This window comes from Gemmatimonadaceae bacterium (assembly GCA_036273715.1).
In the GTDB taxonomy this organism is placed as follows: domain Bacteria; phylum Gemmatimonadota; class Gemmatimonadetes; order Gemmatimonadales; family Gemmatimonadaceae; genus JADGGM01.
Genome location: DASUHB010000066.1, coordinates 1 through 57,671, shown reverse-complemented (window position 1 = coordinate 57,671; position 57,671 = coordinate 1). Strand labels below are relative to the sequence as shown.

50 protein-coding genes, 1 other RNA gene and 1 pseudogene (1 of these 52 running past the window's edge) are annotated in these 57,671 nt (G+C 66.9%); 21 read left to right on the top strand and 31 right to left on the bottom strand.

Annotated features, from left to right (window positions below):
• On the bottom strand, window positions 1-147 hold the 5' portion of the coding sequence (locus tag VFW04_14895) for a phosphoribosylanthranilate isomerase (GenBank protein ID HEX5180621.1). 510 nt of this gene lie to the left of the window's left edge; 147 of the gene's 657 nt are visible here — the first part of the coding sequence; the start codon lies at window positions 145-147; its stop codon lies off the left edge, out of view.
• A complete protein-coding gene (locus VFW04_14890) occupies window positions 137-937 on the bottom strand; it encodes an indole-3-glycerol-phosphate synthase (protein HEX5180620.1) in 801 nt (266 codons plus the stop codon). Before VFW04_14890 ends, VFW04_14895 begins: the two co-directional genes overlap by 11 nt.
• 167 nt (window positions 938-1,104) lie before the next feature.
• Between VFW04_14890 and lexA the strand changes: the two genes are divergently transcribed.
• Entirely contained in the window at window positions 1,105-1,713 is a 609-nt protein-coding gene (gene lexA / locus VFW04_14885; GenBank protein HEX5180619.1) for a transcriptional repressor LexA, read from the top strand.
• Window positions 1,714-1,715: 2 nt separating this feature from the next.
• Here lexA and trpD read toward each other — a convergent pair whose 3' ends face one another.
• Both trpD and VFW04_14875 read right to left on the bottom strand, forming a co-directional pair.
• The gene (gene trpD / locus VFW04_14880) at window positions 1,716-2,756 is read right to left on the bottom strand and encodes an anthranilate phosphoribosyltransferase (GenBank protein ID HEX5180618.1); all 1,041 of its coding nucleotides are present in this window, start codon (window positions 2,754-2,756) and stop codon (window positions 1,716-1,718) included.
• Complete coding sequence (locus VFW04_14875) at window positions 2,746-4,059, bottom strand: GAF domain-containing protein (GenBank protein HEX5180617.1); 1,314 nt, start codon at window positions 4,057-4,059, stop codon at window positions 2,746-2,748. The genes trpD and VFW04_14875 overlap by 11 nt, the downstream gene beginning before the upstream one ends.
• A gap of 141 nt (window positions 4,060-4,200) precedes the next feature.
• Here VFW04_14875 and truA point away from each other — a divergent pair, with 141 nt between their 5' ends.
• The 13 genes from truA to VFW04_14810 all read left to right on the top strand — a co-directional run bounded on the left by truA (window position 4,201) and on the right by VFW04_14810 (window position 19,494).
• Entirely contained in the window at window positions 4,201-4,977 is a 777-nt protein-coding gene (gene truA / locus VFW04_14870; protein ID HEX5180616.1) for a tRNA pseudouridine(38-40) synthase TruA, read from the top strand.
• Window positions 4,974-5,642 (top strand): fructose-6-phosphate aldolase, encoded by a 669-nt coding sequence (gene fsa / locus VFW04_14865; GenBank protein ID HEX5180615.1) that lies wholly within the window; start codon window positions 4,974-4,976, stop codon window positions 5,640-5,642. Before truA ends, fsa begins: the two co-directional genes overlap by 4 nt.
• Complete coding sequence (locus VFW04_14860) at window positions 5,642-7,075, top strand: trypsin-like peptidase domain-containing protein (protein HEX5180614.1); 1,434 nt, start codon at window positions 5,642-5,644, stop codon at window positions 7,073-7,075. The genes fsa and VFW04_14860 overlap by 1 nt, the downstream gene beginning before the upstream one ends.
• Window positions 7,072-8,511: an adenylosuccinate lyase gene (gene purB, locus VFW04_14855; protein ID HEX5180613.1), complete on the top strand. Its 1,440-nt coding sequence runs from the start codon at window positions 7,072-7,074 to the stop codon at window positions 8,509-8,511. Before VFW04_14860 ends, purB begins: the two co-directional genes overlap by 4 nt.
• A complete protein-coding gene (locus VFW04_14850) occupies window positions 8,508-9,434 on the top strand; it encodes a phosphoribosylaminoimidazolesuccinocarboxamide synthase (protein ID HEX5180612.1) in 927 nt (308 codons plus the stop codon). The genes purB and VFW04_14850 overlap by 4 nt, the downstream gene beginning before the upstream one ends.
• A complete protein-coding gene (locus VFW04_14845) occupies window positions 9,431-10,081 on the top strand; it encodes a phosphatidylserine decarboxylase family protein (protein ID HEX5180611.1) in 651 nt (216 codons plus the stop codon). The genes VFW04_14850 and VFW04_14845 overlap by 4 nt, the downstream gene beginning before the upstream one ends.
• Window positions 10,078-10,977, top strand: coding sequence for a CDP-diacylglycerol--serine O-phosphatidyltransferase (gene pssA, locus VFW04_14840; GenBank protein ID HEX5180610.1), 900 nt, complete (start codon window positions 10,078-10,080; stop codon window positions 10,975-10,977). The genes VFW04_14845 and pssA overlap by 4 nt, the downstream gene beginning before the upstream one ends.
• Window positions 10,974-11,234, top strand: coding sequence for a phosphoribosylformylglycinamidine synthase subunit PurS (purS, locus tag VFW04_14835; protein ID HEX5180609.1), 261 nt, complete (start codon window positions 10,974-10,976; stop codon window positions 11,232-11,234). The genes pssA and purS overlap by 4 nt, the downstream gene beginning before the upstream one ends.
• Window positions 11,231-11,923, top strand: a complete 693-nt coding sequence (purQ, locus tag VFW04_14830) for a phosphoribosylformylglycinamidine synthase subunit PurQ (protein ID HEX5180608.1) — start codon at window positions 11,231-11,233, stop codon at window positions 11,921-11,923. Before purS ends, purQ begins: the two co-directional genes overlap by 4 nt.
• The gene (gene purL, locus VFW04_14825) at window positions 11,920-14,280 is read left to right on the top strand and encodes a phosphoribosylformylglycinamidine synthase subunit PurL (protein ID HEX5180607.1); all 2,361 of its coding nucleotides are present in this window, start codon (window positions 11,920-11,922) and stop codon (window positions 14,278-14,280) included. Before purQ ends, purL begins: the two co-directional genes overlap by 4 nt.
• A gap of 3 nt (window positions 14,281-14,283) precedes the next feature.
• Window positions 14,284-15,663: an amidophosphoribosyltransferase gene (gene purF, locus VFW04_14820; GenBank protein HEX5180606.1), complete on the top strand. Its 1,380-nt coding sequence runs from the start codon at window positions 14,284-14,286 to the stop codon at window positions 15,661-15,663.
• 57 nt (window positions 15,664-15,720) lie between these two features.
• A complete protein-coding gene (ppdK, locus tag VFW04_14815) occupies window positions 15,721-18,393 on the top strand; it encodes a pyruvate, phosphate dikinase (GenBank protein HEX5180605.1) in 2,673 nt (890 codons plus the stop codon).
• A 183-nt stretch (window positions 18,394-18,576) separates the two neighbouring features.
• Window positions 18,577-19,494: an MBL fold metallo-hydrolase gene (locus VFW04_14810; protein HEX5180604.1), complete on the top strand. Its 918-nt coding sequence runs from the start codon at window positions 18,577-18,579 to the stop codon at window positions 19,492-19,494.
• Between the two features lie 81 nt (window positions 19,495-19,575).
• Here the strand turns inward: VFW04_14810 and VFW04_14805 are convergent, their stop codons facing one another.
• From VFW04_14805 to dusB, 5 genes are all read right to left on the bottom strand, one after another.
• Entirely contained in the window at window positions 19,576-20,631 is a 1,056-nt protein-coding gene (locus VFW04_14805; protein HEX5180603.1) for a DUF72 domain-containing protein, read from the bottom strand.
• 63 nt (window positions 20,632-20,694) lie between these two features.
• Window positions 20,695-21,050: a transfer-messenger RNA gene (gene ssrA, locus VFW04_14800) on the bottom strand.
• Between the two features lie 76 nt (window positions 21,051-21,126).
• Entirely contained in the window at window positions 21,127-22,938 is a 1,812-nt protein-coding gene (locus VFW04_14795; GenBank protein HEX5180602.1) for a sensor domain-containing diguanylate cyclase, read from the bottom strand.
• 45 nt (window positions 22,939-22,983) lie between these two features.
• Entirely contained in the window at window positions 22,984-23,742 is a 759-nt protein-coding gene (larB, locus tag VFW04_14790; protein ID HEX5180601.1) for a nickel pincer cofactor biosynthesis protein LarB, read from the bottom strand.
• On the bottom strand, window positions 23,739-24,764 hold the full coding sequence (gene dusB, locus VFW04_14785) for a tRNA dihydrouridine synthase DusB (protein ID HEX5180600.1): 1,026 nt from the start codon (window positions 24,762-24,764) through the stop codon (window positions 23,739-23,741). The genes larB and dusB overlap by 4 nt, the downstream gene beginning before the upstream one ends.
• Window positions 24,765-24,897: 133 nt before the next feature.
• Here dusB and VFW04_14780 point away from each other — a divergent pair, with 133 nt between their 5' ends.
• Together VFW04_14780 and VFW04_14775 are read left to right on the top strand one after the other, a co-directional pair.
• The gene (locus tag VFW04_14780; protein HEX5180599.1) at window positions 24,898-25,350 is read left to right on the top strand and encodes a PTS sugar transporter subunit IIA; all 453 of its coding nucleotides are present in this window, start codon (window positions 24,898-24,900) and stop codon (window positions 25,348-25,350) included.
• On the top strand, window positions 25,350-25,700 hold the full coding sequence (locus tag VFW04_14775; GenBank protein ID HEX5180598.1) for a hypothetical protein: 351 nt from the start codon (window positions 25,350-25,352) through the stop codon (window positions 25,698-25,700). The genes VFW04_14780 and VFW04_14775 overlap by 1 nt, the downstream gene beginning before the upstream one ends.
• 169 nt (window positions 25,701-25,869) lie before the next feature.
• Here the strand turns inward: VFW04_14775 and VFW04_14770 are convergent, their stop codons facing one another.
• Window positions 25,870-26,082: a DUF2945 domain-containing protein gene (locus tag VFW04_14770; GenBank protein HEX5180597.1), complete on the bottom strand. Its 213-nt coding sequence runs from the start codon at window positions 26,080-26,082 to the stop codon at window positions 25,870-25,872.
• A 56-nt stretch (window positions 26,083-26,138) separates the two neighbouring features.
• Here VFW04_14770 and VFW04_14765 point away from each other — a divergent pair, with 56 nt between their 5' ends.
• Window positions 26,139-26,897: a dihydrofolate reductase family protein gene (locus VFW04_14765; protein HEX5180596.1), complete on the top strand. Its 759-nt coding sequence runs from the start codon at window positions 26,139-26,141 to the stop codon at window positions 26,895-26,897.
• 33 nt (window positions 26,898-26,930) lie between these two features.
• On the opposite strand, the gene guaA is transcribed toward VFW04_14765, so the two are convergent.
• The 7 genes from guaA to accD are packed head-to-tail and all read right to left on the bottom strand — an operon-like array spanning window position 26,931 to window position 35,192.
• Window positions 26,931-28,487: a glutamine-hydrolyzing GMP synthase gene (guaA, locus tag VFW04_14760; GenBank protein HEX5180595.1), complete on the bottom strand. Its 1,557-nt coding sequence runs from the start codon at window positions 28,485-28,487 to the stop codon at window positions 26,931-26,933.
• 16 nt (window positions 28,488-28,503) lie between these two features.
• Window positions 28,504-29,013, bottom strand: a complete 510-nt coding sequence (locus VFW04_14755) for a YfcE family phosphodiesterase (protein HEX5180594.1) — start codon at window positions 29,011-29,013, stop codon at window positions 28,504-28,506.
• On the bottom strand, window positions 29,013-30,296 hold the full coding sequence (gene lysA, locus VFW04_14750) for a diaminopimelate decarboxylase (protein HEX5180593.1): 1,284 nt from the start codon (window positions 30,294-30,296) through the stop codon (window positions 29,013-29,015). Before lysA ends, VFW04_14755 begins: the two co-directional genes overlap by 1 nt.
• The gene (proS, locus tag VFW04_14745; GenBank protein ID HEX5180592.1) at window positions 30,278-31,726 is read right to left on the bottom strand and encodes a proline--tRNA ligase; all 1,449 of its coding nucleotides are present in this window, start codon (window positions 31,724-31,726) and stop codon (window positions 30,278-30,280) included. The genes lysA and proS overlap by 19 nt, the downstream gene beginning before the upstream one ends.
• Window positions 31,726-33,036: a histidine--tRNA ligase gene (gene hisS, locus VFW04_14740; GenBank protein ID HEX5180591.1), complete on the bottom strand. Its 1,311-nt coding sequence runs from the start codon at window positions 33,034-33,036 to the stop codon at window positions 31,726-31,728. The genes proS and hisS overlap by 1 nt, the downstream gene beginning before the upstream one ends.
• 9 nt (window positions 33,037-33,045) lie before the next feature.
• Window positions 33,046-34,344, bottom strand: coding sequence for a folylpolyglutamate synthase/dihydrofolate synthase family protein (locus VFW04_14735; protein ID HEX5180590.1), 1,299 nt, complete (start codon window positions 34,342-34,344; stop codon window positions 33,046-33,048).
• Window positions 34,329-35,192: an acetyl-CoA carboxylase, carboxyltransferase subunit beta gene (accD, locus tag VFW04_14730; protein HEX5180589.1), complete on the bottom strand. Its 864-nt coding sequence runs from the start codon at window positions 35,190-35,192 to the stop codon at window positions 34,329-34,331. The genes VFW04_14735 and accD overlap by 16 nt, the downstream gene beginning before the upstream one ends.
• Window positions 35,193-35,317: 125 nt before the next feature.
• Here accD and VFW04_14725 point away from each other — a divergent pair, with 125 nt between their 5' ends.
• Window positions 35,318-37,735, top strand: a complete 2,418-nt coding sequence (locus VFW04_14725; protein ID HEX5180588.1) for an ABC transporter permease — start codon at window positions 35,318-35,320, stop codon at window positions 37,733-37,735.
• A gap of 24 nt (window positions 37,736-37,759) precedes the next feature.
• Here VFW04_14725 and rodA read toward each other — a convergent pair whose 3' ends face one another.
• Genes rodA through VFW04_14700 form a run of 5 tightly spaced genes read right to left on the bottom strand, consistent with a single transcriptional unit; the run spans window position 37,760 to window position 43,448 of the window.
• Complete coding sequence (rodA, locus tag VFW04_14720) at window positions 37,760-39,016, bottom strand: rod shape-determining protein RodA (protein ID HEX5180587.1); 1,257 nt, start codon at window positions 39,014-39,016, stop codon at window positions 37,760-37,762.
• On the bottom strand, window positions 39,013-40,788 hold the full coding sequence (mrdA, locus tag VFW04_14715) for a penicillin-binding protein 2 (GenBank protein ID HEX5180586.1): 1,776 nt from the start codon (window positions 40,786-40,788) through the stop codon (window positions 39,013-39,015). The genes rodA and mrdA overlap by 4 nt, the downstream gene beginning before the upstream one ends.
• A complete protein-coding gene (gene mreD / locus VFW04_14710) occupies window positions 40,785-41,273 on the bottom strand; it encodes a rod shape-determining protein MreD (protein ID HEX5180585.1) in 489 nt (162 codons plus the stop codon). Before mreD ends, mrdA begins: the two co-directional genes overlap by 4 nt.
• Window positions 41,270-42,403 carry a rod shape-determining protein MreC gene (gene mreC, locus VFW04_14705; GenBank protein ID HEX5180584.1) on the bottom strand — a complete coding sequence of 378 codons (1,134 nt, stop codon included), beginning with the start codon at window positions 42,401-42,403 and terminating at the stop codon, window positions 41,270-41,272. The genes mreD and mreC overlap by 4 nt, the downstream gene beginning before the upstream one ends.
• 7 nt (window positions 42,404-42,410) lie before the next feature.
• The gene (locus VFW04_14700) at window positions 42,411-43,448 is read right to left on the bottom strand and encodes a rod shape-determining protein (protein ID HEX5180583.1); all 1,038 of its coding nucleotides are present in this window, start codon (window positions 43,446-43,448) and stop codon (window positions 42,411-42,413) included.
• A gap of 416 nt (window positions 43,449-43,864) precedes the next feature.
• Here VFW04_14700 and VFW04_14695 point away from each other — a divergent pair, with 416 nt between their 5' ends.
• Entirely contained in the window at window positions 43,865-45,046 is a 1,182-nt protein-coding gene (locus VFW04_14695; protein HEX5180582.1) for an NAD(P)/FAD-dependent oxidoreductase, read from the top strand.
• A 65-nt stretch (window positions 45,047-45,111) separates the two neighbouring features.
• Here the strand turns inward: VFW04_14695 and VFW04_14690 are convergent, their stop codons facing one another.
• The 5 genes from VFW04_14690 to rpsO form a co-directional block, all read right to left on the bottom strand.
• Window positions 45,112-45,924 (bottom strand): polysaccharide deacetylase family protein, encoded by an 813-nt coding sequence (locus VFW04_14690; GenBank protein ID HEX5180581.1) that lies wholly within the window; start codon window positions 45,922-45,924, stop codon window positions 45,112-45,114.
• Complete coding sequence (ald, locus tag VFW04_14685) at window positions 45,921-47,036, bottom strand: alanine dehydrogenase (GenBank protein HEX5180580.1); 1,116 nt, start codon at window positions 47,034-47,036, stop codon at window positions 45,921-45,923. The genes VFW04_14690 and ald overlap by 4 nt, the downstream gene beginning before the upstream one ends.
• A gap of 62 nt (window positions 47,037-47,098) precedes the next feature.
• On the bottom strand, window positions 47,099-48,364 hold the full coding sequence (locus tag VFW04_14680) for a pitrilysin family protein (GenBank protein HEX5180579.1): 1,266 nt from the start codon (window positions 48,362-48,364) through the stop codon (window positions 47,099-47,101).
• Window positions 48,361-50,634, bottom strand: a complete 2,274-nt coding sequence (locus VFW04_14675) for a polyribonucleotide nucleotidyltransferase (GenBank protein ID HEX5180578.1) — start codon at window positions 50,632-50,634, stop codon at window positions 48,361-48,363. The genes VFW04_14680 and VFW04_14675 overlap by 4 nt, the downstream gene beginning before the upstream one ends.
• Before the next feature lie 78 nt (window positions 50,635-50,712).
• Window positions 50,713-50,973 carry a 30S ribosomal protein S15 gene (gene rpsO, locus VFW04_14670; protein ID HEX5180577.1) on the bottom strand — a complete coding sequence of 87 codons (261 nt, stop codon included), beginning with the start codon at window positions 50,971-50,973 and terminating at the stop codon, window positions 50,713-50,715.
• A 98-nt stretch (window positions 50,974-51,071) separates the two neighbouring features.
• Here rpsO and VFW04_14665 point away from each other — a divergent pair, with 98 nt between their 5' ends.
• Window positions 51,072-52,685: a serine/threonine-protein kinase gene (locus VFW04_14665; GenBank protein ID HEX5180576.1), complete on the top strand. Its 1,614-nt coding sequence runs from the start codon at window positions 51,072-51,074 to the stop codon at window positions 52,683-52,685.
• A 34-nt stretch (window positions 52,686-52,719) separates the two neighbouring features.
• Here the strand turns inward: VFW04_14665 and VFW04_14660 are convergent, their stop codons facing one another.
• Together VFW04_14660 and VFW04_14655 are read right to left on the bottom strand one after the other, a co-directional pair.
• Window positions 52,720-53,127, bottom strand: a complete 408-nt coding sequence (locus tag VFW04_14660; protein ID HEX5180575.1) for a PIN domain-containing protein — start codon at window positions 53,125-53,127, stop codon at window positions 52,720-52,722.
• Window positions 53,114-53,368, bottom strand: a complete 255-nt coding sequence (locus tag VFW04_14655) for a hypothetical protein (GenBank protein ID HEX5180574.1) — start codon at window positions 53,366-53,368, stop codon at window positions 53,114-53,116. Before VFW04_14655 ends, VFW04_14660 begins: the two co-directional genes overlap by 14 nt.
• Before the next feature lie 184 nt (window positions 53,369-53,552).
• On the opposite strand from VFW04_14655, the gene VFW04_14650 reads away from it, so the two are divergent.
• Window positions 53,553-53,675, top strand: a complete 123-nt coding sequence (locus VFW04_14650; GenBank protein HEX5180573.1) for a hypothetical protein — start codon at window positions 53,553-53,555, stop codon at window positions 53,673-53,675.
• 614 nt (window positions 53,676-54,289) lie between these two features.
• On the opposite strand, the pseudogene VFW04_14645 reads toward VFW04_14650, so the two are convergent.
• Window positions 54,290-54,862 (bottom strand): annotated as a pseudogene (locus VFW04_14645) (hypothetical protein).
• A gap of 1,551 nt (window positions 54,863-56,413) precedes the next feature.
• Entirely contained in the window at window positions 56,414-56,554 is a 141-nt protein-coding gene (locus VFW04_14640) for a hypothetical protein (GenBank protein HEX5180572.1), read from the bottom strand.
• Between the last annotated feature and the right edge of the window lie 1,117 nt (window positions 56,555-57,671).

Below are 57,671 nucleotides of genomic sequence, written 5' to 3'. Positions count from 1 at the left end.
CGCGTCGAGCACGAGCGCCGCTCGCGCCGCATCGAGGCGTCGGGGGCCGCTGGCGAGCACTACCCCCGCGTAGCCGGCGCCCAACGGTCCGACCAACGCGGCGTCTAACGGACGGGTGAGACCGCAGAACTTGATGTCAACCGCCACGTGCACTCCGTCGCACCGTTGTCAGGGCCCGCACTGCCGCGACGGGGTCTGCCGCCGCGGAAATGCTCGAGCCGACGAGCACGGCGTCGGCGCCGCTCGCCGACGCGCGTTCGACATCGGACACATCCCGCACGCCGCTCTCCGCGATCGCGATGCAGTCCGGTGGAACCAGCGGCACGAGTGCTGCGCCGACCTCGGGTTCGATGATCAGCGTTTCGAGATCGCGATTGTTGACGCCGATCACCCGGGCGCCCGAGGCGAGCGCCCGCTCGAGCTCGGCCGCGCTGCGCACTTCGACCAGCGGCTCGAGTTGCAGCGAACGAGCGAACGCGACAAGCCGCCGAAGCGCGTCGGGCGCCAGCGCCCTGGCGATCAAGAGCGCTGCCGCCGCACCGGCGGCGCGCGCTTCGAGCAGCTGCACTTCATCCACGTGAAAGTCTTTCCTGAGGAGGGGCGCGCCGTCGGCGACTGCCGAGCGCGCCGAGCGGAGGTCGTCGAGCGAGCCGGCAAAGTGCAGCGGTTCCGTTAGGACCGAGATTGCCGCCGCGCCGCCCTCGACGTACGCCGACGCCTGCGCGGCGGCCGATAGCGATGGATTGATCGCTCCCTTGGACGGCGAGCGTCGTTTCACTTCCGCGATGACCGATACCGTTGGGCGCCGCAGTGCCGCGAGAAACGACGGCGCACCCGGCGCATCCGCCGCCGCCCGCTCGAGCGCAGCAACGAGCGCGCGGTCGGCGCGGAGCCGTTCGACGCGTTCATACGCCTCGGCGACGATTCCGCCCAACACACCGGTAGGCGGGGTCCAGATACTAAAGGATGGGGAGGCTTGCACTTCGGTCGATGTTCGGCTATTGTCCAATTCGGAGTTCATTCGGGACGGACGGCTAGGATCGGCACGCTCGAGGGCGGGCACGCCGGTGCCTCCAACAAACTGGTCTCTCACGCGGGGACAGCATGGCGCTCACGAAGCGGCAACGGGAGATCCTCACCTACCTCGGCGCGTACGCGGAGCAGAACGGCTACGCGCCGAGCTTCGAGGAAATCGCGCGACAGTTCAACTATAACTCGCTGGCCACGGTGCACGAGCACCTCACGAATCTCGAGCGCAAGGGGTACATCAAGCGCGCGTACAACGAAAGCCGCGCGATCGAGATTCTACCATCGGATGCGTATCCGCGCGCGGTCGAGCTGCCGTTGTTGGGCAGCGTGGCCGCCGGCATGCCGATCGAGGCGATCGAGGTGAACGAGACGGTGAGTGTTCCCGAGTCGTTCATTGGGCGCGCGGGCAATCACTTCGTGCTGCGCGTCCGAGGCAACTCGATGATCGACGAGCAGATTCGGGACGGCGATTTCGTCGTGATCAACGAGCGACACGCGGCCGACAACGGCGACACGGTGATTGCGCTCATCGACAACGCGGCGGCCACGGTCAAGAAGTTTTATCGCGAGCGCGACGGGCGCATTCGCCTGCAGCCGGCGAACGAGACGATGTCGCCGATTTACGTTCACGAGAACGACGTGACCATCCAAGGCGTCGTGGTGGGCGTGCTCAGGCGCTATTAGCGTTAGGCGCGGCGGCTGGCGGCGCGGAGGCGTTCGAGGGCCGCGGCGCCCACCCCGTCGCGCAGGGCCGCCTCCGCCTGGCGGAGGGCGTCTCCAAACGACGGCGCCCGCGCCGAGACGTAAATCGCGGCGGCGGCATTGAGCATCACCGCTCTGGACGCGGCGCCCGTGCCGCGGCCGCCGATGATCCGCTCGATGATTTCCGCGTTGTCGTGCGGCGAGCCGCCGGCCAAGTCCGCGACCGTCTGCGACGCCGACGGCGGAGCCTCGATGGTCGGCTCGAGCTTCCAGCGCGTTTCGACTTTCCCGTCGCGCACCTCGAGCACGTCGGTGCATCCGATCGGCGACATCTCATCCATGCCCGGCTCGCCGTACACGACGAGCGCGTGGCGGCTTCCTAACGCAGCCAGCGCCGCCGAGAGGAGCTCCAGCCGCGCCGGATCGGAGACCCCCACCACCTGCCGCCCCGCCGATGCCGGATTGGCGAGCGGACCCACCATGTTCATGAGCGTGCCGATCGCCAGCTCGCTCCGCACGTGCCCCACGTGCTTCATCGCCGGATGCATGCGCGGCGCGAACATGAACACGATCCCCGCCGATTCCAGCGTCCGCTGCATCGCCTCCACCGACTGCGCGATGTCGACGCCTAACGCTTCCAGCACGTCGGCGCTGCCGGATCGCGTCGTGAACGACCGATTGCCGTGCTTCGCGATGCGCACGCCCGCGCCCGCCGCCACCAATGCGGCGGCGGTCGAGATGTTGAACGTCGTCACCTTCCCGCCGCCCGTGCCACAGGTGTCGACCAACGCATCGGGGTCGTCCACCGGAAGCCGTACCATCACCGCGCGGAGCGCGCGCGCGGCGCCGGCGATCTCCGCAGGAGTTTCGCCCTTCACGCGCAGCCCCATCAGCATCGCGCCCACCTGCGATGCCGTGGCGTCGCCGCGCATGATCACATCGAACGCGGCGGCGGTCTCGTCCTCCGTCAGCGAGTGATGGTCGGCCAGCTGCCGCAGCGCGTGCGCCAGTGCGTCAGTGGACACCGATCGTCTCGAACAACCGTTCGCGCAGCGCCGCGTGCGACGCGACGAGCGAGATCACGAGCGCCAGCAGACGCACGCGCTCCACATCCTCGTCCATGAACACACCGCGCTGGACGCGATTGGTGAGATTGACCACGCCGACCAGGTCGTCGTGATAGACTAACGGAAAGCTGATGAACGAGCCCGTCGTGAAGTACTCGTCCCCGATGAGCGGATGGCCGCGCGCCTGCGCGACGTCGGTGACCAACACGGGCTGCCGGCTCGCTGCGACTTTGCCCGACACCCCAACGCCCATCGCGATGCGCTTGCCCTCGGTCACGTCCGGCGAGAGTCCCTTGGCCGCCGCGATGTACAACTCCTGCGCATCGGGCACGCGCAGCACGAGCGAGCAGCGTTGGGCCTGCATGTCATCGCCCACGAGCGCTAGGAGTCCGTCGGCGAGCTGGCGCGGATCGGCGGTCGATGCATCGAGGGACAACACGCGATCGATGAGATAGAGCGTGCGCGTTTTCTGACGCAGGGTCTCGCTGCGGCGGTGCAGCTCGACGTGCGCCTGCTCGAGCTGCCCAACGGCGGCGGCCACCTGCCCTTCCACGGCCTCGGCGCGTCGCGTGGCGCGGCGCGCATCCTCGCGTGCGCGCGCGGCCTCCGCCTCGAGCGCGACGAGCCGCGCCGGCTCGACGACGCTCGCGTTTGCCGGGGTGTTGCGCGCCTCCGCGAGGTCGCTCTCCAGTCGCGCGAGGTGTTTCACGTATTCGCCGTGCACGCGCTGCGTGACATCCTCGAGCGTGCGCACCGCTTCATTGCGTGCCTCGTGCTCGGAGAATCGCGCGAAGGCGAGCTCGAACAGCGCGACGTACGGTGCGAATCGCTCTACGACGCGGGTCCCGAAAAACCGGCGCGGTTCGTAGAGCACGACGATCGTATTGAGATGGCCGTCCACGAGAATGCCGCGCAGCGCGAGCAACCCTTCTTCGTTCAGCGCATGCTCGAGGCCGAAGAAGCGCGCGAATTCATCGGACTCATCGCCGGCATCGGCGAACTGGCCGCCGGCGTTGATCGTCGCGCGCAGGCGCGCCGGCAGGTGATCGAACGTCGTATCCACCCGCGCACGGAGCACGCGTCCGTTCTCCGGCGTCCGTTTCTCGGTGAAAAGCTGGCGCCGCATGTCGAACGAGAGCAGGACGAGATGCGTCGACCGATCGATTTCCGCCAACGCCTCGCCCAACGCCACGAAGGCGGCGTCCAGGTCCGAGGCTGCACCGAGCGCGTGCGCCAGGGACGCAAGTGTACGTGGAGGCATGTGGTCGGGTGAGCCGCGGCGAGACGGGGCTGTGACGCTTGAGCGGGTTCGTCAAACTAGAGGCGTAGGTATCGAACTGTCAATCGGTTCGCTCTCTCCATCTCGCTTGACACCAGAGGGCACGCGGATAGTTTCCGTGGCATGCCGGAGCGCACCGTGCAACTGGTGCTGCACTACGATGGCGCCGGGTTCGCCGGATGGCAGCGACAGCCGCGCGAGCGCACCGTGCAAGGGGAGCTCGAGGACGCGTTGGGCCACATTTGTGCGCGACCCGTGGCCGCGCTCGGCGCCGGCCGAACCGATGCGGGCGTGCACGCACGCGGCCAGGCGGTCGGAGTCCGAGTTCCGGAGCGGTGGACCCCGTCGGCGCTCAGACGCGCGCTGAATGGCGTGCTGCCGCGGGACGTGTGGGTGGCCGCGGTGCACGAGATGGCGCCGGCCTTTCACGCACGCTTCGATGCCAAATCGAGACGGTACAGCTATTACATCGGCACTGACGACGCCGCGCGCTCGCCCTTTCGCCGCCGCGTCGAGTGGGCGCTCGACCGCGAGCTCGACTTGCGAATTCTCGCCATGAGCGCCGCGGCGCTGTTAGGCGAGCACTGCTTTCGCGCGTTCGCCGTGAAAGGCACCGCGCCCGAGCGCGACGCCCATCGCTGCACCATCACGCGCGCCGAGTGGCGCGAACGTCCCGGCGGCCTCGTGTTCGAGATCGAAGCCAACCGGTTTCTGCACCACATGGTGCGCCTGCTCGTGGGCACGATGGCCGATGCCGCGAGCGGGCGCCGCGATCCGGACTCCGTGTCCCTTCTGTTAGGCGCGAGCGACAATCGCGAAACGTCCGCGCCCGCGCCGCCGCATGCGCTGTTTCTCGAAGCGGTCACCTATCCGCACGACCTTTATTCGACCACGGCATGAGACTGTTTCTCGATACTGCGAATCTGGATGAGATCCAGTGGGCGCTCGCCACGGGGCTCATCGATGGAGTGACCACCAACCCGACGCTCATCGCGCGCGAGCTCGACGGCGATGATCCGACCGAGCACGTCACGGCAATAGCGCGCGCGGTCTCCGGACCGGTGACCGTGCAGGTGATCTCGTCCGACGCCGAGGGCATCTATCGCGAGGCCCGCGATCTGGCGCGCATCGGCGACAACGTGGTGGTCGAGATTCCGATGGTCGAGGACGGCCTGGTGGCGATGCGGCGCCTCGTGCCCGAAGGCGCGATCGTGAACATGACGCTCGTGTTCACCGCGGCGCAGGCGCTGCTCGCGGCCAAAGCGGGCGCCGCGTACGTGAGCCCGTTCATCGGCCGCCTGGACGACGCCGGCGGCGATGGCGGCGCGCTCGTCGCCGACATCCGGGCGATGTTCGACCGCTTCGCGCCCGAGTGCGAGATCCTCGCGTCCTCGGTGCGCAGCCCGCGGCGGCTCGTCGATGCGGTCAAGTTAGGCGCGGATGCAGCCGCCGTTCCGCCGGCCGTGCTGCGCGCGATGCTGGTGCACCCGCTCACCGACGTCGGGCTTCAGGGCTTCCTGCGGGACTGGGGCACGCGGTTAGGCGTGGCCCGGAGTGACGCCTGATGCGCGCCTGGTCCGTGCTCGCGGTCGCCGCCGCCGCCGCGGCGTGCCGCGGCGACGCCCGGCCGAACGGCAACGCGGCGCCGCCCTCGTCCGTCGCCACGGCGCTGCAGGTGGAGAGCGCCAACGCCGCGACCCGCGTCGATTCCATCGACCCGCGCCGCCGCACCCTGCTCACCGATGCCGTCGCCAAGGTGTCGCCCGCCGTGGTCACGGTGCAGACCGAGGTCGTGCAGAACGCGCCCGTCGATCCATTCGATGCCTTCTTCGGCGGGGGCGGCGGCGGCCAGCGCGTGCTGCAGGGACTCGGCACCGGGTTCATCGTGCGGTCCGACGGCGTCATCGTCACCAACGCGCACGTGGTCAACGACGCGAAAACGATTTCGGTCGCCCTGCGCGACGGCACGCCCTATCGAGCGCGCCTCGTCGGCAAGGACGAAACCAACGACATCGCCGTCCTCAAGATCGACGCCAAGAACCTGCCCGTCGCCGAGCTCGGCAACTCCGACAGTCTGCTCATCGGCGAATGGGCCATCGCGATCGGCAACCCGTACGGATTCTATCTCGGCAATTCCGAACCGAGCGTCACCACGGGCGTCATCAGCGGCACCGGCCGCAACCTGGCGTCGCCTAACGAAGGCAGCGCCACCTACGTCGACATGATCCAGACCGACGCGGCCATCAACCACGGCAACTCCGGCGGCCCGCTGGTCGATGCGGTCGGTGAAGTGATCGGCATGAACAGCTCGATCTTTTCGCCGTCCGGCGGGTCCGTCGGACTCGGCTTCGCGATCCCGATCAATCGCGTCAAGCGCGTGATGGAAGACCTGCTGCTCCATGGCGTGGTCCGGCAGCCGTGGTTAGGCATCAGGCTCGTGCTGCCCGAAACCAACAGCCCGCTCGGCGCGCTCCGGTTCGGCGTCAACGTCCGCGCCGTGGTGCCCGGCTCGCCCGCGGCCGCCGCGGGCATCAAAGCGGGCGATACGCTCGTGCGGGCCGGGAGCCGCGTGCTCCACAATCCCTTCGACTGGGAAGCCGAGAAGCTCGACCTGCGCGTCGGCGAACGCGTGCAGTTGACGGTCAAGCGCGGCGAGCGGGAATTCCCGGTGACCGTCACCGTCGCGTCGCTGCCCGACGAGAGCGCGCCCAAGGTGCAGGTGCTCAAGGAGCTGGAGCTCGTGACCGTCACCCCGGCGATCCGCGCCGAGCGCGGGATTCGGAGCTCGCACGGCGCGCTCATCTATCAGGTGAGCCCGCGCGTCTCCGATGACCTGGGCATCGCCAAAGGCGACGTGATCGTGCAAATCAACCAGCTGCCGATCGAGAATGCGCAGGATGTGCAGAAGGCGTTGAACGCCCTCGCCGGACGGAGCGTGATCCACATGTACTTCGAGCGCGGAGGCCAGATCTACACCACCGACTTCATGGTGCGATGAGCGACGCGACGCGGTATACCTCACCGCTCGCCCAACGCTACGCGTCCCGCGCCATGCTCACACTGTGGTCGCCGCAGGAGCGGCACGCGCTGTGGCGCCGCCTGTGGCTGGCGCTCGCCGAAGCGCAGCAGGAGTTAGGCGTGACGGCGGTGACCGACGAGGGGCTCGCCCAGATGCGCGCCCACCTCGACGACATCGACTTCGATGCCGCCGCGGCCTTCGAGCGCCGGTTCCGGCACGATGTAATGGCGCACGTCCACGCCTTCGGCGCCGTCGCGCCAAAGGCGCGCGCCTTCATTCACCTCGGCGCCACGAGCGCGTTCATCACCGACAACGCCGATCTCATCCTCATGCGGCGCGGACTCGCGCTGCTGCGCGTCGAAATCGTCGCCGTACTGCGCGCGCTCGCCGCGTTCGCCGAACACTGGCGCCAAGAGCCGACGCTGGCGTACACGCACCTCCAACCGGCGCAGCTGACCACCGTCGGCAAGCGAGCGACGCTGTGGATGCAGGACCTGGTGCTCGACCTCGCCGATCTCGATCACCGCGCGGCGACGCTGCCGTTGCGCGGCGTCAAAGGCACGACGGGCACGCAGGCGAGTTTTCTCGAGCTGTTCGACGGCGACCACGACAAGGTGCTGCGCCTCGAACGGCTCGTGGTTCGCCGGTTAGGCTTCGATCACGTCCTGCCGGTGACCGGACAGACCTACAGCCGCAAGCTCGATGCGATGGTCCTCGGCGTAGTGGCCGGCATTGCGGCGAGCGCGGCGAAATTCGCCGGCGATGTCCGCGTGCTGCAGTCGTTCGGCGAAATCGAAGAGCCGTTCGAGACCGAGCAGATCGGCTCGTCGGCCATGGCCTACAAGCGCAACCCGATGCGCGCCGAACGGATTTCGTCGCTCGCCCGGTTCGTGATCTCCATCGAGGAGAACGCGAACCTGACGCACGGCGCGCAGTTCTTCGAACGCACGTTGGACGACAGCGCCAACCGGCGACTGGTGATTCCCGAGTCGTTTCTGGCGGTGGATGCGATTCTGTTGTTGATGGCCAACATCGCGTCGGGCCTGGAGGTCCACCCGGCGCGCATCCAGCGCCGCGTGGCCGACGAGCTGCCCTTCATGGCGACCGAAGCGCTCATCGTGCAGAGTGTGCAGGCGGGCGGCGATCGCCAGGCGGCGCACGAGCGCATCCGCCGTCACAGCCTGGCGGCGGCGCAAGCCGTGAAGGACGGGGCGCCGCGCAACGATCTGTTCGAGCGCCTCGCCGCCGATGCCGATGCCGGCCTTTCGCCTAACGACCTGCGCGAGGCCGGGGATCCGGCTCGCTATCTGGGACGCGCGCCCCGCCAGGTCGACGAATTTCTGCGCGACGTGATCGCGCCCATCCTTGCTGCCGCGCCCGCGGCCGCCCCCGATGCCGAGGAGCCCCGCGTATGACGCCGATGGTCTCGAGCGATCTCCCCCTGCGGCGCCTGGGCCGCGGCAAAGTGCGCGACATCTACGAGGTCGATGCCTCGCGCCTGCTGCTCGTGGCGACCGATCGTGTGAGCGCATTCGACGTCGTGATGCGAGAAACGATTCCCTTCAAGGGCGCCGTGCTCACGCAGTTGAGCGCGTGGTGGTTCGGCAAGGTCGCGGACGTCGTGCCGACGCATCTCATCACGGCGCGCACATCGGACATCGTGCGTCTGGTGCCCGCTCTCGACTCGTTTCGGAGCATGCTCGCCGGACGCGCGATGCTCTGCCGCCGCGCGGCGGTCATCCCGATCGAGTGTGTCATTCGAGGATATATTTCGGGCTCGGCGTGGAAGGAGTACGCGGCATCGGGCACCCTGGCCGGCGAGCCGCTGCCCAAGGGGCTTCGCGAGAGCGACCGGTTGGCGGAGCCGATCTTCAGTCCCGCCACCAAGGCCGAAACGGGACACGATGAAAACATCACCGTGAGCCGCATGCGGCAAATCGTCGGTGCAGACGTCGGTGCGGAGCTCGAGCGGCTCACCCGCGCGATTTTCGCGCGCGGCAGCGCGATCGCCGAGAACCGTGGGATCATCGTGGCCGACACCAAGCTCGAGTTCGGCCGCGGCGCCGATGGGTCGATCGTGTTGATCGACGAGCTGCTCACGCCCGACAGTTCGCGCTTCTGGCCCGCCGATTCGTACGCGCCCGGCGGCCCGCAGAAGAGCTTCGACAAGCAGCCTCTGCGCGACTATCTCGACGGCGAGCGCCGCGCGCGCCGGTGGAACGGCGAAGCGCCGGCACCCGCGCTCCCGGATGACGTGGTCCGCGCCACCAGCGCCCGGTATCTCGATGCGTATCGTCGCCTAACGGGAGAGTCGCTCGACGTGAGCGAATTGCAATGAGCTTCGCGCGCGAAGGCACGGTGTTCATCCTCGGCGGCGCCGCGGCGGTCGTGATCGTGTTTGCGCTGGCGCTGGCGTTTCGATCGTGGCCGCTGTGGGTGGCGGGCATTCTCGTGCTCATCATCGCGATCTGGGTCGCGTACTTCTTTCGCGATCCCGAGCGCGTCGGCCCGCGCGGCGATCGCCTCGTGATCGCACCCGCCGACGGTCGCGTCGTGATGATCACGCCCGTCGAGGAGCCGGACTTCGTGCACGGACGCGCCATCCGTATTTCGATCTTCATGAACATTTTCAACGTGCACGTGAACCGATATCCGGTGAACGGCACGGTGGCGTACGAACACTACAATCCCGGCAAGTTCCTCAACGCCGCCGCGGAGAAGGCGAGCCTGGAGAACGAGCAGATGTCAGTGGGCATCAACGGCGGGTCGCACAAGGTGCTGGTGCGCCAGATCGCCGGACTCATCGCACGCCGCATCGCGACGTATGCCAAGCTCGGCGCGCCGGCCGTGCAGGGCGAGCGCATGGGCATCATCCGCTTCGGCTCGCGGGTGGACGTGTTCGTGCCGCCCGACGCGACCATCCGCACGCGCGTCGGCGAGCGTCCCGTAGCCGGCGTGACGGTGCTCGCGGAGCTGCCGCAGTGAGACCGGCGATTCCCCGCCCCGACATGCGCCGCGCCGTGGTGCTGCTGCCTAACGGATTCACGTTGGGCAACCTGTTGTTCGGCGTGCTGGCGATCACCGCCGCCTCGCGGGGCGACTTCGAGTGGGCGGGCTGGTTCGTCGTCTTCGGCGGCGTCATGGACACGCTCGATGGTCGCGTGGCGCGCATGACGCGAACGTCCAGCCGATTCGGCGTCGAGCTCGATTCGTTGGTCGATGCGGTCACGTTCGGCGTGGCGCCCGCATTCATCATGTACTTCGCGGCGCTCAACCACGACAACCTGGGCGTCTTCGTCTGCTTCATCTACATCGCCTGCGCGGTGATGCGGCTGGCGCGCTTCAACATCGAACAGGGCGGCCGGGCGAAAACGCAGTTCCACGGCCTGCCCAGCCCCGCGGCCGGCATGACGCTCGCCACCTACTGGTGGTTCAGCCAGACGAGCTTGTTCAACCTGGTGAGCGGCTGGCCGTGGCACACGGTGCTCCTGGCCGTGATGCTCGTGCTGAGCTTTCTCATGATCAGCCACGTGCTCTATCCGGCGCCGCCGAACATCAGCCTGCGCAAACCGGGCACGATCGTGCTCGGCGCCGCCTTCATCGCCGCCATCGTGCTGGTGATCATCGACCACAAGCGCTACGCCTTTCCGGCGATGGTCGCGTACGTCGCCTACGGGCTGCTCCGGACCTTTGTGTTAGGCGTCTTCGACCGCGTGCCGAGCACCGATCCGCTGATGGACGACGACGAGGAAGAAGAGACCGCGCGGCCCATCGAGCTCGCCGAGCATCCGCACCGGCGGCGGCGCCGCCGCCGCCGCGGCCCTCCGTTAGGCGACCAAATCCATCCGTTCAGCCCGGGGTCCGAAGAGGAGCGTGAATGAGCCGCTATAGAGTGTCCGTGCACATCGTGCCGCGGAAAGGTATTCTCGATCCGCAGGGCAAGGCCGTGGCCGACGCCCTGCACACGCTCGGCTTTCGCGACGTCGAGGACGCGCGCATCGGCCGCCACGTCGTGCTCGACGTCGCCGCGCGCACGCCCGACGCCGCCGGCGACGCCGTTCGCCAGATGTGCGAGCGCCTGCTCGCCAACCCCGTCACCGAAGACTACGAGATCGCGCGCGTCGAGGGCTTGTCGTGAAGTTCGGCGTCGTCACCTTCCCCGGCTCCAACTGCGACTACGACGCGTTTCACGCCGTGGCCGACGTGTTGGGCGAGCACGCCGTCTATCTCTGGCACAAGGATCACGACCTCCAGGGCGTGGATGTCGTGATCCTGCCCGGCGGCTTCTCGTACGGCGACTACCTGCGCGCCGGCGCCATCGCGCGCTTCAGCCCGATCATGCGTGAGGTCGCGGCGCACGCGCGCCGCGGTGGTCCTGTGCTCGCGGTGTGCAACGGATTCCAGATCGCGTGTGAAGCAGGCCTCCTGCCGGGCGCGCTGCTCCGCAACGCCAGCCTCTCGTTTCTCGGCCAATTCGTGCGAGTGCGCGTCGAGAACATCGACACGATGTTCACCAATCGGTATGCGCCGGGACAGATCCTGCGCATCCCGATCGCCCACGGCGAAGGCCGCTTTACCGCCGACGAGGACACACTGAACCGACTCGAAGGCGAAGGACAAGTAGCGTTCCGGTACGTGAACGCGGACGGCCGGCTCGACGCGGAATCGAACCCGAACGGCTCCCAGCGCGCAATCGCCGGCATCGTGAGCGCCGAAGGCAACGTGATGGGTCTCATGCCGCACCCCGAGCGCGCCGTGGAATCGCTGGTCGGATCGAACGACGGGTTGGGTATATTTCAATCAATGCTCGCTCGAGTATCCGCGTGACCGACGTCGACCGGCGCACTCCGCCCGCAACCGCCACAGGCCACGCGCGCGCCGTGGAACCGCGCCCCGGCGATCCGGCCATCACGCCGGCGCTCGTCGCCGAGCACGGGCTCACCGCCGACGAGTACGACCGCCTCGTGCGCATGCTGGGCCGCGAGCCCACGTTCACCGAGTTAGGCATCGTGAGCGCGCTGTGGAACGAGCACTGCTCCTACAAGCATTCGCGACCCGTGCTCAGAACGCTGCCCACCGAGGCGCCGTACGTCCTGCAGGGCCCGGGAGAAAACGCCGGCGTGATCGCGATCGGCGACGGCCTCGCGGTGGCGTTCAAGATCGAGTCGCACAACCACCCGTCGGCCGTCGAGCCGTATCAGGGCGCGGCCACGGGTGTCGGCGGTATTCTGCGCGACGTGTTCACCATGGGCGCGCGGCCGATCGCGATGCTCGATTCGCTCCGGTTCGGCTCGCTCGACTCGCCGCGCCAACGCTATCTGTTCGGCGGCGTCGTGAAAGGCATCGGCGATTACGGCAACTGCGTCGGCATTCCGACGGTGGCGGGCGACGTGGTGTTCGACGACGCGTACGAAGGCAATCCGCTCGTGAACGCGATGTGCGTCGGGCTCATGCACGAGCGCGATCTCATTCGCGCCAAAGCCGAAGGCGTGGGCAATCCGATCATGGCGGTGGGCGCGCGTACGGGTCGCGACGGGATTCACGGCGCGTCCTTCGCTTCCGAAGATCTCTCGGCGGCCAGCGATGCGAAGCGTCCGCGTGTGCAGGTCGGCGACCCGTTCACCGAGAAGCTGCTGCTCGAGGCGAGCCTCGAGCTCATTCACAGCGGGCACATCGTCGCGATTCAGGACATGGGCGCTGCCGGCCTAACGTCGTCGTCGGCCGAGATGGCGGCGCGCGGCGATGTCGGTGTCACCATCGACGTGACGCGCGTTCCGGTGCGCGAAGAAGGCATGACGCCGTACGAAATCCTGCTGAGCGAATCGCAGGAGCGCATGCTCGTGGTCGCGAAGCAGGGACACGAGCGCGCGGTGCGCGACATTCTCGCCAAATGGGATCTCGCGGCCGAGGTGATCGGCGAAGTGATTGCCGAGCCGGTGTATCGCGTCACCGAAGGCGCGCGCGTGGTGGCCGAGTTTCCCGGCTCGCGGTTGGTCACCGACTGCCCCGTCTACACGCCGCCGGCGGCGGAGAGCGCATCCATTCGCGCTCTGCGCGAGCGCGACGTGCACGCGATCGCCGAACGTCCCGAAGAGCGCGATCCGGTGTGGACGCTCGAGCGTCTGCTGTCGTCGCCGACGATCGCGAGCAAGCGGTGGGCGTACCGCCAGTACGACACGACCGTCCGGACGAACACCGTGGTGTCGCCCGGTGAGGGCGACGCGGCGGTGATGCGTCTCCGCGGGACCGACAAGGCGATCGCGATGAAGACGGACGGCAACGGCCGGTATGTGTACCTCGATCCGCGTACCGGCGGCCGCATCGCGGTTGCGGAAGCCGCGCGCAACGTCGCGTGCGTCGGCGCGCGGCCGATGGCGATCACCAACTGCCTCAACTTCGGCAACCCGCGCCGGCCCGAGGTGTTCTACCAGTTTCGCGAAACAGTAGCCGGTATGGCCGAGTCGTGCCGAGCGTTAGGCACGCCGGTGACGGGCGGCAACGTGTCGCTCTACAACGAGAGCCCGACGGGCGCGGTCTATCCGACGCCGATCATCGGCATGGTGGGTTTGGTGGATTCGCTTTCGCACGTCACGCGCTCCGCGTTCCACGTGGATGGCGACGCGATCGTGCTGTTGGGCGAGCCGACCGATGAGATCGGCGCGAGCGAATATCTCGCGCGTGTGCACGGCGTGGTGGCCGGTGCGCCGCCCGCCTGCGATCTCGCGCGCGAGCGCGCGCTGATCGACGTGCTGCTGGAGGCGATTGCGGGCGGCGCGGTGCACACCGCCCACGACTGCAGCGACGGCGGCCTGGCGGTGGCGCTCGCCGAGTGCGCCATCGGCGACGCCGAGCGTCCGTTAGGCGCCGACATCGACCTGACGCGATGGAGCGGCCTGCCGCTGCGGGCGCTGCTCTTCGGCGAGGCGCAGGGGCGCATCGTCGTGAGCACCGCGGCGCCGGACCGCGTGGTCGAGGCCGCACGCGCACGCGGCGTCCCCGCGGCGCGTATCGGCACGGTGCGTGCAGCGGCACAGGCCCTCGAGATTCGTGTCGGCACCCGGAGCTTCACGGCGCCGCTCGCGCGTCTCGCGGGCGCGTACCACGACGCGATTCCACGCATCATGTCGCGGGCGACCGGCGAGACGGCCGTGCTGGAGCAACACCCTCAACCATCGGCATCGTAATCCATGTGCGGAATTTTCGGAGTGCACGGAGCCCAGGACGCCGCAGGGCTCGTGCACCTGGGACTCTATTCGCTGCAGCATCGCGGCCAGGAATCGGCGGGCATCGTCGCCGTCGATGCGGACGGCGTCGCTCGCGCGCAGCGGCGGATGGGCCTGGTGTCCGAGGGCATGAGCGCGCTCGACGAGCTCGCCGGCACGCTCGCCATCGGCCATACGCGGTACAGCACGGCGGGCTCGTCGTCGATCGACAACGCCCAGCCGGTGCTGGTGCGCTTTCGCGGCGGGTACATCGCGCTCGCCCACAACGGCAACATCGTCAACGCGAGCGAGCTGCGCCGCGAGCTCGAAGACGAGGGTTCGATCTTCAGCTCGACGATGGACTCCGAAGTGCTGGTGCACCGCATGGCCCGGTCGAAGTCCGACCGTCCGGAAGACCAGCTCGCCGAGGCGTTGCAAGGCGTGGAGGGCGCGTTCTCGCTCGTCGTCGCCAGCGGGAGCACGCTCATGGCCGCGCGCGACCCGCGCGGCTGGCGTCCGTTGGTCATCGGCCGGTTGGGCGGCGCAGTGGTGTTCGCGTCCGAAACCTGCGCGCTCGACATCGTCGGGGCCGCGCACGTGCGCGACGTGCAGCCGGGCGAGATCGTGATCGTCGATGCCGACGGCCTGCGCTGCCGCCAGGCGCTGACGCCGCGCGAATCCAGGCGCTGCGTGTTCGAGTACGTGTACTTCGCCCGGCCCGACAGCCGCATCTTCGACGGCGGGTCGGTGGATCGCGCACGGCGCGCGTTAGGCAGGCAGCTGGGCCGCGAGTGCCCGGCGCCCGGCGCCGACCTGGTGTTCGGCGTCCCCGATTCGGCCAACGCCGCCGCGTTAGGCTACGCCGAGGAAACGGGACTGCCCCTCGAGCTCGCACTCATCCGCAATCACTACGTGGGCCGCACCTTCATCCAGCCGTCGCAGGCCGGACGCAGCCACAAGGTGAAGGTGAAGTACAACCCCGTGCGCGAAGTGCTCGAGGGCAAGAAGGTGGTGATGATCGATGACTCCATCGTCCGCGGCACCACCACGCGCGGCCTCGTGTCGCTCGTCCGTGCCGCCGGCGCGCGCGAGGTGCACATTCGCATCGCGTCGCCGCCCGTCACCGGGCCGTGCTACTACGGGATCGACACGCCCTCGCGCGAAGAGCTGATCGCCGCCAACCTGTCCGTGGACGACATCGCGCGCCACATCGACGTCGACTCCCTCGGCTACCTGTCGCTCGAGGGGATGCTGGCCGCGGTGCCGGGCGGCCCCGACGGCTTCTGCCACGCGTGCTTCTCGGGCGACTATCCGACGCCGCCGCCCACCGATCCGGACAAGCTGCGCTTCGGCTGCGGTTGTTAGGCAATTGGGCCGCCCGTCCGGCGGCCCTCCGACATTCATCGCGGAGACCCGATCGTCGTGTCCAGGCTCGTCTATTTCTTCGGCAACGGCACAGCTGACGGCACCAAGGACATGAAGGCGGTGCTCGGCGGCAAGGGCGCCAATCTCGCCGAGATGACCAACCTCGGCGTCCCCGTGCCGGCCGGATTCACGATCGCCTGCGAAGCGTGCGTGTCGTATCTGCAGACCAAACAGGAGCCGGTGGGCCTCCGGGAGGAGGTGGCGTCGCAGCTCGAGCATCTCGAGCAGGCCGCCGGCCGCCGGTTAGGCGACGCCGCTTCGCCGCTGCTCGTGTCGGTGCGCTCCGGCGCGCCGATCTCGATGCCCGGCATGATGGAGACCATCCTCAACCTGGGCCTCAACGACCGCACCGTGGTCGGCCTGGCGCGCGAGAGCGGCAACGCGCGCTTCGCCTACGATTCGTATCGCCGGTTCATCCAGATGTACGGCGACGTCGTGCTGGGGGTGCCGATGCACGAGTTCGAGCGGCTGCTCACCGCCAAACGCGAACACCAGGGCGTGGAGACCGACGCCCAGCTGAGCGAAGACGCGCTGCGCAATCTCGTCGAAGAGTACAAGTCGCTCGTGCAGCGAACACTGGGCGCCGAGTTCCCCATGGATCCGCAGGTGCAGCTGTGGGGCGCGATCGAGGCGGTCTGGAAATCGTGGACGCTCAAGAAAGCCGTGGACTACCGCAAGGTCAACGGCATTCCGGAAACGTTAGGCACGGCCGTCAACGTCGTCGCGATGGTGTTCGGCAACATGGGCGACGACTCGGGCACCGGCGTCGCATTCACGCGCGATCCCTCCACCGGCGAGAAGCGGTTTTTCGGCGAGTTCCTCGTGAACGCGCAGGGCGAGGACGTCGTGGCCGGCATTCGCACGCCGCTGCACATCGATCAGATGGCCGAACGCTTGCCCGGTGCGTACGAAGAGCTCATGGCGACGCAGGAGCGTCTGGAGCAGCACTACCACGACATGCAGGACATAGAATTCACCGTCGAGCGCGGCAAACTGTACTTGCTGCAGACGCGCACGGGCAAACGCACGTCGGCGGCGGCCGTGCGCATTGCCGACGAGATGGTGAGCGAAGGGCTGATTCAGAAGCGCGAGGCGGTTCAGCGCGTCGATCCGTCGCAGCTCGACCAGTTGCTTCATCCGATCATCGATCCGTCGGCGCACGCAAAGCCGATCGCGACCGGTCTCCCGGCCAGCCCCGGCGCGGCGAGCGGGCGCGCGGTGTTCGACCCCGACGCGGCCGAGCAGCGCGCCGCAGGGGGTGAGGCCGTGATCCTCGTGCGCGAAGAAACGACGCCCGAGGACTTTCACGGCATCGTCGCCGCGCGCGCCGTACTAACGGCACGCGGCGGCATGACGAGTCACGCGGCCGTCGTCGCGCGCGGCATGGGCAAATGTGCGGTGGTGGGCTGCAAGGACATCCACGTCGATCTCGAGCACCGCCGCTTCACCGTGGACGGCAAAACGGTGGACGAGGGCGATTGGGTCACGCTCGACGGCGCGAGCGGCCGCGTGTTCGCGGGGCATCTGCCCACGATGCCCAGCGACGTCGTGCGCGTGCTCTCCGGCACGATGCGCGGCGCCGATTCGGCGACGTACCAATCGTTCGCCCGTCTGTTAGGCTGGGCCGACGAGATGCGCACGCTCCGCGTGCGTGCCAACGCCGACACGCCGCAGGACGCGCGGATCGCGCGCGGCTTCGGCGCCGAAGGGATCGGACTCTGCCGTACCGAGCACATGTTCTTCGAGGGCGACCGCATCGTGGCGATGCGCGAGATGATCGTCGCCCGCGATGAAGGCGGCCGCCGGCGCGCGCTGGCCAAGCTGCTGCCCATGCAGCGCCAGGATTTCGACGGAATTTTCGAAGCGATGGCCGGCCTTCCGGTCACCATCCGGCTGCTGGACCCGCCGCTGCACGAGTTCTTGCCGCACGGCGGCGAAGACGCCAAGCGCCTCGCCCATACGTTAGGCATGCGGCGCGAGGAGCTCGGCCGCATCGTCGAGTCGCTGCGGGAGGTGAACCCGATGCTCGGCCACCGCGGCTGCCGGTTGGGCATCACGTATCCCGAGATCACGGAGATGCAGGGCCGCGCCATCTTCGAGGCCGCGGTGCGCAGCAAGCGGCGCGGCATCGACGTCCAGCCGGAGATCATGATCCCGCTGGTCTCGACGGTGAAGGAGTTCGAGAACCAGCGCGCCATCCTCGAAGAGGCCGCACGGCAAGTGCTGGGCGCCATGGGCGAAGACGTGCCCTACACGATTGGCACGATGATCGAGCTGCCGCGCGCCGCGCTCACCGCCGACGAGATCGCCGCCAAGGCCGACTTCTTCTCCTTCGGCACCAACGATCTCACGCAGACCACGTTCGGCCTGAGCCGCGACGACGCCGGCCGCTTCCTGCCGTTCTACGTCGACAAGGGGATTCTGGCCGAAGATCCCTTCCAGGTGTTGGACACGGTCGGCGTGGGCAAGCTCATTCGGTACGCCGTCACCGAAGGGCGGCGCGTCAAACCGGGGCTCAAGACCGGCATCTGCGGCGAGCACGGTGGCGAACCGAAGTCGATTCGGTTCTGTCAGGAGGCCGGGCTCAATTACGTGTCGTGCTCACCGTTCCGCGTACCGATCGCGCGGCTGGCCGCCGCCCAGGCCGCGCTGGCGAACCAGTCGCAGTAACGACTGCCGCCGCGCCTCCGGGTCGCGCCGCAGTCCGTTAGGCGCCGCGGGATGGCGCGCCGCTCCAGTGCCGAGCTCTGGCGTGCGCGCGCCTTGCCGCATAGAATCGGGACCAGCGGATGGACGGCCGTAGCTGCACATCGGGGGATGGCGATCATGATGCGACCCGGATCACAGGTCAGGATGGCAATTCGCGCAGCCGCGGTCGGCGTGCTCGCACTGGGCGCCGCGTCGACGGCAAGGTTGTGCGCGCAAGCTCCGAGCGCATACGGCCGAACGCGGGTGGTGATGCTCGGCACCGGTGCGCCGCCGGCAGATCCCGACCGCTTCGGGCCGGCGGTCGTCGTCATCGTCGACGCGACGCCGTATCTCTTCGACATCGGCGTGGGCGTGATGCGGCGTTGGGCGGCGGCGTTAGGCATGGGCCTCGCGCCGACCGGCGCATCGGCTCTGCGCACGGCCTTCGTGACGCACCTGCATTCCGACCATACGTTAGGCTACGCCGACCTCATCTTCACGTCGTGGACGCTCGAGGGCGCGCGGCACGCGCCGCTCGACGTGTACGGGCCCGGCGGGCTGCAGCAGATGACGGATCATCTCATCGCCGCCTATGCCGAAGACATCGCGGTGCGCACCGGGCGCGGTGGTGAGCATCAAGGCGAGGCGGGCCCCGTGGTGCGCGTACACGAGATCGGTCCCGGTGTGGTCTATCGCGACTCGCTCGTCACGGTGACCGCCTTCCTCGAGCATCACGGGAGTTGGGCGCAGGCGTTCGGCTTCCGCATCACGACGCCGGACAAGGACATCGTGCTGTCGGGTGACACGGGTCCGCCGTCGGGTGTGTTAGGCCAGTGTCATGGGTGCGACCTGCTCCTCCACGAGGGCGGGACGGTGCTCGAGGAGGATGCGACGCCCTACTTCAAGCACTTTCATACCACGGTCGAAGACTTGGCGGCGATCGCTACGGCGACGCAGCCCAAGCTCCTGGTGCTGTATCACCAGCGGCCCGACGGCCCCGCGGCGGAGCGGAGCTACGCGAGACTGCGGGCGCTCTACGCTGGGCCGTTCGTCGTGGCGCGGGACCTCGACGTCTATCGGTAGGCATCACGATGCCCGGCGGCCGAGCGAGCCGCGAATTCGATGTTGCTGTCCGTCCGGCCGCACCGGCTCCCGCCCGAGCGCCTAACTTGGTCCGCCTTCGTACACGTGGCGCACCATCGCCGCCAACTCGATCGCGTTCGTCGTCCCGTAGTTCGCGTAGCAGTTGTTCATCACCACGTGCACCTCCTGCGCGCGCCCGGCGATCTCGCCGACGCGCGGCGCCCACGCCTCGAGCTCGCGCGCGTCGTACAGATAGCGAAACTTCTCCGTCGTCGTGACACCCGTGCGCTCCCACGTCTCGGCGCGGCGCCCGTGAAACCGGATCACCGCGAGACGCGGCGCCGTCACGGCCACCACCGGCGGCACGCTGCTCTTGAGCCCCTGCGGCTCGTCGACCATCACGAACGGGATGCCGTGATCCTCGAAGAACCGCAGCGTATGCTCGGCGTTCCGCGCGTTGAACCAGAGCGCATTCCGCAACTCGACCGTGAACGGCACGTCGCCAAAACGATGGTGCGCATCGAGGATCTGGTCGCGGCTCGCGTGCCCGGGGAGGAACCACCGCGGGTACTGCATCAGCACCGCGCCTAACTTGTCCGTCTCGCGGAGCGGCAGCAGCGCGTCGATGAAGGTCGACCACACGGCGTCGGCCACCTCGGGCGGCAGGTCTTTCGCGTAGACGCGCGGCTTCTGATCGAGCGGAGCGGGCAGCGCCTCGCGAAGCTCCGCTGGCAGGCGTGCGACCTCAGACGGCTGGCCGGTCATGAGCGCGTGCGCCTTGACGTCGAACCGAAACGTCTCGGGCGTGCGGTCCGCCCACGCTTCCACAGTTTGTCGCGCCGGCAGCGCGTAGTACGGCGAGTCGACTTCGACCATCGAGAACTGCGATGCGTAATACTTGAGCCGCGCCTCGGCCGACGTCGCTTGGCTGGGGTAGAACACACCCGAGCGCACCAGCGTCGGGTCGGTCCACGACGCGGTGCCGAATCTGACGATCGATCCGTTAGGCGTACGCAGCGGCGCCGCGCCGGGCGCCGCGAGCCGGGACGCGCGTTCGCGCGCATCCTCGACACCGGGGTCGTGTACCGTCGGCGCCGCGGCGGGTGCGCGTTCCTGCGGTGTGCGCGGCCTGGGCATCAGGCAAAGGTACGTGCGGAAAACGCCAACGGCCGGCTCGAGTGCCGAGCCGGCCGTTGGACACCATGGAGGCGCGGGGATTCGAACCCCGGTCCGAGACAAGATCCAAAGCAGCGTCTACGTGCGTAGCCCATCGATTGAGGTCTCCAGCCGCTGGCCAATGGGCCGCCCACTGCTGGACGAGTCTTCTTTGATTTTGCGCACCGCCGGAAGACGCAACGGCGCGCTAGCCCGAATTTTCGTTACCCGTCAAGCCGCCTCAGGCGAGCTTCCCAACGGGCAGGTGCAGTAACCGGAGTTACGCAGCCAGAGCCAAGTTGTTGTTGGCAGTTATGAAATTTCCCGAGTGATTTACCAGGGCTCGAGGACCTGGGCACGCGGCCACCGCTTCACCTACCCCGTCGAAGCCAGTCGCCCCCTCGACACAAAATCTAGATCAATTGGCCCAGCCGGTCAATGCGCCGCCGCCTCGTGCTCGGCCACGATCACGCGCCACTAAGCTTTTACGGCAAAATTGCTTTCGTGGGCGCACCTCACGCAATTTCTACCAGCCGTCTTGGCCTCGTACAGCGCCCGGTCGGCGGCCGAGAAGAGCGAGTCGTGGCGACCCGTGCTCGTCGGGAAGCTCGCCACCCCAAACGACGCCGTTACACCGATCACGTGTCCGTCCACCTCCACACGAGCCGATTCGAACGTGCGGCGGATGCGCTCGGCCACCTCGCGTGCACGCTCCATTGGCGTCTGCGGAAGCAAGATCGCCAGCTCTTCACCGCCGTATCTCGTGCACAGGTCGATGCCGCGGATCGTGCGCTTGGCAGCGGCTGCTACCGCGGCCAGCACACGATCGCCGGCCGTGTGACCGTACGTGTCGTTGATCTGCTTGAAGTGGTCGAGGTCGGCGAGTATCAGCGACAGCACCTGCCCGTTGCGGTCGCATTCGGCCAGGTGCTGGCGAAAACGCTCGTCGAACACCCGGCGGTTTGCCAGGTTCGTGAGCGGGTCGGTGCGCGACTCGACGGTGGCAATCTCGAGATGCCGCACGTTCACGAAGGCCGCCGCCGACACCGACGACAGCAGCAGCAGCAACGACGACTCCACCACGGAGACCTGACCGGCCTCGTCGCCTTCCACGGCCACCGCGCCTAACGGGCGGCCCTCGCGCACCAGCGGCACCACCGCCAGCGACCCCAGCCGTCGCGGCGGTTCCGCTTCGCCGAACACCGCGTACTGCGACGCAGCGTCCACCTCGCTCAACGTGAACCGCTGGCGCTCGCGGCATGCCGTGCCGATGAACGACGACGGCGTCACCTCGAAGCCGACCGGCACCGCGTGCCCCATCGAAACGCTCGCCACCGTGCCCACTTCCTCCCGCTCGTCCCACACGACGAACGCCGCGCGCGTGGCCCCGGACAACTCGAGCGCCGCGTCGCAGACGGCGTGGCCTAACCCGGCCACGTCGTGGCTGCTCTGCACCCGCTCGGCGGCCCGGGCAAGGCGCTCGGCTTTGCCGCGGTACTGCCGCGTTTCACGGCCGTCGCGCAGGAGGCCGAGCAATGCGCCTAACCGGGCGGCGTGGGCGGTCAGCTCCTGCCGGACGGTCGACGGCAGCCGGTGGCGATTGGCCGCGTACAGCGTGAGGACGCCGCCGGCCTGTTCATCTTCCGACCCGGCGAGGGGCGCCGCGATGAGCGCGCTGCCCTCGGTGTCCTGGTTTGCGGTGACGATGCCCTGTGCCATGGACCACGCAACCAGCTCCGGCGCCGGCGGCGTGGTCCGCCGCTCGCGCTGGGCGCCAGCCGGCATCGTGAGCGCCGGACGCGCCGCGCCCGAGTCCGTGCGCAGCCACAGCGTCACATCGTCGGCGCCGAGCGATTGTTGGGCATCGGCGAGCAGCCGCTCGATCGCATCGCGTTCGACGGCGCGGCCCAACGCATGGTCGCGCATGAGGCGCTCGACCGACGGCGTGCGCGACGACGGCGGCAGATCCGGGCTGCCATCGAGCCACGCGTCCGCGGTGCCGATGCGGCTCGACGCGCGAGCAATGAATCCGGTCGCCGTGCCTGCCGCCAGCAGACACGCCAGCCGAATCCACCGCGAGTCCTCGCTCATGGCGGCGAGAAACGGGTCGAAGTGGGCGAGTATCGGGGCGGATGCAAGCGCGACGCCGATCGCGTACGGCCCACCGGCGCGCCAGGCGAGCGCGGCGATGAGACACGCCAGCAGCGCGGCGATCGGAGATCGCACGACGCTCGTGGCGATGATAGTCAGCGCGACCGAGAGTGCGAGCGCGCCGATGCGAGAAGGCACGTGGCTCTCGGGGGACAAACTCGGCGATGTCGACAGGATGTTGGGTTAGGCGTGCGTGATTCGCGATGCCGCGAAGGCCGCTCCAAACCCGTTATCGATGTTGACGACCGTCACGCCCGAGGCGCAACTGTTGAGCATGGAAAGCAGGGCGGCCACGCCGCCGAAGCTGGCGCCGTAGCCGATGCTCGTCGGTACCGCGATCACGGGCACCGACACCAAGCCGCCCACCACGGAGGGCAAAGCGCCGTCCATACCGGCCACGACGATGATCACCGCCGCGTCCTCGAGCGCGCGGCTCTGCGACAACAGTCGATGCAGCCCGGCCACCCCGACGTCGGTGAGCCTCTCCACCGTGTTGCCGAGCGAGCGCGCGGTCACCGCGGCTTCTTCGGCAACGGGGAGATCGCTCGTGCCTGCCGTGATCACGAGAATGGTGCCGCGGCCGACCGGTGCCGGCACGTTGGGCGCAAGGAAGGCCGTGCGGCCGAGCGGATTGATGTCGATGGACGGGAACCGCTCGAGCAGCGCGGCGTGCATCTCGGGCCCGAGCCGCGTGATCAGGACGCCTTCGCCGCGCTCCGCGATGCGCTCGGCGATCGCGAGCACTTGAGGGGTGGTCTTGCCGGCGGCGAAGATGACTTCGGGATAGCCCTGCCGGAGCGCGCGGTGATGGTCGACGGTGGCGAAGCCGAGCGACTCGGTGGCTGGCAACTCGAGCGCGCCTAACGCACCGAGGGCTGCCTGGGCATCGACTTCGCCGGACGCGACCTGGCGCAGGAGCGCCAGAACGCGCTCCCGTCTCACGCCGCCCGAGCCTCGGCGAGCGCTCCGTCGGACGGCTCGACCTCCCCGCGGGCGCGGGCAGCGAGATATTCGGCGAAGATGTCGTCCACGGCGGCGAGCGACTCCACGAGGTGCAGCTTGCGGCGGATGTCGGCCGACCCCGGCAGGCCTTTCACGTACCAGCCGAGGTGCTTGCGGAACTCGATGGCCGCGCCGCGCGGATCGTTCTCGTACGCCTGCGCCATGCGCGCGTGTTCGGAGGCGATGGCGAAACGCTCTTCGACCGGCGGCGCGGGCGGCATCGGCTTGCCCTCGAGCAACGCGCGCGCCTGCGTGAACACCCACGGCTGTCCGAACGATCCGCGCGCGATCATGACGCCATCGCATCCCGTCTCCCGGTACATGCGCACCGCGTCTTCGGCGGATTTGATGTCGCCATTTCCGATGACGGGAATGTCGAGCGCACTCGCGACCGCGGCGATCTCGTCCCAGCGCGCGTCGCCCGAGTACATCTGTGCGCGCGTGCGCGGGTGCAGCGTTAGGACACGGGCGCCCGCGTCCTGGCAGCGCAGCGCGATCGACACCGGGTCGCGCATCTCCTCGTTCCAGCCGCTGCGGATTTTCACCGTCACCGGCAGGTGCGTGCCCTGGATGACGGCGCGGATTACGTCGGTGACGAGCCCGAGATCCTTGAGACATCCCGAGCCGCCGTTGCGCTTCACCACCTTCTTCACCGGACATCCGAAGTTGATGTCGATGAATTCCGGCGCAAAGACGTCGGTGACGAAGGCCGCTGCCTCGCGCATCGCGGCGGGGTCGGCGCCGAAAATCTGGACGCCAATGGGGCGTTCGTCCGCTCCGAAGCGTAGCTTTTCGATGGTTGCCGGGTTCTCTCGGCGGATGCCTTCGGCGCTCAAGAACTCCGTGACCACCACGTCTGCGCCGAAGCGTCGGCAGAGTCGGCGAAATGGCGACTCCGACACGCCGGCCATCGGTGCGAGGTAAAGCGGCACCGGGAACGCGGTGGAATATGGGAATGCCATGGAATGAAGTTACTCTGACCGGCAACTCCATGCAACGTCGTTATTTGACACTGTTTTGCACACGGGGTAAGTTGCGTGGTTTCCCGCGAAGACGCGGCTGATTCGAGGTAGATATTCGCTCCCGGGGAGATAGATGGAATTACGACAATTCTTTACCGAAGACGGGATCAAACTGGCGCTCGAGGGGAGCACCAAGGATGACATCCTCAAGGAACTGATCTCGCTTCTCAAGTTGGATGAGAAGTCGGAAGGAATGCTGTACAAGATGCTCAAGCGGCGCGAGAACCTGGGATCGACGGGCATCGGGCGCGGGATTGCGATCCCGCACTGCCGCTCGTTGGTCGTGAACAAGCTTCGCGTGGCGTTTGGGCGAAAGCCGGCTGGCGTCGATTTCAAGGCAATCGACGAGAAGCCGGTCTTCTTTTTCTTCCTCATCGTGGCGCCGCCCCTCGAGGTGTCTAACCAATATCTTCCCGTACTCGGGAAGATTGCACAGTTCAGCAAGGAGCCGGATGTGCCGCAGCGGTTGTTGTCGTTGACGCAACCGGGCCAGTTCCTGACCTTGTTGGAGGAGAAGGGTGTCTGATGTTGCATGCCGAGCTGGAAATTCTGCTCGAGATTCAAGACTTACAGACGTTGCGGCGGGATATCGCGGTGGCGGAATACGCGGCGGCAGGGATTCCGGTGAACGTGGAGGAATTCAGCGCACGGTTAGGCGAACGCATCGTCGAGCGCGAGCAGCAGCTGTCGCCGCGCACGCAATCGGCGTATCGCCGCATCCTCAAGCGGCACGAACGGGTCGTGGCGCCGGTGCTGAACGGCGTCTGTTACGGCTGCTTCGTCCACGTGCCGACGAGCAAGGGCCGCGATCAGGAGCGGAACAGCGAGCTCCGGAATTGCGAGAGCTGCGGGCGGTTCATTTACTACACCGACTGAGAGCAGGATGATGCCAGCCCGGATCTGAGACGGCGCACGCCGAGCTCGGTCCGGACGTCAGGGCGCCGGCAACTCGCGCATCGCGGCGTCTCCGGCGGTGTACCGCCCGGTGCGTCCCACATCCATGAGTGGGCGACCCGCTGCAATTCCGTTCGCGCCGCACTGGCCGTCAGCGCCGAAGACGGCGCAACGCCCTGCCCTTGTGGAGCGCGACGTGGTCGGTCGTGTCACTCTTGATTTCGTATTGTGGATCGCTTTTGGTCGCGTGGTGCACGTAACCCTTGTACGTCACGTCCCGCGTATGGATGCGCACGATCCGGCCGCGCACCCGGCCGGCTTCGGAATTCCAGCTGACGTGATCGCCCACGTTGAACGATGTCATGGTCACGCTCCGTTCGGCCCTGGCGCGCTCCGCATTGCCCAACGATGTGTTCCGCTGTGCGCGCCATTGATGCTAACGACGATTCCCTGTTCGGCCGAAAAACGCCGAACGACGGACAATCCATATTCAAGTGCGCAGCAATCGTTGGCAATGCACAATCATTGGGAGGCGTCATGACGAGAGTGCGCGTTGGGGGCTTTTCCGTCTCGCTCGACGGTTTCGGAGCAGGACCGGAGCAGAGCCTCGAAAATCCGCTCGGCAAGGGTGGGCAGGCTCTGCATCCCTGGCTCGTCCGCACGCGCTTCTTCCAGGCCATGATCGGCAAGAGCGGCGGCGCAGGCGGTGTCGATGATGACTATGCGCGCCGCTCGATGGATGGGTTCGGCGCGTTCATCCTGGGCCGCAACATGTTCGGCCCGGTGCGCGGACCCTGGCCGGACGAGAACTGGAAGGGTTGGTGGGGTTCGAATCCGCCCTACCACGCGCCGACGTTTGTGCTGACGCACTATCCGCGGGATCCAATCGAGATGGAAGGCGGCACCACCTTCTTCTTCGTGACTAACGGAATCGAGGCGGCCCTGGATCAGGCACGGCGCGCCGCCAATGGGCGCGACGTGAAGATCGGCGGCGGCGTCGAGACGGTGCGCCAATATCTTCGCTCCGGACTCATCGACGAACTGCATTTCGCATTCTCGCCGGTCATGCTGGGACGAGGCGAAGCGATGTTCTCCGGGATCGACCTCCCGGCGCTCGGGTACCGCGTCACCGAACACCAGGCGACCGAGCACGCCACGCATATCGTGCTCGGCCGATAGGCATCACCACTGACGCGTCGCCGGCGGTTCCGCTCATTCCCATTCGATGGTCGCCGGCGGTTTCGAGCTCACGTCGTACACCACGCGGTTCACGCCATCGACTTCATTGATGATGCGGCTCGAGATGTTGGCCAGCACGTCCGGCGGGAACGGGAACCAGTCGGCTGTCATACCATCGGAGCTCGTCACCGCCCGGAGCGCGACGGCGTTGTCGTACGTGCGCGCATCGCCCATTACACCCACGCTGCGCACGGGCAGGAGCACGGCGAACGCTTGCCAGATGTCGTCGTAGAGTCCGGCTTCGCGAATTCCCTCGAGGTAGATCGCGTCTGCCTTACGGAGCACCTCGAGCTTCTGGCGCGTGACATCGCTCAAGATCCGGATGGCGAGGCCCGGGCCCGGGAAGGGGTGCCGCCCAACCATTTCTTCCGGCAGGCCTAACTCCCTGCCCACCTGGCGCACCTCGTCCTTGAACAACTCGCGCAGCGGCTCGATCAGCTTGAACGACATCCCCGGCTTGAGGCCGCCCACGTTGTGGTGCGTTTTGATCGTCACCGATGGACCGCCGCGCGGCGAGATGGATTCGATCACATCGGGGTAGAGCGTGCCCTGCACCAGGAACTCCACGCCTGTGCCCACCTGCGCCGCGGCGTCCTCGAACACGTCGATGAACGTGTGACCGATGCGCCGCCGCTTCTCCTCCGGGTCGTCGACGCCCGACAGCTCCGTTAGGAATCTGTCGGCGGCGTCCACCGTCACCAGGTCGATGCCCAGGTTCGCGCGGAACGTACGCTCCACCTGCTCCCGCTCGTGCAGGCGCAACAGACCGTGATCGACGAAGATGCACGTGAGCCGGTCGCCGATCGCGCGGTGCACGAGCGCCGCCGCCACCGACGAATCGACGCCGCCCGAGAGCCCGCAGATCGCCCGCGCCGAGCCGACGCGGTCGCGGATCCGCGCCACTTCTTCCTCGATGAATGCGCCGGTCGTCCAACCCGGCTCGGCCTTGCAGACATTGAAGAGGAAGTTCGCGATGATCTCGCCACCGCGCGGCGTGTGCTGCACTTCGGGGTGGAACAACACACCCGAGATCGGACGGGACCTATGACGAATACCGGCGATCGGTGCGTTCGCGCTGCGCGCGATCACTTCGAAACCAGGCGGCGGGGTTTCCACGTAGTCGCCGTGGCTCGCCCATACCGTGATCTCCTCGCCGCGCGCGAATCCCGCGAACACGCCTTCGGGCTCGAGAATCTCGAGCTCGGCGCGACCGTATTCTCGCCGGCCGGCCCGCGACACGCTGCCGCCCTCCAGTTGGGCGATGAGCATCATCCCGTAGCAGATACCGAGGACCGGCGCGATCTCGAGGAGCGCGGGGTCGGCGGTCGGCACGTCGTCGCCGTACACCGAGGCCGGCCCCCCGCTCAGGATGATGCCGGTCGGATGCCAGTCCCGGATCCAGTCGATCGTGCGCGTCGGCGGATGGATCTCGCAGTAGACGCGCGCTTCGCGAATGCGCCGCGCTATGAGCTGCGTGAACTGCGACCCGTAATCGAGAACGAGAATGCGCGATGCGCCGGGCTGCGTCATGGCCTAACGGAAACGGTCACCAGCGCCACTGCTCGCCCTCGAGCGTGATGAACGTGACCTCTTTGGTGTCCAAGTCGAGGAGCGCGGCGCCGGGCGTACCGTACAACCAGCCGCACGCTTCGCCCGGGTTGAGCAGCAGCGTGTCTCCCGTCACCTCGCGGCGGCACTTGTGGGTGTACCCGTGGATCACCACGGAATGTCCGCTCACCGAGCGGTCGCTCACGTCGCCGATGTCGTGCACGAGCAAGATGCGCGCGCCGTTCACCTCGACGCTGTGCGGTCCCTCGTAGATCTCGGTGCCCATGCCCTTGGCCGCTTCGGCGCGCAGGCCTTCGCGGTCTCCGTCGTTGCGGCCGTACACGCCCGCCAACGCGAGGTTGGCGGCGATGATGGGACGCAACGACCACGAGGCGCAGAAGTCGCCGGCATGGAGCACGAGGCCCACACCGGCCTCGCGGAACCGCTTGGTAAACTCGGCGATCGCCGGCAGGCGATCGTGTGTATCCGCCAGCACGCCCACGAGCATCACGCTGTCCTCCACGTCGGGTGGACCGTCTCGCGCCGAACCAGGTCCTCGTACTGCTCCCGTGCCGTGATCACCGCGAACCGGTCGCCATCCACCATCACCTCGGCGGCACGCGGCCGGGAGTTGTAATTGGACGACATCGCGAACCCGTACGCGCCCGCCGACCGGATGGCCAGGAGGTCGCCCGGCCGCACGTCGTCCACCTCCCTGCCTAACGCAAAGAAGTCGCCGCTCTCGCACACGGGGCCGACGATGTCGGCGCGCGTGCGTCCGCCCCGCGGCCGCACGGAATCGATGCGGTGGTAGGCGTTGTAGTGCGACGGGCGCAGCAGGTCGTTCATGCCGGCGTCGGTGATCACGAACTCGCGTCCGCCGCCTTCCTTGCGGTACAACACGCGCGTCAACAGCACGCCCGCGTTGCCCACCAGATAGCGCCCCGGCTCGACGAGGAGCTTGAGCGCCGCCGCCGCCGCGTTAGGCAATACGGCCGCCGCGTACGCGTCGAGGTCGATCGGGTCTTCGGCGTCGTACGTCACCGCCAGCCCGCCGCCGATGTCCAGATAGCGCAAGTCGGGCGCGCCCGCCGCGCGCAGGTCGTCCACCAGCTCGAGCAGGCGCAGCATGCCATCGCGGTACGGATCGACGCTCGACACCTGCGACCCGATGTGCATGTCGAGGCCGAGCAGGCGGGTATGCGGCAGCGTGAAGGCGAGACGGCCGACGGCGAGCGCATCACCATAGGGCACGCCGAACTTGTCGCCGCGCTCGCCGGTGCGCGTGTAATGGTGCGGGGTGTCGACGGAGACTTCGGGATTCACACGGAGCGCGACGGGCGCCGTGAGCCGCATGTCGCCGGCGACGCGATCGAGCAGCCGCAGCTCGCCCTCCGACTCGATGTTGAAGAGCAGAATGCCGGCCGCGAGCGCCTCGCGAAGCTCGTGCTCCGTCTTGCCGACACCGCTGAAGACGATGTCCGGTCCCGCGAGGCCGGCGAGGCGCGCACGATAGAGCTCGCCGCCGGAGACGATGTCGACCCCCGCGCCTAACGAGTGCATCAGCGCCAGCACGGCGAGGCTCGAGTTGGCCTTCACGCTGTAGTGCAGCCGGTGCGGCACCGGCGCGAGCACGCGATCGAGCCTCGTGTACGCATCGCGGATCGCGCCGGCGCTGTAGATGAACACCGGCGTGCCTACCTCGTGCGCGATGGTCTCGAGCGACACGCCCTCGCACGCCAACGCGCCGTCGGCTGGAGCAAAGCCAGCGGTCAATACGCTCTCGCCCACAGCGCCTCGCCGGTGGAGGGACGGCCGCACTTGAGACACGTGGGAGGCGCTTCCGGCGAACGAAACTCTTCGTCGGGCAGCACACGGATCGTGGCTTTCGTTTCCTCCTTGATCGCGGCTTCGCACGCGCCGTCGCCGCACCATCCGGCATACACGAACGCGCCGTCGCCTTCCATGCGCTGCCGGAACGCATCGTACGTGATACGGCCGCGGACGCTGTGCTCTTCACGGCGCGTGCGCGCGGCGGCAAGCATGTCATCCTGGATCGTGACCAGCAGCGTCACGAGCTCGGCGGCCAAGCCGCCTAACGCAACCGGCTGCTTGGCTCGCGTGTCGCGCCGCACGACCACCGCCTGCGACTTGTCCAGATCGCGGGGGCCGAGCTCGATGCGTACGGGTACGCCGCGCAGCTCCCACTCGTAGTATTTGGCGCCGGGTTTCATCGTGTCGCGCGCGTCGACGTGGACGCGCACGCGACCCGCGAGATCGGCGCGTACGGCATGAGCGGCGTCGAGCACGCGCGCTTTCTCTTCATCGGTGCGCCAGATGGGAACGACCACCGCCTCGGTGGGCGCAAGGCGCGGAGGCACGCGCAGCCCGGAATCATCGCCGTGGGTCATCACCAGGCCACCGACCAGTCGCGTCGAAGCGCCCCAGCTCGTGTTCCATGCGAAGTCGGTGCCCCCGCTCTCCGTCTGGAACTTGAGGTCGAACACCTTCGCGAAATTCTGGCCGAGGTTGTGCGACGTGCCGGCTTGCAGCGCTTTGTTGTCCTGCATCATCGCTTCGCAGGAGTACGTGCGCAGCGCGCCGGCAAATCGCTCGGCGTCCGTCTTGCGCCCGGTGACCACCGGCATGGCCATGAACGACTCCATGAACTGCCGGTACACGCCTAACATCTGACGCGCCTCGGCCTCTGCTTCGTCGTGCGTGGCGTGCGCGGTGTGCCCTTCCTGCCACAGGAACTCGAGCGTGCGCAGGAAGAGCCGCGTCCGCATCTCCCAGCGCACCACGTTTGCCCACTGGTTGATGAGCAGGGGCAGATCGCGATAGCTCTGCACCCACTTCGCGAACATCGCGTAAATGATGGTCTCGGACGTTGGGCGAACGACCAGCGGCTCCTCGAGCTCCTTCCCGCCGCCGCGCGTGACGACGGCCGTCTCGGGGGCGAAGCCTTCCACGTGTTCGGCTTCGCGGCGGAGATAGCTCTCGGGGATGAAGAGCGGAAAGTACGCGTTGCGGTGTCCCGTCGCCTTGAACATGTCATCGAGGGCGCGCTGCATGCGCTCCCAAATGCCGTAGCCGTCGGGGCGGATCACCATGCAGCCGCGCACCGGCGAGTAATCGGCGAGCTCGGCCCGGAGGACGACGTCGTTGTACCAGGCGCTGAAGTCCTCGGCGCGGGGCGTGAGCTTCTTCTCGTCGGACATTAGGAGTGTGTTGTTGAACGGGCCGCGGCAGCCGGCCCGGCTTCGTCGATCCATTCATCGAGGCGGACGCGGCGCTCGTGCCCGTCATCCAACCGGCGGACGGTCGCCTCATCGGGCGCAACGTCGGGCGCGCCGAGGATGACCGCCTCGCGCGCGCCCGCCGCGGCGGCCGCCTTGAGCTGGCGCGACAACTGCTGGCCGCCTAACGCATACTCGACGCTCAACCCACGGGCGCGGAGCCGCGACGACACGCGCATGGCGTCGCTGACCCCGGCCGACTCGCCGAACGCCACCCAGACGTCGAGGCCGGCCGCCTGCGCCGGCATCAAGGTCCTGGCGCGGAGCAGCTCGCCCAACACGACGTCGCCCATGCCAAAGCCTAACGCAGGCAGATCCGGCCCCCCGCTCTGCTTGAGCAGATTGTCGTAGCGGCCGCCGCCGCAGATCGCGCGCAACTCGCCTTTCGCGTCGAACAACTCGAACACGATCCCCGTGTAATACGCCAGGCCGCGAACGACGGATAGATCCGGCTGGAAGTATTCGCTGCACCCAAGCGCCTCGAGATATTCTGCATACCGAAAGAATTCGGCGACGGCCCGCTCGTTTTCCGGCACAGCAAGCGCTTTAATCGAGGTGAGGCTGTGGTGCCTGGGAATTTCCATCACCGTACTCACCGCTCTTTTGTCTAACCCCAGAGCACCGAGCTTCGCTTCGGATACCTCCTGTGGCTGGCGATCAAACTTGTCGAGCACTGCTAGGACGCCTGGCATGGCAACGTCGGGAACGTCCTTCGCCAGCAAGTAGCCGTGCAGGATCCGGCGATCGCTCACCCGTGCACGCACGTCGTCGGGCCCCAGGCCCAACAGCCGCATGATCTCGATGGCGGCCGCGAGCAGCTCGGCGTCGCCCGTGACATCCGACTCGCCAACGATGTCCATGTTCAACTGAAAGTGCTCGCGCAACCGCCCGCGCTGCGCACGCTCGTACCGAAACAGCTGCGGAATCGAAAACCAGCGCACCGGCTTGCGGAGCGCGTTCGCCCGCGCGGCCACCATCCGCGCCAGCGTCGGCGTCATCTCCGGTCGCAGCGCGATCGCACGATCACCTTTGTCGACAAAGTTGTACAACTGGCCCACGATCTCGTCGCCGCTCTTCTTCGTGTACAACTCGAGCGGTTCGAGCGGCGGCCCGTCATATTCGACGAACCCGAACCGGTGCGCTACCTCACGCCACGTCGCAAAAATGTGCGTGCGTTCCGCGAGCTCGGCGGGATAGAAGTCGCGGAATCCGGGCAGTGCACCTGAGACCATCCATGCAATTTATCCGGCGAACGGAGACACCTGCAAGCGCGCCATTGCATCGCCCACCGTATGGAATGAACCGGTGACGAGCGTCGTCGCCGCGCCGGCGCGCGCGACGTCCAGCGCACGATCGAAATCCGCGTCTGCGACAGCCGACCACCCATGGGCATGCGCGAAGTCGACAGCGTCCGACAACACCCACGCGCGGTCTGACGGAACGCTCGGCGGCGCGGTGAGCACGAACCGATCGACGTGCGAAGCGAGCGTGGCCATCATGCTGCGCCAGTCTTTGTCGCGCAGCACGGTGAGAAGACACACGAGCGGGCGCGGCGGCGTGAGCGTCGCCAGCGTGTCGCACAGCACCGTTGTCCCGGCCGGATTGTGCGCGACATCGAAGATCACGCCGCCGCACCACTGAAACCGCCCGGGAATGGCGACGTTGGCAAGCGTCATTTCCGCGCGCGCGGCAGCATCGGCGTAGCGTCCTCCCGCCAACTCGAGCATTGCGATCGCGGTGGCCGTATTCGATGCCTGGTATCGCCCAACGAGCGGCGTGCGCAAGCGGCGCTCTGTTCCGTGCGCGCCGAGCGTGAACGACGTGCCGCCGGCATCGACATCGATCGCATCGAGCGTCCACTCATCGTGGATCACCAACGCGCGCGTTGCGCCTGCGGCGCGTGCGAGCGCCGCGAGCTGCGCGCGAATCGCCGGATCCGCCTCGCCGATCACCGCCGGCACGCCGGGCTTGAAGATGCCGGCCTTCTCGATGGCGATGGCTTCGGTCGTGTCGCCCAGATACTGCTGATGGTCGAGCCCTATCGACGTGATGCCGGCGGCGTCGGGCGTTACGACGTTAGTCGCATCCAGCCGGCCGCCGAGTCCCACCTCGAGCACGGCGACATCGACGTTCGCACGCGCGAAGTGCTCGAACGCCATACACGTCGTCGCCTCGAAGAATGTCGCGCCCAACCGCTCGACTTCGGGCGTCCAACGCGCGATGAAATCGACCACGGCATCTTCACCGATCGGCACGCCGTTCACGACGATACGCTCGCGAAAATCCACCAGATGCGGCGACGTGTATCGTCCGACGCGAAGGCCTTCGGCGCGGAGCAGCGCGTCCAGCGTGGACACCACACTGCCTTTGCCGTTGGTGCCGGCGACGTGCAGCACGCGCAGCCCGTCGTGCGGGTTGCCTAAAGAAGCGAGGAGCGCGCGTGTCGTGTCGAGGCCGAGTTTCCACCCGCCGCTGACGCGGGCAAAGAGTGTGGCGAGCGCCTCGTGATACGTCGCGGGGGTCGTCAGGCCGATGTCCACCCTGCCGCCGCCGGCTGACCGCTCATGTGGCGCAACAACTGCCCGACCGTGCTCTTGAGATCGCGCCGATGCGACACGACGTCGAGCATTCCATGATCGAGCAGGAACTCGGCGGTCTGGAATCCCTCGGGCAGATCCTGACCGATGGTCTGCTTGATCACGCGCGGACCGGCGAACCCGATCACCGCACCTGGCTCGGCGATGATCGCGTCGCCCAACATCGCAAAACTGGCGCTCACGCCGCCCATGGTCGGATTGGTGAGAATCGAGACGTATGGAATGCGACGCTCGGCGAGCTGGGCGAGGAGCGCCGACGTCTTGGCCATCTGCACGAGCGACAGGATGCCTTCCTGCATGCGCGCGCCGCCCGAAGCGGACACGAGCACGAGCGGATACTTGCGCTCGAGCGAGCGCTGCCCGAGCCGCGCGATTTTTTCGCCGACCACGGATCCCATGGATCCGCCCATGAACGCGAAGTCGAGCACCCCCAAGTTGATCGGCATCTCGCCCAGGGTGCCGCCCACAGTGACGATTGCGTCGCCATCGCCGGCCTTGGCCAGGGCCTTCTTGAGACGCGCCGGATAGTCCGGGAACGCCAACGGGTCCACCGACCTCAAGTCGACGTCCAATTCCTCCCAGGACCCGTCATCCATGAGGATGTTCACGTAGTCGCTGGCGCGGACACTCCGGTGGTAGTCGCATTGCGGGCACACGTTGAGATTGCGGACGAACTTCTCCCGCAAGTCGGTGTGACCGCATGCTTCGCACTTTTCCCAGGCATCTGCCGGGATTTCGAGCTTTTCCCGCCGCGGCTGCCGGGGTTTGCGCTCCTTTCTGAACCAGACCATCTGAGTAATGTGCGCCGTCGGGGCCGCGTACGGAAGCCGGGCGCGCTTCCCTCCGGTCGGGCTTCCAAACTATTTTTGCCCGCGTTTCCGTGTCCAATCTACGATCTCCCTGACGGGATTTTCTCATGGACGGGATTCTTCGCGATCTGCGGCACGGCGCGCGCGCATACACGCGCCGACCGGCGTTCACGACCATCGTCGTCGCCACCATTGCGCTCGGTGTCGGAGCGAACGCTGCGATCTTCAGCGTGGTGAGCGGGATACTGCTGCGGCCGCTTCCCTACCCCCACGCCGAGCAGGTTTTCTCGTTTGGTCACGAGGCGCCGGAGTGGCTCACGTCGGAACCCGACTATCTCGACTATCGGCGCGAGATGACGTCCGTCTCGGGCCTCTCGGCGTACACGCGCAGCGAAGCGACGCTGACCAACGGAGACAATCCGCAGCGCGTCCGCCTGGTACGTGCCAGCGAAGGCTTCTTCCGCGTGTTAGGCATCCCTGCGATGCTCGGCCGGACCTTCGAGGCCGACGAGCACGTGCCGCGTCCGGCCCAGGTTGCGGTGTTGAGCAACGGGCTCTGGCGGCGGAGCTTCGGCGCCGATCCCTCCGTGATCGGGCGGACGATTCGCGTGGACGGCGTGTCCCGCGTGATCGTGGGCGTGATGCCGGGGCGGTTCGACTATCCCGAAGCGCGCACCGACGTGTGGATGCCGTTGCCTAACTTCAACCCCGACAGCCTGGCCGATCGCAGCAACTACGATCTCTTCATGGTCGGGCGGCTCAAGCCTGGAGTCACGCTGGGGCACGCGGCGGCGGAGGCGGCCGCGATCGCCCACCGGATCATGCGCGACAACCCCCAGAACTTCGATCCGTCGCGTCCACTGGTGCCGCACCTCTCGGCGGTGTCCGACGATCTCGTCGGCAAGACGCGACCGTACCTGTTCGCGCTGCTCGGCGCGGTGAGCTTCGTGCTCATGATCGCGTGCGCCAATGTCGTGAATCTGCTGCTCGTGCGCGGCGAAGGTCGGCAGAAGGAGATGGCGCTGCGGAGCGCGATCGGCGCCTCGCGGGCGCGTCTCACGCGGCAACTCCTGGCCGAGAGCAGCCTGGTGGCGCTGGGCGGTGCTGCGTTAGGCCTGGCCCTCGCGTGGGCCGGCGGACGCGGGCTGCGTGCGCTCGCTCCATCGACCATCCCGCGCCTCGACGCGATCGCCATCGACTGGAGGGTGGTGGCGTTCACGGGCGTCGTCGCGTGCGTCACGGCGCTGGTCACCGGCGTGCTGCCGGCGCTGCGCGCGTCCCGCGTGCCGGCCGGCGAGGTGCTCAAGGATGCGGGCCGCGTGGTCGGAGCGCACGCCGGCGGACGTTCAGTTAGGCGTGTGCTGGTGATGGCCGAGGTCGCGTTGGCGGTGGTGGCCGTGGGCGGCGCCGGGATGCTCTTGCGCAGTTTGTGGAACCTCCAGTCGCACCGGCTCGGCTTCGACCCGCACAACGTTCTCACCGCCGGCGTCTCGATTTTGCGCACCGACTATGACGACGCGCACGCGGCAGTGTTCTTCGACGAGTTGGTGAAGCGCATCCGGGTGCTGCCTGGTGTCCGCGACGTCGGCGCCGTCGGGTGGCTGCCCGTGGTAGATGCCGGTGGCCTCTGGGGCTATCGTGCCGAAGGCACGGACTACAGCACCACGCGCTGGCCCGATGCCGTGCCGCAGCAGATCACGCCGGGCGCGCTCGCGGCGATGGGCATTCCCGTGCTCGCGGGACGCTCGTTCACCGACGCCGACCGGCCGGGTTCGCTGCTGGTCGCAATCGTGAGCCGCGGTTTCGCCGACGCCACCTGGCCGGCACAGGATCCGTTAGGCAAACGCTTCCGCCTCGGCGGCGACTCGCCGGACATGACCGTGGTTGGCGTGGCAGGCGACTTCCGCTCTCGCGGCTTCGACGACGCGCCGGAAGCGACGATGTTCTTTCCCTATGCGCAGAGCGGCATCAGCGCCTATGCACAGCCCCGCCAGATGAAGCTGGTCATACGCGTCGACCACGACCCCGGCGCCAAGGCCGCAGCGGTTCGGGCGATTCTCCATTCGCTCGACGCGGGCGCGCCGCTCTCCGAGGTGCGGACGCTCGACGAGGTGGTCGCGACCTCCGTGTCGAGCCGGCGATTCACGACCGCGCTTCTGGCCGGGTTCGCGGTGCTTGCGTTAGTACTCGCCGGCGTCGGGACGTACGGCGTCGTCTCCTACGGCGTCGAGCAGCGCGGTTTCGAGATCGGCGTGAGGAAGGCGCTCGGCGCGGGCGACCAGGCGGTGATGCTGCTGGTCATGGCGGAAGCGATGCGCGTGGCCGTCGTCGGGATCGCCATCGGGCTCATCGCAACGGCCGGCGTTGGGCGCGCCATTCGGTCGATGCTCGTCGACGTGCCCGCGATCGATCCGATCACGCTCGCCGGCACGGCGGCGCTGCTGGTGATCGTGGCGGCGGCCGCCGCGATGCTGCCGGCCAAGCGAGCGCTCGACGTCAGCGCCGCGGACGCGATGAAAGCCTGAGGAGCGCGCGAGCGCGCGCTTCCGTTAGATCGCCAGCTCTCCCACCCTCGCGCCCCGGCCCTCGCTCGAGATGCGGGACAGGAGCCCGATCGCCAGCCAGCACGCGAGCATGAACGACCCGCCGTAGGAGAAGAACGGCAGCGGAATGCCCGTGATCGGCATGAGGTTGAGCGTCATGCCGACGTTCACGATGATGTGTACGAGCCAGCTCGACGCGAGCCCCATGGCGACCAGGCTGCTGAACGAGTCGTTGGCGCGCTCGGCCACGCGCACGGCGCGCAGCAGCAGGAACAGGAACAGCATCAGCGCCACCGTCACGCCGATGAAGCCCAGCTCTTCGCCTAACACCGCGAATATGAAGTCCGTGTGCTGCTCGGGCAGGAACGCGAGACGCTTCTGCGTGCCCATCAGAAAGCCCTTGCCTAACCAGCCACCCGATCCGATCGCCACCTGGGACTGGATCACGTGCCAGCCGGAGCGGCGCGGGTCGATGGACGGATCCAGAAATACCAGCAGCCGGTGCCGCTGATACGGTGCCAAGCGCTCCCAGAGCACTGGCGCTACGACACCCATCACGACGTTGGCCAGCATCAAGCCCACGCCCTCGAGCATGAACGGCTTGTACCAGAGGACGAGGGCCAGCAGCAGCAGGAACCACGCGCCCCACAGGCTGGTGTTGAATGCGAGGATGAGACTCACCGCCGGCGACGCCACGAGCACGAGCAGCGGAAACGGCACGCCGGACCAGTAGAGCATCGCGAAGAAGATGCCGATGAACACGAGCCCGGTGCCGAGGTCCGGCTGCATCATGATCAGCGCCCAGGGGAGGAACGCCACGAGCGCCGGCTGCCACAAGTCGAGCAGCGATTTGGGCGGCTCTCGCCGCGCCGCGAGCACGCGCGCGAGCATGAGCACCACGGTGACTTTGGCCAGCTCCGAGGGTTGGCCTAACCGAACACCGCCGATGGCGATCCAGCTCTTGTGGCTCGCCGCGGTGCCGGCGCCCTTCCCGATTACCAGGAGCAGCGCCAGCAGCACGAGCGACATGAGGTAGGTCGGCAGCGCCGCCCATTCGAAAAAGCGCACCGACGCCCGGCTCACCGCATACGCCGCCACGATGCCGAAAATGAGCCATCGGATCTGCGACGCCCATGCATGCGTCGCCGACGTCGGCACGTCGGTCTGGCCGGCCGAATACACCATGCAGATGCCGTACGCCGACAGCAGCAGCGCGGTCAGGACGAGCGGGACATCAACGACGATCCGTCGCGACGACATCATCCCTCGGTGTTGATGTGCTCGGCCGGCGCGACCTTCAGGTACGACTGAATGATCTCCGACGCGATGCGCGCCGCGCGCGCCCCGTGTCCGCCGAACTCGATCAGCACGGCCACGACGATCTTGGGGTCATCCGCGGGTGCGAATCCGACAAACCAGGCGTGGTCGCGCGTCCGGTCCTGGGAGTTCTGCGCGCTGCCCGTCTTGCCGGCGAGCACGGTGCCGTGGATCTGCGCGCTGCGCGCCGTACCCGATGAGACCACACCCGCCAGCGCGGCGCGCAATCCCGCGAACTGGTCTTCGCTCAGCGTGAACACGCGCGTGCGATCGGGCTTGTGCCGCGCGATTTCGGGGCGGGACTCGGTGCCGTCCGTGGCCAGCGCCGTGTAGAAGCGCGCCATGTTGGCCACCGTCTGCGCGTTCTCGCCCTGGCCGATGGCCAGGTTGAGGAGCACGGCCTGACTCCACCCGCGCTTGCCGTACTTCCGATCGTAATACTCTTCGGCGTCCGCATACGGGAAGAGCGGGCGCGACTCATCGGGGAGGTCGATGCCGGAGCGGTCGCGTCCGCCAAAGCGGATGCCGCCGGCGACCAACCGCGTTAGGCCAACTTTGAGGCCTAACTGATAGAAATAGACGTCGCACGACTGCTCGATCGCCTGGGCCAGCGTGAGGTCGCCGTGCCCTTTGTGGTTCCAGCACTTGAAGTAGCGGTTGCCGAACTGGAAGCCGCCCGTGCACGGCTCCGGCATGCGGTCGTCGAGGGTCACGATCCCGCTCTCGAGCGCGATCGCCGCCGTCGCCAGCTTCCACGTCGACCCGGGCGGATAGCGCCCCTGGATGACCTTGTTGTAGAGCGGCCGCCGCGGGTCATCGTTGAGCGCCTTCCAGAGATCCTGCGGGATGCCGCCGATGAAGCGATTGGGATCGTACGACGGCGCGCTGTAGAGCGCGAGCACGCCACCGGTTTTCGGATCGAGCGCGATCGCACCGCCCTGCAGCGAGTCGGCAAAGAGCGATGCCGTGTATTTCTGCAGCTCGAGGTCGATGTTCGTGTAGAGCGGCGGACCGGATTTGGGGAGCAGGTCCTGTCGCGCGCCGGCTTCGCGTACGACGCGCCCGCGGGCATCTACCTCCACGAAGCGGACGCCCTCCGTGCCGCGCAGCGAATCCTCGTACTCCTTTTCGAGACCGCCCTTGCCTACCTGCTGGCCGGTTTTGTATCCGCGATAGTCCGGCGACGCGAGCTCGGCTTCGGTGATTTCGCCGACGTATCCCATGAAGGACGCGACCGCGGCGCCGTCGGGATAGTAGCGTTTGGGCGCCGACTGAATGATCAACCCTGGAAACTCGATGCGCCGCTCCTCGAGCACCGAGACGACGTCGAACGAGGCGTCCGACAGCACGACGGTCGGACGATACGGAGCGCGGCGATACCGCCTAACGGAAAGATCGATCTCTTCCGGGCTGAGCGGGACCATCGTGGCCAGGCGCTCGAGCGACGCGCGCAGCGAATCGGCGCTCGGACTCAACAGCGACACCGAGTAGCCGGGCACGTTCTCGGCGAGCACCTCGTTGTGCCGGTCGTAGATGATGCCGCGCGGCGCGGGCAGCGGCACCTCGCGCAGGCGATTCTCCTCCGACTGCAGCGCGTAGCGCGAGTTCTCGACGATCTGCGTGCGGAAGAACGCGCCCAGCAGCAGCACGAACAAGACGGCCAGCGCTCCCGAGACGACGCGGCCGCGGCGCGCGACTTCGTTCGGATGGAAGCTCACGTCGCCGGCGCCCGCAGAATGGGGCGCAGAATGAGGAGCGTCAGCAATCCGAACAATGCGGTGACGACGCCTTTGAGCGGCGACCACACCAGCAGTTCGACCAACAACGCGCCGCCGGACATCTGGTGCGCCGCCAACAGCACGATCACATCGAACGCCCACTTGCCGCAGAAGAAGAACAACGCGTTGAGCACCACGTCGTCGGCGAAGAACACCGCCTTGAGCCACGACGCGCCGAACCCGACCAGGCACATGCCTAACGCGCCGGCGCCGAACGCGTGCGGCTCCAACGAATCGGCCACGAGGCCCATCACGAGGCCGAGGAGCGCCGCGCTGCCCGGACGCACCCGGATCGCGACGAGGAGCAGCGCGATGAGGAGAAAGTCGGGACTGGCGTGCCAGCCGAGCATCGGCCGGAGCGTGTAGTGCAACAGGACCAGCACGACGAAGGCGAGGATCGTCCGCGCGAGATCGGTCGGCCTCATCGGGGGCGCCTCGTGACGCTGTCCGGCGGCGCGGCCGGCGTCGCCGTCGCGCGATGCATCGTGTCCGGCGCACGCGACGAATCCGGCCTGACGGCTGCCGGCCGCGAGGCGTCGCGCATCGTGTGCGGCAGCGTGTCGCGCCGGACCCGGTGCACGGTGTCGCGGCGCAGCGGCTCCGCCACGAAGGAGCGAACGGTGCTGTCGGCCTGCGCCGTGTCGCCGCGAGCGAGACGCGATGCGCGTTCGAGTGAGTCGCCCGCCGCCACGATGGCCTTGACCGCGGCGTCTGTGCCGCGTCCGCTCTGCCACACGCCATCGACGCCCGCCACCGTGCGCTGCGGCAGGAGGATCATCACGGTCGACATGTCGTGCGGCAGTACCGACGGCCGCAACAGATACGTTCGCGCCCACAGCTCCGACGTCTTGAGCTCGCCTAACACGGTGCCCACGGGGATGCCGCGCGGAAACGTGCTGCCAAGTCCGGAGCTCACGATGAGGGTGCCCGGCTTGAGGGTGCTCCGCACCGGCACGCCGCGCATCTCCAGCAAGTACCGCTCGGGATCGCTGCCTTCGTGCGCCGCGACGATGCCAAACGCGCTGCCATCTTCGGCCATCGCGCTCACGCGGAAATCCGGATGCGCCCAGACGATCGCGATGCTCATCGTCGGATCCACGGTTTTCACCATGCCGGCGAGCCCTTCGGGCGCCACCACCGGGCTGAACACCCGCACGCCGGCGTTCGACCCCGCCGACAACGTCACCGTGTACTCTTCGCCGATGTCGCGGCCCTGGAGCGCCTCCGCCGGCACGAATCCCCACTTGAGGCGCGCGCCTAACTCGAGCGTCTTGCGCAACCGGTCGTTTTCGGCGTTGAGCGCATCCAGGGTCATCGCTTGCAGCTCGACGCTGTCGCGCGCCGTGATGCGCGCCTCGCGTGTGAGCCACGCCTGGCGCGTCATCTCGGCATCGTGCTGCAGCGACACCAGCGGCGCCAGCACCGTGTGCCGCAGCGCCGCTGTCAATGGATCGCGAAAATGTTCGGGGAGAAACTGTGCGACGAAGGCAAGCACGACACAGACTACGAACAGGATGCTGTCCCGGCGACCATAGGTGCGGGAAACGTTGGTCACGGCGCCATCACGACTGGAGAACAGACCAGTACTTGTCCTCGTCGTCCAGGATCCGGCCGGTTCCCCGCACCACGCAGGTGAGCGGATCTTCGTCCACGTGAATCGGCAAGTTGGTCTCTTGGCTGAGGAGCAGATCCAGGCCGCGGATGAGCGCGCCGCCGCCCGTCATCACGATTCCGCGGTCCACAATGTCACTCGCCAGCTCGGGCGGGGTAATCTCGAGGGCGCGGCGCACCGCGTCGACGATCTGCTGGATGGGCTCCTGGATCGCTTCGCGGATCTCGCTCGAGTGGACGCGTACGGTTTTCGGGATGCCCGACACCAGGTCGCGTCCCTTCACTTCCATCTCGCGCTCTTCACCCACCGGCGCCGCCGACCCAATCTGGATCTTGATCTGCTCGGCCGTGGGCTCGCCGATGAGGAGGTTGTAGTTCTTGCGCATGAACTGCACGATGGCCGTGTCGAGCTCGTCGCCGCCGGTGCGGATGGACGTGTCGCTCACGATGCCGGAGAGCGCGATGACCGCGATTTCGGTGGTGCCGCCGCCGATGTCGATCACCATGTTGCCGGTGGGCGTTTCGACCGGCAGCCCGACGCCGATGGCCGCCGCCATGGGCTCGGCCACCATGAAGACTTCTTTGGCGCCCGCGCCTAACGCGGAGTCGCGCACCGCGCGCTTCTCCACTTCGGTGATGCCGCTCGGCACGCACACGATGACGCGCGGCTTCACCTTGAACACGTGGTTGTCGATGATGAGCGTGAGGAAATAGCGGAGCATCTTTTCCGTCACGTCGAAGTCGGCGATGACGCCGTCCTTCATCGGACGCACGGCCTGGACGCCATCGGGCGTCCTGCCTAACATGCGCTTGGCCTCGAGTCCCACGCCTTTGATCTTGCCCGAGGCGCGATCGATCGCGACCACCGAGGGTTCGTTGAGCACGATCCCCTCGCCCTTCACGTAGATGAGGGTGTTCGCCGTACCGAGGTCGACGGCGATCGCGTTTGCGGGAAAAAGGGATCCCGCCTTGAAGAGGGGCCAGCGCATCAGAAAACCAGGCTAGCGTTCCTGGCGGAACGCGGTGAGCAGCAGGTGGGAGCTTGCACGGTCGCGGTTAAACTAGTCGCGCAGACAAATTGCAGCAAGGTGTTGGCTTGACAGTACCTAGCGTATGTCGATAAGCTCGCGCGCATGAGCGGCATCCCTCCAACTCGTGCCCCATCGTCGTCGTCTCCCGCTCCCCACCGCGCCGCCGAAGTCGCGATCGTCGATCCGTCGGTCTGCGATGCGTGCGGACTCTGTTTGCCGCTCTGCCCGCCCGCCGCGATCATGCTCCGTCGGGACGGGCTCCATATTGACGATTCAATCTGCACTGGGTGTCGCAAGTGCATCGCGCCCTGTCCGGTGGGCGCGCTCGCGATGATCTCGCGAGAAGCGGTGCCGACTATGAACGGCGCACCCGCGTGAGCTCTCGTCGCTGCGACGTACTCGTCGTGGGCGCAGGACCGGCTGGCTTGATTGCCGCCCGCGACCTTGCTGCCGCTGCGCCGGACCTCGACGTGATGGTGCTCGAGCGCGACCGCGCGGTCGGCGCGCCGATCCGCTGCGGCGAGGGCGTTGGCCACGGCGGCATCGCCGAGTTCATGGACCCACGGGACGCGCCGTGGGTGTCGCGACGCATCACGCGGGTGGTATTCGTCGCGCCGGACGGCACCCAGGTGCGCGTGGCCGAGGGCGACGTGGGCTACGTGCTCGACCGGTCGCGCCTGGAGCCGGCGATCGCCGAGCAAGCAGGCCGGCTCGGCGCCGAGGTCGTGATCGCGACCGAGGCGACGGGTGTCACCCGCACCGAGGGTGGTTGGCGCGTGGCGACTCGGGGTCCCTCGGGCTCCGGCAGCGTAGACGCGCACCTCGTGATCGCGGCCGACGGCGTGGAGAGTATGGTCGGGCGCTGGGCGGGTCTCGACACGCGCGTGCCGGCCCGCGACATGGAGAGCTGCGCGCAGTACGTGGTGGGCGGGATCGCGTTCGATCCGGACGCGATCTACCTGCACTTTGGCCACGATATCGCACCCGGCGGCTACGCGTGGGTGTTTCCGAAGGGCGTCGGCGTGGCGAACGTCGGACTCGGGATCGTCGCCCTGCGCGGCGAGCGCGGGCGGAGCGCGCGCGCGTATCTCGATCGATATCTCGAGTCCTATTTCCCCACGGGTGTGCGCACGGGCTACACGGTGGGTGGGGTGATCGTATCGCCGACGCTCGCGCGCACGGTGACCGACGCGATGATTCTCTGCGGCGACGCGGCGCACATGATCAATCCGTTGTCGGGCGGCGGGATCGTAAACGCGATGAAGGCCGGCCGACTGGCGGCGCACGTTGCCAACGCGGCGCTGCACGCGGGCGACACGAGCGCTGCGCGCCTCGCAAAGTACCACGCCGACTGGATGCGTCTGTTAGGCGACGACCACGTGCGCTTCTATCGGATCAAGGAAGCTCTGGCGCGGTTCGACGACGTGTTCTTCGACAAGCTGGCACGGTCGGTGAATCGAATTCCGGAAAGGCGCCGCACCCTAGGCAAGATTTTCGCGCGCGCCCTCGTGAGGCACCCGGCGCTGTTTCCCGTCGTGGCCAAGTACTTCGTTTAGGCGTCGGCTGGTCGTGTCCGTGCGTTACAGAACCGGGCAGGGATTTGCGCGAAGTGGCGGGCGGGCTACTCTACAGCTGGTGCTACCTCCCGCAGGCGACTGCGCACCGCGTCTGCTCCGCTGCGGCGCCGAATAATCGACGTACCAATCGCGCACCGATTGGCGAGGGTGCCCGCGAGTGCGTCGGCGCGCCGAAGATGCCCGACGCCGGGCATCGGCGGCGACCACATATAGACCGGGTGTCGGGGGACCGCGAACAGGTCGCCGGTGCAGCTCCGTGCGCCGCCGATCGTGAACGCGAGCTCGTAGCCCTCGCGTTGGGCAATCGCACGCTCGCGTTGGGCGTGCGCGCCGAACGGCCAGCTCAGAGCGTACGGGTCAACATCGAGTGCCGCGCGCAGGTCGCCGCGGGATTGCGCGAGCTCGCGCGTCACCTCGCGTTCGTCGAGCCACGTGAGACGCGGGTGCGTCGCAGTATGCGACCCGAACTCGATGCCGCGTGATTGCCAGCGCCGCATGTCGCGCCACGCGAGGTGCGCGAATCGGCGGCCGCCGTACGCCACGTCCCAGCGGTTGAGCTTCCCCGCATAGTCCGTGACGACGAAACAGATCGCGGTGAAGCCGTGCGCGGCGAGCACCGGGAACGCGTGGTCGCGCAGTGCCCGATAGCCGTCGTCGAACGTGATCGCGATCTCGGTGCGCGCGGGCCGCCGGACGCCCGTTAGGCACGCACGGAGCTCGGCGAGCGTGAGGGTGGTGTATCCCGTGCGCGCGAGCCGCTCCATTTGCCGAGCGAACCGCCGGGGCGACAGGCGCGTGACGCCGAACTCAACGCGCCGGTCGACCTTGTGGTAGCACAGGATGCACGGCGGCGTCACGCCAACGCGCGTTCCACCGGCGTGTAGTCCAGGCCGAAGGCTTCGGCCACCGCCGGATAGACGACCTTGCCGTCCACCACGTTGAGCCCCTTGGCCAACGACGCGTTCTCGCACAGCGCGCGCTTCCACCCCTTGTTCGCCAGCTGCAGCGCGTACGGGAACGTCGCGTTGGTCAGCGCCAGCGTCGACGTGCGCGGCACGCCGCCCGGCATGTTCGCCACGCCGTAGTGGATCACGCCATCCACCACGTACACCGGATTCTCGTGCGTCGTCGCGTGAATCGTCTCCACCGAGCCGCCCTGGTCGATCGCCACATCCACGATCACCGAGCCGGGCTGCATGATCTTCAGGTCTTCCTTGCGCACGAGCCTCGGCGCCTTGGCGCCCGTCACGAGCACCGCGCCCACCACGAGATCCGCCGTCGCGATCTGCTCGAGGATCGTGTGGCGGTTGGAGTACACCAGCGTCACGTTGGCCGGCATCACATCGGAGAGATAGCGGAGCCGCTCGAGCGAGATGTCGAGGATCGTGACCTTGGCGCCCAACCCGGCCGCCATCTTGGCCGCGTGCGTGCCCACCACGCCGCCGCCCAGGATCACGACCTTGCCCGGCGGCACGCCGGGCACACCGCCTAACAGAACGCCGCGGCCGCCGTGCAGCTTCTCCAGGTAGCGCGCACCCTCCTGCACCGCCATGCGGCCCGCCACCTCCGACATCGGCGTCAGGAGCGGCAGCTCCCCGTTAGGCAACTGCACCGTCTCGTACGCGATGCACGTCGCGCCGCTCTGCATGTGCGCGCGCGTCAACCGCTCGTCCGCCGCGAAATGGAAGTACGTGAAGATGGTCTGCCCCTTCCGCATCCGCTTCCACTCCACCTCGATCGGCTCCTTCACCTTCATGATCATGTCGGCCTGCTTCCAGACCGCGTCGGCGCCCGGCGCGATCGTCGCGCCCGCCTTCACGTACAGATCGTCCGCGAACCCGCTGCCTTCACCCGCCGATTTCTCGACGAGCACCGTGTGACCGCTGGCGACCAGGGACTCCGCACCCGCCGGCACCAGCGCGACGCGGTTTTCGTTCGTTTTGATCTCTTTCGGAACGCCGATGAGCATGGCTCGAAATGGTGGTGTACAGGTTGTCGGAAAGTGAAAGGCGGATTGGCCGCCGGCGGATGCTACCAGTCGCCGTCGCCCAACGCCAGCACGGTTTGTCGGTCCGGATCGAAGTACGCTCGCGACACCTCGGCCACCGACTCGGGCGTGATCGCATCGATCAGGGCCAGAACGTCGTCGAGCGAGCGAAACGGCTCGTCGTACAGCGCGACGCCGGCAGCACGATACATCCGGGACGACGGGCTTTCCAGCGACAGGGTGACTTGTCCCTTGAGCTGGCTCTTCCCTTCCGCAATTTCCCCGGGCGTGAGGCTGTCGGCGGTAAGGCGCGCCAGCTCGTCGAAGATCGCGGCGCGCGCCTCGACCGCCGTCTCGGGCGCGGTGCCCACATAAACGCCGTGCGAGCCCGTCTCGGGATGAAAGTTCTGGAATGAATAGACCGAGTACGCGAGACCGAGTTCTTCCCGCACACGCTGGAAAAGCCGCGAGCTCATCCCGCCGCCGAGGACCGTGTCCACGAGCACGACGGCGTATCGGCGCGGATCGCTGTGCGCCACGGTCGGTGAACCGAATACGATGTGCGTTTGCGCACCTTCGCGCGGCACGTGACGCTCCGACGGCGGCGCCGCGACGAGTGCCGGTGTTTCGAGCGGCGCCGCATCCCCGCGCGCGACGGCGCCCCAACCGGTTTGCTCGAGAATCTCGAGCAGCCGATCGTGATCCACGTTGCCGGCCGCGGCCACGACGACCTGCGGCGGGTGGTACGCGCGCGAATGCAACTCGCGCAGCTCGCGGACGCCGAGCGAGCTCACCGTTTCGCGCGTGCCGAGGATCGAATAGCCATACGGGTGCGAGCCCCACATCGCTTCGTTGTGCAGTTCGAACACGAGGTCATCGGGCGTGTCTTCGACCATGCCGATTTCCTCGAGGACGACTTTGCGCTCGAGACGCAGGTCTTCGGCGCGCAACAGCGGCTGGAACACGAGGTCGCCGATGACGTCGGCCGCCTGCGGCAGGTGTTCATCCAGCACGCGCGCCTGGTACGACGTGTGCTCGCGTGCGGTGTAGGCGTCGAGCGATCCGCCTAACACTTCGAGCGACAGCGCGATCTCGCGGGCCGAGCGGGAGCGCGTGCCTTTGAAGACCATGTGCTCGAGCAGGTGCGAGACGCCCATGCGGTCGCGCGGCTCGTGGACCGATGCCGCGCGCACCCAGGCTCCGAAACTGACCGACCGCACTCCCGGCATGTACTCCGAGAGCACGGTCAGTCCGTTGGGCAGCGTGGTGCGGCGCAGCCCGGTGTCGGGCTTTCGCCTAACCGGGCTCACCGCCGCGAGCGACCTCCGCGACGCGAGCGCGGGCGTCCGTGCGATTCGGCGGCGTCGCCGCCGTTGTGGGGCTCCGCCTCTCCGCCGCCCGCGCCGGCGGCCGCGGGTTCGCGATCGCCGCCACCCTGCGGACGTTCGCTGCGCTGCCGCTCGCCGCGGCCTTCGTTGGGCTGGTCGGGCGTCCCTTCCGGCTTCGGAATGAGCGCCTTCATCGAAAGACGCAAGCGTCCGCGTTCATCCTTATCGATGAGCTTCACGCGGACGGTGTCGCCCTTCTTGACCACATCTTCGGTTTTCTCGGTGCGGCCGTGCTGGAGCTCGGAGATGTGCACCAGGCCTTCCGTGCCCGGCAGAATCTCGACGAAGGCACCGAACGGCGTGGTGCTCTTGACCACGGCGTCGTAGGTGGCGCCGATCTCGGGCTCCTTGGTGAGCGCCTGCACCAGCGAGCGCGCTTTCTCCATTGCCTCGCCGCCCACGGCGGCGATCGTGACCAGGCCTGTGTCCTCCACCGTGATCTCGGCGCCCGTCTCGTCCTGGATCCCGCGGATCGTTTTGCCCTTGGGTCCGATGAGGTCGCCGATCTTCTCCGGGTTGATCATCAGGGTGACGATGCGCGGCGCATACGGCGAGAGATCGGGCCGCGGTTGGGCGAGCACCTTGTTCATCTCGCCTAAGATGTGCAGCCGTCCCTCACGCGCGCGGGCGAGCGCTTCGCGCATGATCTTGAGATCGAGGCCTTCGATCTTGATGTCCATCTGGATGGACGTGATGCCGGTTTCCGTACCCGCCACCTTGAAGTCCATGTCGCCTAAATGGTCCTCGGTGCCGAGTATGTCCGTTAGGATGGCGTAGCGATCGCCTTCCTTGATGAGGCCCATGGCGACGCCTGCCACGGGCGCCTGGTACGGCACGCCGGCATCGAACAGCGCGAGCGATCCGCCGCACACGCTCGCCATGGACGACGATCCGTTGGACTCGAGGACGTCGGATACGACGCGAATGGTGTACGGGAACTTCTCGAAGTCGGGCAACAGGGGCTGCAGCGCACGCTCGGCCAGGTTGCCGTGGCCGATTTCGCGGCGGCTCGTGCCGCGCATCGGCCGCACCTCGCCGGTCGAGAACGGCGGGAAGTTGTAGTGCAGCATGAACGTCTTGGTCGTCTCGGCCGGATCGTCGATCGAGTCGAGGCGCTGGACATCGTTGGCGGTGCCTAACGTAGCGACGACGAGGGCCTGCGTCTGGCCGCGCGTGAACAGCGCCGAGCCGTGGGCGCGCGGGAGGATGCCCGTCTGGATGGTGATCGGACGGACTTCGTTGGCTTTGCGGCCGTCCACGCGCTCGCCGCGTTCGAGCACTTGCGAGCGGAGCGCGCGGTATTCGACGTCGCCAACGAGGTCGGCGATGTCGCGGGCGTTGTCCGGGAAGTCGGTGGTGACCGCGGCGATCACTTCGCGCTTGACGAGCTCGATGGCGTCGATGCGCTCGTGCTTGTCCTTGCGATTGATCGCTTCACCGATCCGGCCTTCGGCCAGATCCTTGACGCGGGCCTGGAGCTCTTCCGGATGGTCGGCGCGGGTCCACTGCATCTTCTCGACTTTGACTTTGGCGAGCAGCTCCTTCTGGAAGCCGATGAGCTCCTGGATGGCGCGGTGCGCGATGCCTAACCCTTCGATGACGTCTTCTTCGGAGACTTCGAGCGCGCCGCCTTCCACCATGACGATGGAGTCCTTGGAGCCGGCGACGATGACGTCCATGTCGCTGAACGCGAGCTGCTGGAAGGTGGGGTTGACCACCCACTTGTCCTGGAGGCGGCCTAACCGGACGCCGGCGATGGGGCCGAGGAACGGGATGCGGGACGCGTTGAGCGCGAACGAGGTCGCGAGCAGTGCCAGCACGTCGGCGTCATTCTCCTGGTCGGCGGAGATAACGTAGATGAACACCTGCACTTCGTTCTTGAAGCCTTCCGGGAAAAGCGGGCGAATGGAGCGATCGATGATGCGCGCGGAGAGAATTTCTTCGTCGTGCGGGCGCCCCTCGCGCTTGATGAATCCGCCGGGAATTTTCCCGGCGGCATAGGTGCGCTCTTTGTATTCGACGGTAAGCGGGAAGAACGGCAGGGGGCTCAGGCTGTCGCTGACGGTGACTGCCGCCAGCACCATCGTTTCGCCGTACTGGACGAGGGCGGACCCGGCGGCTTGTTTGGCCATCCGGCCGGTCTCGATCACCAGCTTGCGGCCGGCGAATTCTTTTTCTAGTCGTTGCATCATGGTTGTACTCGTAGCGGGAACACAAAACGCGCGGGGACCAGGAATGTGGCGCCCGCGCGGAAGTCGTAAGCCGGTGATTTAGTGACGCAGTCCAAGCTCGGTGATGAGCTGGCGATACCCTTGAAGGTCCGTCCGCTTCATGTAGTCGAGGATTCTGCGACGACGCCCGACCATCTTGAGCAGACCACGCCGAGAGTGGTTGTCTTTCTGGTGGATGCGGAAATGGTCGGTGAGGTAGTTGATCCGCTCGGTGAGGAGCGCTACCTGTAGCTTTGACGACCCGCTATCCGTCTCGTGTGCGCGGTACTTTTCAATGACCGGAGCTTTGACAAACGCCATTATGTATATTCCCCCGACGCGTTACTCTCTCGTTGGCCGAATTCGTTGAAGCACAGTAATTTAGTTGCGGTCGACTTCTCTGTAAAGGCTTGAGCGTCGTGCCTGAGCGCTACGTCGGCAAGCAGCTGGGTCGCTTCCGCATCGACGAGGTCGTCGGGTCGGGTGGTTTCGCGTGGGTATACCGCGGATACGATCCCGAGCTCGAGATTCCCGTTGCCATCAAGGTGTTGAAGCCCCAGTACGCGGGGGACGAGACCTTCGAGAGCCGGTTTCGGCGCGAGGCGTCGACGGCGGCGAAGCTCAGGCATCCGAACATCATCCGGATTCTGGCGGTGGGTCGCGAGGCCGACGCCGTCTTTTTCGTGATGGATTTTCTGCCCACCAGCCTCGACCAGCGGCTCAAGATCATGGGCACCTTGCCCGAGACGCTGCTCATCCGGTTGGGCATGGATGTGTCCGCTGCGTTGGGGTTCGCGCATCGCGAGGGGGTGATTCACCGCGACATCAAGACGGACAACATTCTGTTCGACGAGCACGGCAACGCGGTGGTGGCCGACTTCGGCATCGCGCGCGCGGTGACGGGCTACATCGAGCAGACCGGGACGAACATGGTGGTGGGGACGCCGCACTATTTCTCGCCCGAGCAGGCGCGCGGCCTGGCGCTCGACGGCCGCGGCGACATCTATTCGTTAGGCGTGACGTTGTTCCGGGCCGGGACGGGCGTGCTGCCGTTCCAGGGCGAGGACTGGTACGAGATCGCGCGCCAGCACGTGGAGGATCTGCCGCCCAAGCCGCGGTCGTTCAACCCTGCCCTGTCGCGGGGGGTCGAGCGCGTGATCCTCAAGTGTCTGGAGAAGGATCCCGCCGCGCGCTATCCGACGGGCGATGCCCTGCACGCCGAGCTCATCCAATTGTTAGGCAGGGCGTCGACGCCCGACACGGAAGCGACGGTCATGATTCCGACGCCCGTGGCCGGCGTGGCGATGCAGACCGGTGTCGAGATCGTGACCGACTGGTGGCGGCGGTGGGCGAGGCGGCCCCGCTGGGTGGCGGCCGCCGGTGCGTTAGGCGCGGTGGCGGTCATCTCGGCGTTGGCGTTGAGCCGGGGCAAGGCCGAGGCGGCGCACGCCGTGGCGCCGCCGGTGGCGCATGTGTCCGATTCGACCGTTGCGTCGGCGCCGGTGACGCAGCCCGCGACCCATGTGGAGTCGGCATCGGCGATCGTGCCGCAGGCGCCGCCTCCGGCCGCCCCTGCCCCGCCGCCCGTTCTGCGCATCGTCGCGCCTAACGACGCGCAGGTGCGGGTGGATGGGAAGGTCGTTGGGCATGGCAACTGGAGCGGGACCCGGTTCGCGGCCGGCGACCATCGGGTGGTGGCTGTCGTGCACACGATTGCGGGGTGCGCGGGCGCGACGGACAGCGCGATCGCGCAGGTGCCGGACCACGGCGAGGTGCGGGTGAAGCTGGCGCCGCATCCGTGCGGGACGGTGTCGGTGGACGCCGAGCCTAACGGGGCGCGGTGGGACCTGTCGACTGTCGATGGGGCGAGCGTGGCGGACGGGGCGATTCCGCAGGCGACGCCGATCGTGGTGCCGAGCGGGGCGTATGTGCTGCTGGTGTCGAAGAGTTACTGCGCGGATTATCGGGCGCGGATTGCGGTGCCGGCGGACGGAACGCACAAGGAGCGCGTTCGGCTCATCTGCGGGCAGTAGGCGAGGGATTACCCGCAGGAAAGCGGAGCGCTGCTTAGACAAATGGATTGACCACGCGCACGCCGTCGAAGTCCTGACCATGCTGCAGGTCTTCTGTGCAGATCGTGTCGCAGCCAGCGATCCGCGCCGCCTCCACGATGGCGGCATCCCAGTAGCTGATTCGCCAGCGTGCTCGCGTTGCGAGGGCCGCGCGCAGCAGCGGCACGGTGAGCTCCTCGACCGGGAAGCGCAACAGCGTCGCGATGAACGCGACGGCGGACTCATGGGACAATGCCGCGGTCGCACCAGTCCGCGTCGCCTGGACGTAGAACTCTTGCAGGACCTGCACCGACAGCGCGAGGTCTGGCTCGTCGAGGAGCGTAGCGGCGCGCTCCGCCTTGGCGCGATCCGCCTTCGCGGAGCTTACCGCGTAGAGCAGGACATTCGTATCAACGAACCGCACGGCGCTTGTGGACGTCGTCGCGGGAGAGGCGCTTGGACGCCGAGAACCCGGGCTTCGATGCTCGAATGCGCGCGATGATTTCGTGCTGCTCGCGGCGGAGGCGCTCGAACTCGGGCTCCTCTTCGACGAGATGGATGAGGAACTCACGGACGAGCGCGGAAATGGTGCTGTGCTTCTGGGCGGCGCGGACACGCGCGCGGTGATAGAGGTCGGCGTCCACGGAAACTGTGATATTCTTCATATGTCACAGTATAACTGTTTCACAGCCAGGTCAACCCTGCTTCCGAGGGCACCCCGGACGGGGTCGGCGAGCTCAGCTATATAAAAAGTAGTTCGGGGTCTGCTCGGCCCGGGCGTTGACGCCGATCGCGGTGCCGAGCGGGGCGTATGTGTTGCGGGTGTCGAAGAGTTAGTGCGCGCGCCTCGTGCGCGCGGGCGGGGACGCGTGGATCACGCGCGACCTCACCGACGACGAGCTGGCGCACGGCGATCTCGCGACCATCGCGCGCGACTTCTACCAGCGCTACCGCGCCGTCCTCAGCGGATAAAGAGAAAGCCCGGCCAGATCGCTCCGGCCGGGCCGCTATTATCTGCGACGAAGGTTATCGAGTGCTTACTCGCGCAGCTCGCGCGATCGCAAGGAGCACTGTGCCATCGGCTGAGTCCTGCGAAAAACCGATCAGACGAAGGGCAGTTCCGTTGGCCAGCTTGAAATATGCTTGGAGATAATGCCCCTCACCTGTTGCAGCTCGAGCGTGGTAATACCGCAGTCGTGCTCCGTCGCCAAGCGACTCAGAACATAGGTGCGCCTCCGGATTAGCCGACGTGGTGTCCGGAGTCTGTTCGGCACCACGCCGATAACTGATACTCGCGACTTGGCTGGCCCACATCTGCCCAGAATCTGTCTGTACTATCTGATAGTCGGGAGGTAGCAGCAAAACCAGCGAACCATCCGCCGTCGGAGTGGTGTGCCAATCGCGCGTCGAACTTTCATACTGCGGGCATCGTACTGTTTCTCGCACGCTGGCCTGCGATTCGTCGTGACGTTGCTCAGCCTTGGCGCACGCGCTCGATTGGACAAGGACAAGGACGGCCAGCCAAGCGCCGATGCCACGCCCGAGTCGGTTTCTGCCACCTCGACCCTGACGGCACTTCGAATAGTCTAATAACGGCATCTTAATGGCCTTCCACTCGCGGCGTTGTAGATGTTATCCCCCTTCCTTACGGCGTCGTTCTCTCCACGCGTGCCGCTCGTCATTTTCCCTCCACGAGCGACAGGGAAATGGTGATTGAGCTCGTGAGCCATCACTTGAGGGAAGCTAAACGCCGCTCGACCACCATCGCACTTACCCCATGCACCGGTGGAGTATGCCAAGGCATCGGCATCTCTAAAGATGCTGATCTTATAGGGACTGTACTGTGGCGACTCCGCCTCCGCACCGAACGCAACGCTGAAAGTAGCGTCCGAACCAACCAGGTCACTGAAGCCAGCCCGCAATGCGTCGAAGCGCTTGTCTCCTCCTGACCGCACACTCGCCGGATCAACGCAGTTCTTCTTGTCCAGCGAGAACGTGGTGTTCGTTGCGGACTCGGTTGTCTTCTTGAGATCAGAAATCTCAGCTCCCGAACCTTGGAAGCAGACTTTCAGGCCAAACGGGTCCGCGAAGTTCACCGGGTCGCCCTCCGCAAACCCATACAGATTCATGCCGCCATCGAGCCCAATGGGGTCTTCCTGCGTGAAGTGATCCCTTCCGTCGTCTGCGTATGATTCGCGGTTGGGAAATTACCGTTTCGTAATCGGTTAGGCGGTTAGGCCGTCCGATTTTCATCGTTCGTGAGGTGTCGAGGCCCAGCGGTGCACTTTTGGGACATTCCCGCGCGCGAGTCGGTGTCCCGCGCACGCGCGATGTGCACCGTGCCGAGGTGCCGCGTCGGACGGGCGTGGCGCTCAGCGCTCGAAGAGATCGGCCGCGAGCGTACCGGTCCACGTCACGCCAGGGCGATCGCCGCGCTTCCCGCACTACGTCTCACAAACCCGCCGAAAAAAAGGAGTGCAGACTCGGCGGAGATCAAGTTCCTGCTCATCGGAAACGAAGATCACATCCAAGTGTGCGTCGCGCGAAAACAGGTTTGAAAACACTTCGGCGACACGTCGCACAATGAGGGCGGCCTGTTTTGACGGTGGTGCCAAACAAAGCGCGATACCGGTTCTTTGATTAGGTCCAAAGCCGATACGGGCTAAGTATGCTCGCTCGACGTCCCGGAAGTCTGCGAGTGCGGATTCCAAAGCGATTTTGAGTTCACGTTCGGGGACTCCGTCCTGCTCACCTAGGAACTCAATTCGTGCCTCGTTCCGCTGCGTAGGATTGCGCATAGCATGCCGATTGCTGAGTGTCCTTTTGTGCAATTTGCACTTTACTCGTGAAATGGGTCGACGCTCGTCACTTTCAGTTGCTTGGCGGCGTTTGGTATGACTACTTCCGTTATACCGCCAGGGCCACTCGCGCCCGGCGCCGCTTTTGTGACGCTTACGTCCGTCATGTCAGTGATGACGCCGGTGACAACGCTCGTCCTCGAATTCTCGGCTGGCAACCCTGCGTGAGCAGCGTAGTCCGGAGTCGCATTGGGATCGACCGTCGTCCAGGACCTGCCAAGTTGCGTCGCCTTTCCGCCGTAGACACGATAAACCTTGGTCCCAACTCCAACTTGAGCCGCTTGCTCTGTGCTTGGCGCGCCACTGGAAAATAGGCCCTTTGCCATCGAGACCAGTCCACGCCCGGTCATCAAAACGTAGGCAAAACCGGCCGCCGCTAAATCCGTTCCCAGCTCATCGTGTTCCAGCCCAGGTTCTTGAGGCGCCTCCGGAGCCGGTCCATCAGACTGTGTGCAATTGCCTCGAACCAAACACGTCAGGCCAAAGGGATCGCTGAAATTGACTGGGTCCCCATTCGCAAAGCCGTATGCGTTCATCCCTCCCGCAAGTCCCAATGGGTCTTCTTGTGTGAACTGACCCCTTCCACCGCCTCCGTCTGACCGGCGAGTTGGAAGCTGGCGTCGCGTCGTCGGTTAGGCGGTTAGGCTGTCGGAGTGTCCATCATACTTTTGGTGTCGAGGCCCAGCGGTGCACTTTGGGACGTCGACACTCGTACGTCGGCCCCTGCGCAATGAAGTACACCATGCCGAGGACGCGTCGGACGCGATTGCGGACGCGAGCGGGGCGAGGGGACTCAGTGCGGCGCGCGCCGAGCGCTGGCTGTTGCCCGCGACTGAGATTTGCATAATTTCGTTATGCACGGGCCGTTAGGCCCGACGCGGGGGGGGGGGGCGAGACGTCGTACGTGCTGATGAGCTCCGCGCCGTTGGGCTTGGTCACGGTGTGAGGCCGGCCGAACTTATCGATGTAGTACCGGAACCAGTTCTGCGTCACACATCCTGGATGCGGCTCACGCGGCCCGCGGCGCCGGAGGCGATCGAGTCGCCGCCCACGCCGCGCGTCTGTGTTGGCCAGCGACGAGACATTTGTGCGGATCGTCAAGAAGGCGCCAGGGACGGCGGGCAACGCTCAGTCGGAGTGAAGCTGCTGAAGCGTGAGATCATCTGCTTCAAGTCGAGTCGATTGCGAACGACTGCGTACAACACTCCGTCGTGCGATGAGAAAAAGAAATGGCGGCCCGAGGACGGTATTACGTACGCATCCCATTGAAAGACCAGCGGCAATACCAGCGCGACTCGAGCGGCTAACTCTTCGTCCGGCTCGAAGAGCGTAGCTGGAGCATCTGCAAGCGCTGACGTCACGAGATTCGCCCGCCGTGTATTCTCGACTAGCGAATAGCCCACTTGCTCAATGCTCTCGCTCCAGATGTCCCAACGCGTAATCCACAACATGCTCCCATCAAATTTTCGTCGGTCATCGTCCCCAATGAAGGTCGTCAGCATCGCCTGCCCAAGAGACACCAAGCGGGGGGCGTCGTGTGGGAGCAGCATCTGAGCACAGTAGTGCTCCTGCCGCCCGAAGCTCAGACACGGTCGGCTATGCGATCTGACCGAGACGGCTCGCTCAATGCACCATGCTGAGGCTTCTTGAGGTCGCAGCGCGCGCATAAATGATGAGTCGGTCAAGGAACTGGTATAAGATTGCGCGGGGGGAATAGTACCCGTGAGCCCTCGCTTACGACCCAGTAGAGAATAACGCCCGCGGTAACTGTTTTCACAGTCGTCTCTGCGCGACCGATCCCCAGCGTTCCAGGAGCAGCTTCTGACAAACCAAACGTTGGTAGGTTTGCAACCGCGAGCATCGCAGGCTCTAGCTTGACGAGGGGCGCGGTTTCCCGCGCCACGCCAAGAAAGATCTTACGCTGTTCTTCCTCGGTGCAGCAGAAGAGCCCAAACGGATCGCTAAAATCCACAGGATCCCCATTCGCAAACCCATACGCGTTCATCCCTCCGGCGAGTCCTAACGGGTCTTCCTGGGTGAACTGCCCCCTTCCGTTGCCTCTGTATGATCGGCGGGTGGGAAGTTGCCGTCGCGCCGTCGGTTAGGCGAT

What these genes read in the sequence shown, in the direction of transcription:
- lexA (HEX5180619.1), top strand. Translation starts at nt 1,105, where the DNA reads ATGGCGCTCACGAAGCGGCAACGGGAGATCCTCACCTACCTCGGCGCG.
- VFW04_14875 (HEX5180617.1), bottom strand. Translation starts at nt 4,059, where the DNA reads ATGCCTCCACGTACACTTGCGTCCCTGGCGCACGCGCTCGGTGCAGCC.
- truA (HEX5180616.1), top strand. Translation starts at nt 4,201, where the DNA reads ATGCCGGAGCGCACCGTGCAACTGGTGCTGCACTACGATGGCGCCGGG.
- fsa (HEX5180615.1), top strand. Translation starts at nt 4,974, where the DNA reads ATGAGACTGTTTCTCGATACTGCGAATCTGGATGAGATCCAGTGGGCG.
- VFW04_14860 (HEX5180614.1), top strand. Translation starts at nt 5,642, where the DNA reads ATGCGCGCCTGGTCCGTGCTCGCGGTCGCCGCCGCCGCCGCGGCGTGC.
- purB (HEX5180613.1), top strand. Translation starts at nt 7,072, where the DNA reads ATGAGCGACGCGACGCGGTATACCTCACCGCTCGCCCAACGCTACGCG.
- VFW04_14850 (HEX5180612.1), top strand. Translation starts at nt 8,508, where the DNA reads ATGACGCCGATGGTCTCGAGCGATCTCCCCCTGCGGCGCCTGGGCCGC.
- VFW04_14845 (HEX5180611.1), top strand. Translation starts at nt 9,431, where the DNA reads ATGAGCTTCGCGCGCGAAGGCACGGTGTTCATCCTCGGCGGCGCCGCG.
- purS (HEX5180609.1), top strand. Translation starts at nt 10,974, where the DNA reads ATGAGCCGCTATAGAGTGTCCGTGCACATCGTGCCGCGGAAAGGTATT.
- purF (HEX5180606.1), top strand. Translation starts at nt 14,284, where the DNA reads ATGTGCGGAATTTTCGGAGTGCACGGAGCCCAGGACGCCGCAGGGCTC.
- VFW04_14810 (HEX5180604.1), top strand. Translation starts at nt 18,577, where the DNA reads ATGGCAATTCGCGCAGCCGCGGTCGGCGTGCTCGCACTGGGCGCCGCG.
- VFW04_14805 (HEX5180603.1), bottom strand. Translation starts at nt 20,631, where the DNA reads ATGCCCAGGCCGCGCACACCGCAGGAACGCGCACCCGCCGCGGCGCCG.
- dusB (HEX5180600.1), bottom strand. Translation starts at nt 24,764, where the DNA reads ATGGCATTCCCATATTCCACCGCGTTCCCGGTGCCGCTTTACCTCGCA.
- VFW04_14780 (HEX5180599.1), top strand. Translation starts at nt 24,898, where the DNA reads ATGGAATTACGACAATTCTTTACCGAAGACGGGATCAAACTGGCGCTC.
- VFW04_14775 (HEX5180598.1), top strand. Translation starts at nt 25,350, where the DNA reads ATGTTGCATGCCGAGCTGGAAATTCTGCTCGAGATTCAAGACTTACAG.
- VFW04_14770 (HEX5180597.1), bottom strand. Translation starts at nt 26,082, where the DNA reads ATGACATCGTTCAACGTGGGCGATCACGTCAGCTGGAATTCCGAAGCC.
- guaA (HEX5180595.1), bottom strand. Translation starts at nt 28,487, where the DNA reads ATGACGCAGCCCGGCGCATCGCGCATTCTCGTTCTCGATTACGGGTCG.
- VFW04_14755 (HEX5180594.1), bottom strand. Translation starts at nt 29,013, where the DNA reads ATGCTCGTGGGCGTGCTGGCGGATACACACGATCGCCTGCCGGCGATC.
- proS (HEX5180592.1), bottom strand. Translation starts at nt 31,726, where the DNA reads ATGTCCGACGAGAAGAAGCTCACGCCCCGCGCCGAGGACTTCAGCGCC.
- hisS (HEX5180591.1), bottom strand. Translation starts at nt 33,036, where the DNA reads ATGGTCTCAGGTGCACTGCCCGGATTCCGCGACTTCTATCCCGCCGAG.
- accD (HEX5180589.1), bottom strand. Translation starts at nt 35,192, where the DNA reads ATGGTCTGGTTCAGAAAGGAGCGCAAACCCCGGCAGCCGCGGCGGGAA.
- VFW04_14725 (HEX5180588.1), top strand. Translation starts at nt 35,318, where the DNA reads ATGGACGGGATTCTTCGCGATCTGCGGCACGGCGCGCGCGCATACACG.
- rodA (HEX5180587.1), bottom strand. Translation starts at nt 39,016, where the DNA reads ATGATGTCGTCGCGACGGATCGTCGTTGATGTCCCGCTCGTCCTGACC.
- mreD (HEX5180585.1), bottom strand. Translation starts at nt 41,273, where the DNA reads ATGAGGCCGACCGATCTCGCGCGGACGATCCTCGCCTTCGTCGTGCTG.
- VFW04_14700 (HEX5180583.1), bottom strand. Translation starts at nt 43,448, where the DNA reads ATGCGCTGGCCCCTCTTCAAGGCGGGATCCCTTTTTCCCGCAAACGCG.
- ald (HEX5180580.1), bottom strand. Translation starts at nt 47,036, where the DNA reads ATGCTCATCGGCGTTCCGAAAGAGATCAAAACGAACGAAAACCGCGTC.
- VFW04_14675 (HEX5180578.1), bottom strand. Translation starts at nt 50,634, where the DNA reads ATGATGCAACGACTAGAAAAAGAATTCGCCGGCCGCAAGCTGGTGATC.
- rpsO (HEX5180577.1), bottom strand. Translation starts at nt 50,973, where the DNA reads ATGGCGTTTGTCAAAGCTCCGGTCATTGAAAAGTACCGCGCACACGAG.
- VFW04_14655 (HEX5180574.1), bottom strand. Translation starts at nt 53,368, where the DNA reads ATGAAGAATATCACAGTTTCCGTGGACGCCGACCTCTATCACCGCGCG.